The 55,844-nt window shown below is 63.9% G+C and carries 58 protein-coding genes (2 of these 58 cut by a window edge); 29 read left to right on the top strand and 29 right to left on the bottom strand.

All coding sequences use genetic code 11. The features are described from left to right. Window positions 1-830, bottom strand: the 5' portion of a protein-coding gene (gene deoC, locus AB7G19_RS15150; protein ID WP_245344240.1) for a deoxyribose-phosphate aldolase. The gene continues 88 nt to the left of window position 1, outside the view; the window shows 830 of its 918 coding nt (coding positions 1-830); the start codon lies at window positions 828-830; its stop codon lies beyond the left edge, outside the window. Window positions 831-1,170: 340 nt separating this feature from the next. Between deoC and AB7G19_RS15145 the strand changes: the two genes are divergently transcribed. Further along, complete coding sequence (locus tag AB7G19_RS15145; RefSeq protein ID WP_085404259.1) at window positions 1,171-1,965, top strand: DeoR/GlpR family DNA-binding transcription regulator; 795 nt, start codon at window positions 1,171-1,173, stop codon at window positions 1,963-1,965. A gap of 80 nt (window positions 1,966-2,045) precedes the next feature. On the opposite strand, the gene AB7G19_RS15140 is transcribed toward AB7G19_RS15145, so the two are convergent. From AB7G19_RS15140 to AB7G19_RS15080, 13 genes are all read right to left on the bottom strand, one after another. Next, window positions 2,046-3,197: a substrate-binding domain-containing protein gene (locus tag AB7G19_RS15140; protein ID WP_085404258.1), complete on the bottom strand. Its 1,152-nt coding sequence runs from the start codon at window positions 3,195-3,197 to the stop codon at window positions 2,046-2,048. A gap of 105 nt (window positions 3,198-3,302) precedes the next feature. Continuing rightward, window positions 3,303-4,295: an ABC transporter permease gene (locus AB7G19_RS15135; protein ID WP_085404257.1), complete on the bottom strand. Its 993-nt coding sequence runs from the start codon at window positions 4,293-4,295 to the stop codon at window positions 3,303-3,305. After that, window positions 4,292-5,872, bottom strand: coding sequence for a sugar ABC transporter ATP-binding protein (locus AB7G19_RS15130; protein WP_094184400.1), 1,581 nt, complete (start codon window positions 5,870-5,872; stop codon window positions 4,292-4,294). The genes AB7G19_RS15135 and AB7G19_RS15130 overlap by 4 nt, the downstream gene beginning before the upstream one ends. 288 nt (window positions 5,873-6,160) lie before the next feature. Continuing rightward, the gene (locus AB7G19_RS15125) at window positions 6,161-6,292 is read right to left on the bottom strand and encodes a hypothetical protein (protein ID WP_256468556.1); all 132 of its coding nucleotides are present in this window, start codon (window positions 6,290-6,292) and stop codon (window positions 6,161-6,163) included. A 189-nt stretch (window positions 6,293-6,481) separates the two neighbouring features. Continuing rightward, window positions 6,482-7,885: an amidase gene (locus AB7G19_RS15120; protein WP_354130344.1), complete on the bottom strand. Its 1,404-nt coding sequence runs from the start codon at window positions 7,883-7,885 to the stop codon at window positions 6,482-6,484. A gap of 86 nt (window positions 7,886-7,971) precedes the next feature. Then, complete coding sequence (locus tag AB7G19_RS15115; RefSeq protein ID WP_028158375.1) at window positions 7,972-8,733, bottom strand: SDR family NAD(P)-dependent oxidoreductase; 762 nt, start codon at window positions 8,731-8,733, stop codon at window positions 7,972-7,974. Window positions 8,734-8,782: 49 nt separating this feature from the next. Then, complete coding sequence (locus AB7G19_RS15110; RefSeq protein WP_038942017.1) at window positions 8,783-9,508, bottom strand: ABC transporter ATP-binding protein; 726 nt, start codon at window positions 9,506-9,508, stop codon at window positions 8,783-8,785. Continuing rightward, window positions 9,498-10,217, bottom strand: coding sequence for an ABC transporter ATP-binding protein (locus tag AB7G19_RS15105; protein WP_085404254.1), 720 nt, complete (start codon window positions 10,215-10,217; stop codon window positions 9,498-9,500). The genes AB7G19_RS15110 and AB7G19_RS15105 overlap by 11 nt, the downstream gene beginning before the upstream one ends. Before the next feature lie 2 nt (window positions 10,218-10,219). Beyond that, a complete protein-coding gene (locus AB7G19_RS15100) occupies window positions 10,220-11,293 on the bottom strand; it encodes a branched-chain amino acid ABC transporter permease (protein ID WP_085404253.1) in 1,074 nt (357 codons plus the stop codon). A 12-nt stretch (window positions 11,294-11,305) separates the two neighbouring features. Further along, entirely contained in the window at window positions 11,306-12,172 is an 867-nt protein-coding gene (locus AB7G19_RS15095) for an ABC transporter permease subunit (RefSeq protein ID WP_028151201.1), read from the bottom strand. Window positions 12,173-12,270: 98 nt separating this feature from the next. After that, entirely contained in the window at window positions 12,271-13,488 is a 1,218-nt protein-coding gene (locus tag AB7G19_RS15090) for an urea ABC transporter substrate-binding protein (RefSeq protein WP_084795064.1), read from the bottom strand. A gap of 58 nt (window positions 13,489-13,546) precedes the next feature. Continuing rightward, the gene (locus AB7G19_RS15085) at window positions 13,547-14,545 is read right to left on the bottom strand and encodes an acetamidase/formamidase family protein (protein ID WP_354130345.1); all 999 of its coding nucleotides are present in this window, start codon (window positions 14,543-14,545) and stop codon (window positions 13,547-13,549) included. 17 nt (window positions 14,546-14,562) lie between these two features. Next, window positions 14,563-15,963, bottom strand: coding sequence for an amidase (locus AB7G19_RS15080; protein ID WP_354076163.1), 1,401 nt, complete (start codon window positions 15,961-15,963; stop codon window positions 14,563-14,565). A 409-nt stretch (window positions 15,964-16,372) separates the two neighbouring features. Between AB7G19_RS15080 and AB7G19_RS15075 the strand changes: the two genes are divergently transcribed. Beyond that, window positions 16,373-17,548: a transporter substrate-binding domain-containing protein gene (locus AB7G19_RS15075; RefSeq protein ID WP_063982316.1), complete on the top strand. Its 1,176-nt coding sequence runs from the start codon at window positions 16,373-16,375 to the stop codon at window positions 17,546-17,548. Then, window positions 17,545-18,132, top strand: a complete 588-nt coding sequence (locus AB7G19_RS15070; protein ID WP_085404250.1) for an ANTAR domain-containing response regulator — start codon at window positions 17,545-17,547, stop codon at window positions 18,130-18,132. Before AB7G19_RS15075 ends, AB7G19_RS15070 begins: the two co-directional genes overlap by 4 nt. A 232-nt stretch (window positions 18,133-18,364) precedes the next feature. Here AB7G19_RS15070 and AB7G19_RS15065 read toward each other — a convergent pair whose 3' ends face one another. Continuing rightward, the gene (locus AB7G19_RS15065) at window positions 18,365-19,099 is read right to left on the bottom strand and encodes an IclR family transcriptional regulator (RefSeq protein ID WP_441267914.1); all 735 of its coding nucleotides are present in this window, start codon (window positions 19,097-19,099) and stop codon (window positions 18,365-18,367) included. A gap of 90 nt (window positions 19,100-19,189) precedes the next feature. Here AB7G19_RS15065 and AB7G19_RS15060 point away from each other — a divergent pair, with 90 nt between their 5' ends. The 10 genes from AB7G19_RS15060 (at window position 19,190) to AB7G19_RS15015 (ending at window position 28,665) form a co-directional block, all read left to right on the top strand. Continuing rightward, window positions 19,190-19,870, top strand: a complete 681-nt coding sequence (locus AB7G19_RS15060; RefSeq protein WP_085404248.1) for an RraA family protein — start codon at window positions 19,190-19,192, stop codon at window positions 19,868-19,870. Between the two features lie 2 nt (window positions 19,871-19,872). After that, entirely contained in the window at window positions 19,873-21,135 is a 1,263-nt protein-coding gene (locus tag AB7G19_RS15055; RefSeq protein WP_063982313.1) for a 3-isopropylmalate dehydratase large subunit, read from the top strand. Further along, window positions 21,132-21,629: a LeuD/DmdB family oxidoreductase small subunit gene (locus AB7G19_RS15050; RefSeq protein WP_038956051.1), complete on the top strand. Its 498-nt coding sequence runs from the start codon at window positions 21,132-21,134 to the stop codon at window positions 21,627-21,629. The genes AB7G19_RS15055 and AB7G19_RS15050 overlap by 4 nt, the downstream gene beginning before the upstream one ends. Then, the gene (locus AB7G19_RS15045; protein WP_063982312.1) at window positions 21,626-22,804 is read left to right on the top strand and encodes a pyridoxal-phosphate-dependent aminotransferase family protein; all 1,179 of its coding nucleotides are present in this window, start codon (window positions 21,626-21,628) and stop codon (window positions 22,802-22,804) included. The genes AB7G19_RS15050 and AB7G19_RS15045 overlap by 4 nt, the downstream gene beginning before the upstream one ends. A gap of 31 nt (window positions 22,805-22,835) precedes the next feature. Further along, the gene (locus tag AB7G19_RS15040) at window positions 22,836-23,843 is read left to right on the top strand and encodes an extracellular solute-binding protein (protein ID WP_354130346.1); all 1,008 of its coding nucleotides are present in this window, start codon (window positions 22,836-22,838) and stop codon (window positions 23,841-23,843) included. A gap of 4 nt (window positions 23,844-23,847) precedes the next feature. After that, window positions 23,848-24,909 carry an ABC transporter ATP-binding protein gene (locus AB7G19_RS15035; protein WP_354130347.1) on the top strand — a complete coding sequence of 354 codons (1,062 nt, stop codon included), beginning with the start codon at window positions 23,848-23,850 and terminating at the stop codon, window positions 24,907-24,909. Continuing rightward, a complete protein-coding gene (locus tag AB7G19_RS15030; protein ID WP_085404243.1) occupies window positions 24,906-26,543 on the top strand; it encodes an ABC transporter permease in 1,638 nt (545 codons plus the stop codon). The genes AB7G19_RS15035 and AB7G19_RS15030 overlap by 4 nt, the downstream gene beginning before the upstream one ends. 17 nt (window positions 26,544-26,560) lie before the next feature. After that, window positions 26,561-27,616, top strand: coding sequence for a threonine aldolase family protein (locus AB7G19_RS15025; RefSeq protein ID WP_085404242.1), 1,056 nt, complete (start codon window positions 26,561-26,563; stop codon window positions 27,614-27,616). 382 nt (window positions 27,617-27,998) lie between these two features. After that, a complete protein-coding gene (locus tag AB7G19_RS15020) occupies window positions 27,999-28,229 on the top strand; it encodes a hypothetical protein (protein ID WP_014494050.1) in 231 nt (76 codons plus the stop codon). Window positions 28,230-28,266: 37 nt separating this feature from the next. Further along, window positions 28,267-28,665: a hypothetical protein gene (locus AB7G19_RS15015; RefSeq protein WP_354130348.1), complete on the top strand. Its 399-nt coding sequence runs from the start codon at window positions 28,267-28,269 to the stop codon at window positions 28,663-28,665. A 150-nt stretch (window positions 28,666-28,815) separates the two neighbouring features. Here AB7G19_RS15015 and AB7G19_RS15010 read toward each other — a convergent pair whose 3' ends face one another. After that, window positions 28,816-29,373: an SET domain-containing protein gene (locus AB7G19_RS15010; RefSeq protein WP_071912271.1), complete on the bottom strand. Its 558-nt coding sequence runs from the start codon at window positions 29,371-29,373 to the stop codon at window positions 28,816-28,818. A 160-nt stretch (window positions 29,374-29,533) separates the two neighbouring features. On the opposite strand from AB7G19_RS15010, the gene AB7G19_RS15005 reads away from it, so the two are divergent. Further along, a complete protein-coding gene (locus tag AB7G19_RS15005; RefSeq protein WP_354124546.1) occupies window positions 29,534-30,139 on the top strand; it encodes a hypothetical protein in 606 nt (201 codons plus the stop codon). A gap of 21 nt (window positions 30,140-30,160) precedes the next feature. Here the strand turns inward: AB7G19_RS15005 and AB7G19_RS15000 are convergent, their stop codons facing one another. Beyond that, complete coding sequence (locus tag AB7G19_RS15000; RefSeq protein WP_085404240.1) at window positions 30,161-30,895, bottom strand: TetR/AcrR family transcriptional regulator; 735 nt, start codon at window positions 30,893-30,895, stop codon at window positions 30,161-30,163. Between the two features lie 106 nt (window positions 30,896-31,001). Here AB7G19_RS15000 and AB7G19_RS14995 point away from each other — a divergent pair, with 106 nt between their 5' ends. The 7 genes from AB7G19_RS14995 (at window position 31,002) to AB7G19_RS14965 (ending at window position 36,463) form a co-directional block, all read left to right on the top strand. Then, window positions 31,002-32,399, top strand: coding sequence for a carotenoid oxygenase family protein (locus AB7G19_RS14995; RefSeq protein ID WP_354124548.1), 1,398 nt, complete (start codon window positions 31,002-31,004; stop codon window positions 32,397-32,399). Between the two features lie 79 nt (window positions 32,400-32,478). Further along, complete coding sequence (locus AB7G19_RS14990; RefSeq protein ID WP_085404238.1) at window positions 32,479-32,742, top strand: hypothetical protein; 264 nt, start codon at window positions 32,479-32,481, stop codon at window positions 32,740-32,742. A gap of 76 nt (window positions 32,743-32,818) precedes the next feature. Beyond that, on the top strand, window positions 32,819-33,394 hold the full coding sequence (locus AB7G19_RS14985) for a hypothetical protein (protein ID WP_063982303.1): 576 nt from the start codon (window positions 32,819-32,821) through the stop codon (window positions 33,392-33,394). A 14-nt stretch (window positions 33,395-33,408) separates the two neighbouring features. Continuing rightward, window positions 33,409-33,960 carry an inner membrane-spanning protein YciB gene (locus AB7G19_RS14980; RefSeq protein ID WP_085404236.1) on the top strand — a complete coding sequence of 184 codons (552 nt, stop codon included), beginning with the start codon at window positions 33,409-33,411 and terminating at the stop codon, window positions 33,958-33,960. A 108-nt stretch (window positions 33,961-34,068) separates the two neighbouring features. Beyond that, a complete protein-coding gene (locus tag AB7G19_RS14975; RefSeq protein WP_071912259.1) occupies window positions 34,069-34,365 on the top strand; it encodes a hypothetical protein in 297 nt (98 codons plus the stop codon). Window positions 34,366-34,379: 14 nt separating this feature from the next. Continuing rightward, window positions 34,380-35,300: an SH3 domain-containing protein gene (locus AB7G19_RS14970; protein WP_354130450.1), complete on the top strand. Its 921-nt coding sequence runs from the start codon at window positions 34,380-34,382 to the stop codon at window positions 35,298-35,300. Between the two features lie 143 nt (window positions 35,301-35,443). Next, window positions 35,444-36,463: a DUF3616 domain-containing protein gene (locus AB7G19_RS14965; RefSeq protein WP_354130451.1), complete on the top strand. Its 1,020-nt coding sequence runs from the start codon at window positions 35,444-35,446 to the stop codon at window positions 36,461-36,463. A gap of 43 nt (window positions 36,464-36,506) precedes the next feature. Here AB7G19_RS14965 and AB7G19_RS14960 read toward each other — a convergent pair whose 3' ends face one another. Continuing rightward, entirely contained in the window at window positions 36,507-38,162 is a 1,656-nt protein-coding gene (locus AB7G19_RS14960) for a fumarate hydratase (protein WP_014494037.1), read from the bottom strand. A gap of 246 nt (window positions 38,163-38,408) precedes the next feature. On the opposite strand from AB7G19_RS14960, the gene AB7G19_RS14955 reads away from it, so the two are divergent. From AB7G19_RS14955 to AB7G19_RS14940, 4 genes are all read left to right on the top strand, one after another. Further along, window positions 38,409-38,882 carry a hypothetical protein gene (locus AB7G19_RS14955; RefSeq protein WP_071912253.1) on the top strand — a complete coding sequence of 158 codons (474 nt, stop codon included), beginning with the start codon at window positions 38,409-38,411 and terminating at the stop codon, window positions 38,880-38,882. A gap of 260 nt (window positions 38,883-39,142) precedes the next feature. Next, window positions 39,143-39,313, top strand: a complete 171-nt coding sequence (locus tag AB7G19_RS14950; RefSeq protein WP_166090739.1) for a hypothetical protein — start codon at window positions 39,143-39,145, stop codon at window positions 39,311-39,313. A gap of 375 nt (window positions 39,314-39,688) precedes the next feature. Then, window positions 39,689-40,810: a helix-turn-helix transcriptional regulator gene (locus tag AB7G19_RS14945; protein ID WP_354130452.1), complete on the top strand. Its 1,122-nt coding sequence runs from the start codon at window positions 39,689-39,691 to the stop codon at window positions 40,808-40,810. An 80-nt stretch (window positions 40,811-40,890) separates the two neighbouring features. After that, entirely contained in the window at window positions 40,891-41,565 is a 675-nt protein-coding gene (locus AB7G19_RS14940) for a methyltransferase family protein (protein ID WP_354130453.1), read from the top strand. A gap of 17 nt (window positions 41,566-41,582) precedes the next feature. Here the strand turns inward: AB7G19_RS14940 and AB7G19_RS14935 are convergent, their stop codons facing one another. After that, window positions 41,583-42,290 (bottom strand): glutathione S-transferase, encoded by a 708-nt coding sequence (locus AB7G19_RS14935; protein WP_354130454.1) that lies wholly within the window; start codon window positions 42,288-42,290, stop codon window positions 41,583-41,585. 200 nt (window positions 42,291-42,490) lie between these two features. After that, on the bottom strand, window positions 42,491-43,165 hold the full coding sequence (locus AB7G19_RS14930) for a lectin (RefSeq protein WP_063982296.1): 675 nt from the start codon (window positions 43,163-43,165) through the stop codon (window positions 42,491-42,493). A 323-nt stretch (window positions 43,166-43,488) separates the two neighbouring features. On the opposite strand from AB7G19_RS14930, the gene AB7G19_RS14925 reads away from it, so the two are divergent. The 4 genes from AB7G19_RS14925 to AB7G19_RS14910 all read left to right on the top strand — a co-directional run bounded on the left by AB7G19_RS14925 (window position 43,489) and on the right by AB7G19_RS14910 (window position 47,005). Beyond that, entirely contained in the window at window positions 43,489-44,490 is a 1,002-nt protein-coding gene (locus AB7G19_RS14925) for an NrtA/SsuA/CpmA family ABC transporter substrate-binding protein (RefSeq protein ID WP_354130455.1), read from the top strand. A 14-nt stretch (window positions 44,491-44,504) separates the two neighbouring features. After that, complete coding sequence (locus AB7G19_RS14920) at window positions 44,505-45,329, top strand: ABC transporter permease (protein WP_441267913.1); 825 nt, start codon at window positions 44,505-44,507, stop codon at window positions 45,327-45,329. 20 nt (window positions 45,330-45,349) lie between these two features. Then, on the top strand, window positions 45,350-46,189 hold the full coding sequence (locus AB7G19_RS14915) for an ABC transporter ATP-binding protein (protein ID WP_081369229.1): 840 nt from the start codon (window positions 45,350-45,352) through the stop codon (window positions 46,187-46,189). Between the two features lie 90 nt (window positions 46,190-46,279). Continuing rightward, window positions 46,280-47,005: a Crp/Fnr family transcriptional regulator gene (locus AB7G19_RS14910; protein WP_063986244.1), complete on the top strand. Its 726-nt coding sequence runs from the start codon at window positions 46,280-46,282 to the stop codon at window positions 47,003-47,005. 10 nt (window positions 47,006-47,015) lie between these two features. Here AB7G19_RS14910 and atzF read toward each other — a convergent pair whose 3' ends face one another. The 9 genes from atzF to flgB form a co-directional block, all read right to left on the bottom strand. Then, window positions 47,016-48,401: an allophanate hydrolase gene (atzF, locus tag AB7G19_RS14905; RefSeq protein WP_283017039.1), complete on the bottom strand. Its 1,386-nt coding sequence runs from the start codon at window positions 48,399-48,401 to the stop codon at window positions 47,016-47,018. 169 nt (window positions 48,402-48,570) lie between these two features. Beyond that, window positions 48,571-49,602 (bottom strand): Tim44 domain-containing protein, encoded by a 1,032-nt coding sequence (locus AB7G19_RS14900; protein WP_231142304.1) that lies wholly within the window; start codon window positions 49,600-49,602, stop codon window positions 48,571-48,573. A 229-nt stretch (window positions 49,603-49,831) separates the two neighbouring features. Continuing rightward, complete coding sequence (gene cckA / locus AB7G19_RS14895) at window positions 49,832-52,414, bottom strand: cell cycle histidine kinase CckA (protein WP_085404225.1); 2,583 nt, start codon at window positions 52,412-52,414, stop codon at window positions 49,832-49,834. A gap of 154 nt (window positions 52,415-52,568) precedes the next feature. After that, window positions 52,569-53,648: a flagellar biosynthesis protein FlhB gene (gene flhB / locus AB7G19_RS14890; protein WP_063982289.1), complete on the bottom strand. Its 1,080-nt coding sequence runs from the start codon at window positions 53,646-53,648 to the stop codon at window positions 52,569-52,571. 7 nt (window positions 53,649-53,655) lie between these two features. Next, window positions 53,656-54,426, bottom strand: a complete 771-nt coding sequence (gene fliR / locus AB7G19_RS14885) for a flagellar biosynthetic protein FliR (protein WP_028148497.1) — start codon at window positions 54,424-54,426, stop codon at window positions 53,656-53,658. A gap of 17 nt (window positions 54,427-54,443) precedes the next feature. Beyond that, a complete protein-coding gene (fliQ, locus tag AB7G19_RS14880; protein ID WP_014494021.1) occupies window positions 54,444-54,707 on the bottom strand; it encodes a flagellar biosynthesis protein FliQ in 264 nt (87 codons plus the stop codon). 130 nt (window positions 54,708-54,837) lie between these two features. Continuing rightward, the gene (fliE, locus tag AB7G19_RS14875) at window positions 54,838-55,146 is read right to left on the bottom strand and encodes a flagellar hook-basal body complex protein FliE (protein WP_008142413.1); all 309 of its coding nucleotides are present in this window, start codon (window positions 55,144-55,146) and stop codon (window positions 54,838-54,840) included. 16 nt (window positions 55,147-55,162) lie between these two features. Next, window positions 55,163-55,588, bottom strand: coding sequence for a flagellar basal body rod protein FlgC (gene flgC, locus AB7G19_RS14870; RefSeq protein WP_354130456.1), 426 nt, complete (start codon window positions 55,586-55,588; stop codon window positions 55,163-55,165). 97 nt (window positions 55,589-55,685) lie between these two features. Beyond that, window positions 55,686-55,844 carry the 3' portion of a flagellar basal body rod protein FlgB gene (flgB, locus tag AB7G19_RS14865; protein ID WP_063982288.1) on the bottom strand. It continues 246 nt past the right edge of the window, so the window shows 159 of its 405 coding nt (coding positions 247-405); its start codon lies off the right edge, out of view; the stop codon is at window positions 55,686-55,688.

Raw genomic sequence — 55,844 nt, 5'->3', positions numbered from 1 at the left:
GCGCCGACGCGGAACAGATCCGGCTCGAGCCAATCGCGTCCCAACTCCTCCTTCATCAGGAACTGGTAGTTGAGCACATCCTTCGCCGTCGAGATTCCGCCGGCCGGCTTGAAGCCTATCTTGAAGCCGGTCCGCTCCTCATAGACCCTGATCATGCGCAGCATCGCCAGCGTCACCGGCAGCGTGGCATTGACGCCTTCCTTGCCGGTGGAGGTCTTGATGAAGTCCGCGCCGGCCATCATGCAGACCATCGACGCCTTGGCGACGTTGCGCAGCGTTTTGAGGTCGCCGGTTGCGAGGATCGTCTTCAGATGCGCATCGCCGCAGGCTGCGCGGAAATCCCGGACCTCGGCGTAGAGAGCGCGCCAATCTCCGGTCAGCACATGCTCACGCGTGATGACGATGTCGATCTCCTGCGCACCGTCCCTGACGGACGCCTCGATCTCCTTGAGCTTCAGATCGTGAGGCACGAGGCCTGCCGGAAATCCGGTCGAAACCGCAGCGACCGGAATGTCATACCCATCGAGCGCTTCGACCGCGGTTGCGACGAAGCGGTGATAGACGCAGATCGCGCCCGTGTGCAGCCGGCGCCCGGCAAAACCGAGTGCCTCGAGGAGGTCACTTCGTATCGGGGCCCTCGCCTTGGCACAGAGGCGCTTCACCCGTTCGGCCGTATCGTCGCCGTTGAGTGTCGTCAGGTCGATGCAGGTGATCGCCTTGAGCAACCACGCCGCCTGCGCGTCCTTCTTGACGGTGCGCCGGCCCGGCAGGCTCGCAACGCGGCGCTCGGCGGCGGACAGATTGATCCGGATATCGTCGACCCAGTCCATCTCGAGCGCGCGGCCGCTGTTGCGCGCGATCGGATGCGGATGATTGTGATCCCGCGCATGGGGCTGCGCCGGCACCGCGGATGGATTTGATATCAAGACGCCCTGCGCCATCGGTACGCCGCGCAATGCTAGCGAATCGGCTGAAACGGCAGATAGACTGAATGTGCCGATTGCAACATGCGATCCTCCCATCCCTTGGCCGCCGGCGCATCTGCTGCCTCCCGTCGCCGACAGCGAAACACCCTTCGGGCCAAATGTTATTATTGTAACAGATTGACGTTGCTAAACTCACATCATTGTAAGATCATTGTCAACCGGATAAGCAAGCTCGGTGACGAAAATGACTGAAACACCGACCGCACGCCCCAGCGAGACCCGCGTCCAACGGCTGCAACGGCTGCGACGCGCCGTCGAGACGAGCGGCGCACTGCATCTGAAGGACGCCGCAGAGCTGCTGAAGGTGTCGGAGATGACGGTCAGGCGCGACCTTGCCGGGCCCGAGGCGGCGCTCGCCCTGCTCGGCGGCTACGTCGTCAACGCGGCGTCGCCGACCGGGATCAAGTACACATTCGAGCAGGAAATCGACCAGCACACGCAGGACAAGCGCCTCGCCTGCCGATCCGCAGCCGCCTCGATCAAGGAAGGTGACACCATCTTCATCGACTGCGGCACCACGATGCAGTCGCTGGCGGATTGCCTGCCTGAGGACATGCCTCTTTCGGTGATCTGCTATTCGCTGAACGTCGCCTCGATCGTCACCCACCGGCCAGCGACGCAGGTGATGTTGATGGGCGGGCTCTACCATCCGTCGTCGCAGTCGTTCTCGTCGGATGACGGCCTGTCCTACCTGCGGCGGCTCGGGGTGAACAAGGCTTTCATCTCGGCCGGCGGCCTGCACTGGACCCGCGGCGCCAGCTGCTCGAATTTTCACGAAGTCGCCATCAAGCAGGCCGTCATCGCTACCGCGATGGAGAGCATCCTCGTGGTCGACGCCAGCAAGCTCGGCAGCCTCAAGCCGGCGTTTTTCTCCGACGTCAGCTCATTCTCGCGGATCATCGTCGGTGGCTCCGTGTCGGCAGACACGCGCAAGCACTTCCGCAGCCTTCCCGTCGAATACGTCACCAGCACGGCCTGATCCGGACGGGGGCTGGTTCGCCCGGATCAGGCTTGCTGAGCGATGCGCGGTCTCGGTGGATCGCGCATCGCTGTTTCAGGCTAGTTGCAGGCGGGCTTCGCCTTTTTGCAGGCATCCGTCAGCTCGGCCGGCGGGTCCTTCTTGAATACGGTCTTGTAGGACTCCAGCACATTCGACTGCGTCACCGGCAGCGACTGCACACCGATCCAGCCAGGCGTTTCCTTACCCAGCAGCGCGTTCATCATCGCCATCGCCTCGGCGACGCCCTGGTCGTAGGGACGCTGCGAGCCGGTCGCCTTCAGCGGCCCGCCCTTGGCAATCTCGATCGCCGATTGCAGACCGAGGTCGACCGTCGTCATGGGAATATCGATGCCCTGAGCCCGCATCGAGCTCAGCGTGTCGAGCGCCGGTTGATCCCACACCGCGTACAGTCCCTTGACGTCGGGATTGCCGGTCAGGAAGTCGCCCGCGATCTGCGAGACCTTCGGCGGATCGGTGAAGTCGACCTGCTTCATCTTGATGTCAGGGCGGTTTGCTTTCATCCACTCCCGCACGCCCTTGGTGCGCTCGTTGGTGCTGAAATAGTCGACGCCGAAATTGACGAGACCGATGGTGCCGCCCTGCGCCACGCAGGACGCCAGGATCTGTGCCGCGATCTGGCCATTGCCCTGGCTATCGGCCGAGACCATCGTCGCATATTCCTCGGGATGCTTCAGACCAGTCGGGATGCTGTCCATCAGCACGAGCTTGATGCCGGCTTTGGCGATCTTCTTGTAGGTCGGCGCGGTCGCGGTGAAATCGACCGGAATCGAAATGATGCCGTCCGGATGCTGCTGGATCGTGTTCTCGATATCGGCGATCTGCTTGTCCACCTGATATTCGGCGGACGCGACGCCCGTCACCGTCACGCCGTACTTCTTCAGCGTGTCGGTGATGCCCTGGATCTGGAGCTGCGACCAGTCGAGGTTGACCGTCTGCATGGAGATGCCGACCTTGAAGTTCTTCTCCTTGATCTTGGCGGCGTCGGCCTCCGACAGCGCGAGCACCTCGGGGGAAGCCGCCTTTTCGCCGTGGGGTCCCTGGCCGACGATCGACTTCGGCCCGAGCTTCGCGAGATCGACACCCTTGACGCAGGTCGCGGGCACTTCGGCGCGAGCCGACGGGATCATCGAGAGGGCGGCAGCGGCCACCAACGCAGTCAAAGGCAAGGATTGTCGCAAGATTGATTTCATTGTTTCCTCCATTTTTTGGTCGCCGATTCACCGGAGGGCCAGCGACCTTGCCCCTACCCGCGCAGCGCGATGAACTTGTTGTTCATGCGTCGCGCCGGACGTCGACTAGCGTTTCGTGAAAGCAACCGCGGCAACGATGATCGCGCCCTTGATCACGAGCTGCATCGGCGAGCTCACGCCGAGCAGAACAAGGCCGTTGTTGAGCGTGCCGATGATCAAGCTGCCGAACAGTGTTCCAAGGATGTAGCCGCGCCCGCCGAACAGGCTGCAGCCGCCGAGGATCACCGCGGCGATGACGTCTAGCTCCATTCCCTGCACGACGTCGGGCCGCGCGGCGTGTGAGCGCGCTGACAGCACCAGCGCCGCGAGACCAGCCAGCGTGCCGGTCAGGACGAAGGCTGCAGTCGTGACCCGTTTGGTGTTGATGCCGGAATAGAGCGCCGCAGTCGGGTTGCCGCCGACCGCATAGATGCGCCGGCCGAACACGTTATAGTGCAGCAGCAGGATGCCGATAATCATCGCCGCCAAAGTCCAGGCGATCGGAACCGGTATGCCGAGGAACGTGCCTTCGCCAAAGATCGCGAAATAGGTCTCGTTGGTGATGATCACCGGCTTGGTGTTGGTCACCATCATCGCCAGTCCCCGCGCCATGCTCAGTGAGCCCAGCGTCACCAGGAATGACGGGATCGATAGCTGCGTGGTCAGGATGCCATTGAGCAGCCCGACCAGCGCACCGGTGCCGAGCCCGGCCACGGCCCCCACGATCCAGCTGTTGTTGATCTGGCTCATCGCGAGAGCGGCCGCCATGCCCGACAGCGCCAGCGTCGAGGCAACCGACAGATCGATCTGACGCGCGATGATAATAAAGGTCATGCCGACTGCGATGATCGACACCAGCGTGGTCTGGCGCCCGATGTTCAGGAAATTGTCGACCGAGAGAAACCAGGGCGAAGACAGGCTGAACACGACCAGCAGGATCACGAAGGCGATGTACAGCATGTACGGCCGCTCGCCCCGCAGCAAATTCTGGAGAATCTTGCGGCGGCGATCAGATGGGGTCGACGAGGCGACCACGTTGGGAGCAGTCAGTTCAGTCATGCGGGAAGCTCTTGCAAGTGGCCCGGCCCGGAGGCCTGGTACATCTGGAGGAGATGATGCAGCTCTTCGGCATCATCGATCTCGCCGCGCGACAGCGTACGAGCTACACGCCCGTTGACGATCACGGAGATGCGGTCGCAGAGCTCGATCAATTCGACGAGATCGGACGAGACGACCAGGACCCCGCTGCCGTCGCGGACGGCATTCCGGATCACGGCATAGATTTCCTCGCGTGCGCCCACGTCGACGCCGACCGTCGGTTCATCCAGGAGCAGCACGCGCGGCCGCGGATCATTCCATTTTCCGAACACGACCTTTTGCTGGTTGCCGCCGGAGAGCGTCCTGACCAGGCTGAACGCGCCTGGCGCTTTCACCGAAAGCCTGGCGACCGCGGTTTCCGCACGCCTGGCGGCGGCGCGTTGCTGCATCCAGCCCCAGCGCGAGAAATGGGGAATTCGCGGCAAGGTGACGTTTCGCTCGATCGAATGGTCCAGGACCAGACCCTGCACATGCCGGTCTTCCGGCACCAGCGCGATGCCCTGCTCGATCGCATCGGCAGGCCCTCTCGGCAGCCATCCCCGGCCCTCGATCTCGATTGCGCCGCTCTCGAGCGGCCGGAGGCCAAACACTGTCTCCAAAATCTCCGTGCGGCCGCTGCCGATCAATCCGGCGAGGCCGTGGATCTCGCCCTTCAGCACGGACAGATCGACGGCACGAAGCCGGTCGTTGGACACGTCGGACAGCGACAGAACCGGCGACGGATCCAATTCACGCTTCGCGACAGGTTCGGTGCGCGGGCCCGTGGGTGCCGATCGATCGGTTCCGACGATCGCGTTCACCAGCCGCTTCATGTCGGTCTCGGCTGTGACAAACGTGCCTGCGTTAGCGCCATCGCGCAGCACCGTGACGCGCTGCGAGATCTCGAACACCTCATTGAGCCGATGGGTCACATAGATCACGCCGACTCCGCGGCGCGTCGCCTTCCCGATCGCATCGAACAGGATCCGGACCTCATCCGATGTCAGCGAGGAGGTCGGCTCGTCGAGGATCAGAAGCCGGACCTCGCCCATCAGCGCCTTGGCGATCTCCGTCATCTGGCGATAGGCGAAAGGCAGCGAGCCGACAGCCGCACTCGCATCCAGGGGAATGCCGAGCGCGTTCAGGAACGCCTCGGCCTTGGCCATCAGCGCGCGCTGCCGGACGAAGCCGAAACGCGCACGCGGCTCACGGCCGAGCAACAGATTGTCCGCAACGCTCAGGGATTCGACGAGGCTGAGATCCTGATAAACGACAGCGATCCCCGCCTCGCGCGACTTCGCCGGGCTGTCGAATTCCACCGGCCTGCCGGCGATCTCGATCGTGCCGCTGTCGAGGGCATGAACACCACTGAGAATCTTGATCAGGGTAGATTTTCCCGCGCCGTTCTCGCCCAGTAGCGCATGGACCTCGCCGGCGCGGACCTCGAGGTTGACGTCACGCAGCGCTCGCACGCCGCCGAAGCGCTTGTTGATGCCACTGACCATCACAAGCGAGGCCGACGACCGAGGTTCTGCTGCAACCGAACCGGACAGTTCCAAACTTTCCTCCCGTCGCCCCGCTAGACGCTGGTACGATGGTGACATATTGTTATTTTTGCAACTTATCCTGTTATAATTCTATCATCTCCGCCGACCTGTCAATGGCGGATCACGTCGCCGGGCCGGATCTAACCCTGGCCCTATCTCGATTTGTGCGGTTGCGAACGTCAGTAGAGACAGCCGGCCTTCCCAGCGCGGATCTGTTCAACATCAGGAACGGACCAAGGCTTCACGACGCGCTCCATTCGGTCCTGGCGGCAAGCACCCGATCATCAAATGGGGAGCGCGCTATCCCCAGGCCTTGAAATCGGCCTCGCTCATGACGTTCTGCCTCCCGATGATGACCGCGATGGAGAGCGCCAGCCCGACCGACGATGCGGCGGCGAATATGGCGGTGCCGTCGTCTACGTTGCGGAGCACTCGCGTCCGGTGGCGCGGGCTGCTCACCGGCTGGAGCCAGATCGAAGTCGTACCACTCGAACACCGTGCCGAGGGTCGTGGCCATCAGTTTCGCTGACGAATTTTCGTTTCGACGTGCTCAGCGTCTCCCCTCTCTGAACTCGCCCCATGATTGATTTTCGGATAGGCACCCTAGAATTCCGAAGATCTTCATTCGCCAAGGGCGCGTCGGGTGTGCCAATCTGTCACTGATTGGAAAGCATACCCGGCGCGGGCAAGCGTATCTTCGGACAGATGCGGGCCGACGAGCTGCATGCTGAGAGGCAACCCGTCCGCCGCCATGCCGTTCGGTAGCGTGATGGTCGGGCTGCCCGAGAAGTCGAATACCGCCGTAAAGCGCAGGATGCTGAGCAGCACGTTCGGATCGGCGCCGTATTCGCCCATCTTGGTCAGCGTTGGGATCGGAACGGGCATGGTGGGAATCAGGAGCAGGTCAATATCGCCGAACAGCGCCGCGAGGCTGCCGCAGAACTTCAACCGCTCATGATGGATCTGAGCGATCTCGAGGCCGCTGATCGATCTGCCCTGCTCGATCAGCTGCGCCAGATCCGGACCGTATTCCGACTTCCGCGACGGATAGGTCTCGAGATGCGCCTCTGCGGTCTCGATGGAGCACATCGGAATCCACATGCTCACGAGCTTCTCGTAAGCTGGGAACTTGACCTCACGAATATCGGCACCGAGGTCCGCAAGCGTACGCTCCGCTTCCAGCAAGGCGGCGACCACCTGCGGATCGATCCCGTCCTGCGTGTAGCTGCGGTCCACGCCAATCCGTAAGCCTCGCACGCCGTCACCGATCCCCGCCAGATAGTTCGGCACCGGCGCCTGAAGGGCGGTCGGATCATTGACGTCTGCGCCCGCGATGACGCCGAGCATGGCCGCGGCATCGGCTGCGGTCCGGCACATCGGCCCGACATGGTCGAGAGAGTCAGCCAGCGGGAAGACGCCGTGGCGGCTCACACGTCCCCAAGTGGGCTTGATCCCGGTCAGCCCGCACGTCGCCGACGGAAACCGGATCGAGCCGCCGGTGTCGCTGCCGATCGAGCCGAAGCAAAGTCCCGCCGAAGTGGCCACGCCCGATCCGCTTGAGGAGGAGCCGACCCAGTAATCGGTCCCCCAGGGATTGAGCGGCGCCTGGTCGTCGGGATGATGGCTCGTATAGGCGCCCTCGGTCATTTTTAGCTTGCCGAGCGTGACGGCGCCGGCGTGTTCGAGCCGGTCCACGATCGTCGCGTTGAAGGAGGGAACGAACCTAGCGTGGATCGTGGTACCTCCAGCGGTCGGCGCGAAAGTGGTGTAGCAGAGATCCTTCAATCCGATCGGCATGCCGTGCAGCGGCCCGCGCCAGATGCCCTTGGCAAGCTCGGCGTCACAGCGCTTCGCCTGCGCCATGGCCCGCTCGGCGAGGACGAGCGCGTAGCCGTGAAACTTCTGATCGAGCTTCGCGATCCGGCCCAGCATCACCTCGGTCACTTTCGAAGGTAGAAGCTCGCCGCGGCGGAACAGCTCGGAGATTTCGATGATCGACTTGTAGTGAATTGGATCTGCTGACATCTGACTGTCCTGCTGTTGTCGGAAACGGCTTCGCCCACCGGCACCGCAGACGGCCCGGTTTCGTGACTGCGCTACTCAGGGAGCGCCTAGAACTGCACGCCGCGCGTGAGGGCACCGTCGACCACGAGGTTGGTCCCCGTGATGAAACTCGCTGCCTTGCTGGCAAGGAACACCGCACCGTTCGCCATTTCCTGCGGCGTGCCCATGCGGCCGGTCGGATTCAGCGCCAGCGCGGTCTTGTAAAGCTCGGGATTGCCGTCCTTGATTTGATTCCAGACACCGCCCTCGAAATAGGTGTTGCCCGGCGACACCGAATTGGCGCGGATGCCTTTGCTGGCAAGCTGGAAGGCGAGACCTTGCGTATAGTGGATGATGGCGGCCTTGAACGTGCCGTAGGGGCCGCTCGCGAAGTCAACCTCCCGCCCTGAAACGCTGGAGATGGTCACGATCGCCGCGGCCTTGCTCTTCTCGAGATACGGCATCGCCGCATTGACCAGCCGCACGGTGCCCATCATGTCGGTGGAGAATTCCTTCTCCCAGCTCTCCTCGTCCTGTCCGATCGACAGCGCACTGACATTGGCGACGACGACGTCGATGCCGCCGAGTTTCGAGGCCATGTCCTCGACCCAGGCCTTGAGCGCCGGGCCGTTGGAGACATCGACCGAACTACCGAAGGCAGCGACGCCCTTCGCCTTGATCGCGGCGACTGCGCTATCGACGTCGGCCTGGTTGCGCGCGCAGATGCCGACATCCGCGCCTTCTGCCGCGAATGTGTCGGCGATCGCCCTACCGATCCCCTTGGTGCTGCCGGTGACGAGAACCTTTGCTCCCTTGAGTCCCAGATCCATGTCCATTCCCTCCCTCTATTGACGACTTGAAAACATGCCATGCGGCCGTTCAGAGCAGGAGCTGCTCGCGGACATTGTCCTCGTTAACCTCGCCACCCGCCAGCGACTGCGCGATCTTGCCCTTCTCCATGATGTAACAACGCTCGGCGATTGCCAGGATCGTGTCGAGGTTTTGCTCGACGAAGATGATGGTGGTCCCGAGCTCGTTCCGGAACGATCTCAGCGCCTCGCAGATGTGCTGGACGATCGAGGGCTGGATACCCTCGGACGGCTCGTCCAGGATCATCAAGGACGGATTGCCGATCAGCGCGCGGCCTATGGCGAGCTGTTGCTGCTCGCCGCCCGACATCGTGCCTGCGGCCTGCCGCCGGCGTTCCTTCAGCCGCGGAAAATACTCATAGACGAGTTCAGGCAGCTTCTTGCCGCCGGGACCGCCGATCAACTCGCCGACTTGCAGGTTTTCCTCGACGGTCATCTGCGGAAAGACATCGCGTCCCTGCGGGATGTAGCCGAAGCCCGCCCTCGCCCGCGCGTCGGCTTCGAGCTTTGTTACGTCCTGCTCCATGAAGCTGATCGTGCCACGCCAGGTTTGCAGCAAACCGATCAGGCACCGCATCAGGGTCGACTTGCCGACACCGTTACGGCCGATCACGCCGACAATCTCGCCGCGGGAGACCGACATGGTGACGCCCTGCAGAATCGGCGTCGCACCGTATCCCGCCCATAATTCCGATACGTCCAGAATCCGGTCCGTGGGATTGGGTTCAGTGAGCATGCGTCTTACCGAGATAAATTTCCGCGACTTTCGCGTCCTGCAAAATACTTTCGAGATCGCCGCGTGCGAAAATCTTGCCGAGATGCAGCACCGTGACGCGCTGGGCGACCTGGCGCACGAAGGCCATATCATGCTCGACGACAAGAACTGTCATGCCCTCTGCATTGAACGACTTGATCAACTCGCCGGTCTTGAAGGTTTCCTCCGGCGACATGCCGGCAGTCGGCTCGTCCAGCAGCAGGAGTTGCGGCTTCAGCGCCAGCGCCATCCCGATCTCGAGCCATTGCTGCTGGCCATGCGACAGCGCACCCGCGAGCTTATCGCTGTCCGGCCCCAGGTTGAGCAGAGTCAGCAGGCGATCCTCCTCGGCGATGCGTTCCGCGCCGGACAGTCGTTCCTGGAGCGCAGTCTGGATGTTTTGCCGAACCGGCAGCTCCTTGAACACGCTCGGAGCCTGCATCTTGATGCTCATGCCTCGCTGCACGCGTGCGTAGGGACGCTCCTTGGTGATGTCGACGGTATCGAACAGGATGCTGCCCTGGCTCGGCGGGTAGAGACCCACGATCAGCTTGAACAATGTGCTCTTGCCGGCGCCATTGGGTCCGATCAGGCAGTGGACCTCGCCGGCGTTGACCGTGAGGTCGACGTCGGAGACTGCGGTCAATCCGCCAAAACGCTTGGATACGCCTTTGACTTCGACCAGCGCCATGATCAGGATTCTTCCGGGTGCAAGCGACCAGCCTCCGCCATGACGGGGCTATCATCGCGCCGCCGACGTCCGCTCCACCAATCGGCAGCAAGCTTGCCGATGCCGAGCACAAAACCTTGCGGCGCCAGCATCACCGTGGCGAGCAGCAGCGCTCCCATCAGCACGAGTGCTGCCTGCTGGCTGTAGACCGTGATGGTCTGAAAGCCGAACAGCAGCAGGAACGATCCGACCAGAGTTGCGGTCAGATCGCTCCGTCCGGAGAAAGCCACCCATACGATGGGCATCGCCGCCGCAGGCAGGCCGATGCTGGACGGCGTGATGAATTGGCCCCAGGACGTGTACAGCGCACCACTCAGCCCTGCGAGGCCGCTGCCGATCACGAAGGTCAGGAGCTGGTATTTCCGGACGTCATAACCCAGCATCTCGGCGCGCTGCGGGTTCTCGCGCGTCGCCACGATGACGTTGCCGATGCCCGAATTCACGAGCATGCGCAACGCGAGATAGACGATCACGATCAGCGCGATCATGACGTAGTAGAGCGCCGATCCCTCGATATAGAAGTCGCCGACGGCGAGCGGGTCCATGCCCTTCATGCCGTTGAAGCCATTCAGCCGCGCCGGGCCGATGTGCCATTCGGGCCCCGCGGTCTGGCCGAGGAAGAAGGCAAGCACCAGCGTCGCAGACAGCGTCACGATCCCGAAGAAGATGCCGTTGATGCCACCCCAGATCATGAAATAGCCGAGGATGCCGGCCGCCACCATCGCAAGGACAACGGACAGCGCAAGCGCGGCGATCGTTGCGGTGCCGCCGCCCATGTTAATCGCGAGCACGCCATATCCGTAACCGGCGATGCCGAAGAACAAGGTCTGGCCGAACGACAGCATCCCGCCATAGCCCCACATCAGGCAAAGGCCGAGCGCCATGAATATCCAGATCAGGAAATAGGCGAAATTCCCCACATCATAGGAGTCGGCGAACAGCGGATATGTCAGTGCGCCCGCGAGCACTGCAAGGAAGCAGGACCAGAAGATCTTGCCACGTCCGAGCGTCTGCGGTCCTTCCAGCAGCTTGAACATCAAAAATTCCCTTTAGCGCCCACGACGAACCAGAACGCTGGAGAGCCCCTCGGGCAACACCCGAATGATCAAAATAACGGCGACCAGCATGCCAATCTGTCCGATGATCTGGCCGTAGCTCGCGTTCAGCGCCATCCGGATCATCGCCAGGAACACAGCGGCCGGCGCTGTTCCGAGCAGCACGTTTGCCCCTCCAATTACGACCGTAACGAAGCTTTCGACCACGAAGGTCGCCCCCATGGTCGGGATCAGCGTCATCGTTGGCGCGTAGAGCGCCCCACAAAGTCCGGCAAGGCCGGTGCCGATCCCGAAACTGATCGAATAGATTCGGCCCGTTCGCGCGCCCAGCGCCTTCGCCATCGCCGCATTCTGCATCGTCGCCCGGGCGATCACACCAAAGCGCGTCTTCATGAAAACGATGTAGAGACCGCCCAGCACGGCCACCGCGCAACCGAACAGAACCAGACGATAGGTCGAAAACGTGTAGCCGCCGATTGCGAAGCTTCCTTCGGGCGTTCCGATGCCCCGCACGGCTGAACCGACAATCAGGAGCATCGATTGCGTCACGATGAGGCTGAGCCCCCAAGTGGCGAGCAGAGAATCCAGCGGCCGCTTGTAGAAGCGCCGCACGATCAGGAACTCGACGGCGACACCGATGAGTCCCGCCGTCAGCGCGGCCAGGATCTGGGCAATCGCGAGCGGAACGCCCAGATTCACCAGGCCAACGGTGACATAGGCGCCGCACATGATGAACTCGCCATGCGCCATATTGATGACGCCCATCATGCCGAACACGATAGCGAGACCTGCGGCCGAGAGAATGAGGAACGCGAACACGTCGGCGAACTGATAGAATACCGAGAATACTTCAGCCGACATCTTGGTCCCTTTGTCGATCCCGGCGCCGCATCGTTGCGGCGCCGGCCTTGTCCAAGAGCACAACTCTCAATACGAGCAAAATCCGTGCCCGTCAGGCGTCACGATTTCTTCGGGAGATGGCTCGGCGTGTACTGGTCCTTGTCGTTCTTCTTGGTGAGATCGCAACCGATTTCGCCAAGCCAGTACGGCTGGATCGTCCCATAGTCCTTCTCGACCTTCACCTCATGCTTCGGCCCGACCGAGATCAGGCGCATGCGGTGCGAGGTGTGCTGGCTCTTCGGATCGATGCACACCTTGCCTTCGGGAGCGTCGATGCATGCATCGCCGGTCGCGATGACCTTGCGCATGTCGTCGAGCTTGATCGACTTCGCCTTCTCGACCAGCGCCTTGTACATGTAGAGCGCATTATAGGCATTGTAGCCCATGTCGTTGATGTAGAGCTCGTCAGGGAATTTCGCGTGCCAGCGCTTCTTGAACTCGGTAGCCTCTGGCGTGTCGATCTCCTCGAACCAATTCGCAGTCGCATGCATGTTGTTAAGCGCCGGCGGCTTGAACCGCTTGTGCTCGAAGCCGAGCATGACCTTGATCGACGATCCCATCGGCAGATTGAGGTTGGCCGCAGCCGCCTGCTCGAAGAATGAATCCTGGGCAGCGCCGACATTGATCGTGAGCAACCAATCCGGCTTCGCCTTCTGGATGTTCTGGATGGTCTGCGCGAACTGCGACACGCCGAGCGGAATGAACTCCTCGCCGACGACCTCGCCGCCGAGATCCTTCATGATCTTGCGGTTCCACTCCGCGGAAATCTGACCGAAATTGTAATCGGCGGCGATGACATAGACCTTCTTGCCGAACTTCTCGACCATCCATGGAATCAGCGTCGAGAATTGCTGCTCCGGCACCGCGCCCATGCTGATCATGCTGGCGTCGCAGACACCGCCTTCATACTGGTTGGTGTAGAAGTACGGTGTCGAGGTGCGATCGACGATGGGACGCAGCGCCTCGCGCGAGGCCGAGGTGATGCCGCCGATCAGCACGTCGACCTTGTCGCGGTTGAGCAATCGACGGCCGAACTCCTGATAGCGCGCGTTGTCGCCCTGCGGATCGAGGTGAATCAACTCGATCTGCCGACCAAGGATACCGCCGCTCTTGTTGATCTCTTCGACGGCCAGCTGCGAGCCGTGCAGCTTCGGCATGCCCATGAAGGCGAGATCGCCCGACACGTCCTCGAGCAGACCCACCTTCAACGGTGGTTCCGCGGCCCGAGCAACGGTCATTGCCGCTGCGGTACCGAGCATGGCGCCGAGCAAAACCATCCCTAACTTGCGTCCCGAACTCATCGTGATATCCCCTGTTTCTGAAAGCGACTGGATGTCATGGCTTGAGGTAATTCTTCAGGATCGATGCTCCCATCGTGTATTTAGGGTCGACCATGTTGCCGAGGCGCATCCGCCCGGCTTGGCTGAGCAGCATGTAGGCGTCGATCTCGTCGAAGCCGTAGTCGGCCGCCATCCAGCGCACGAGCTCGCGATAGGCGATACGCGCCGCGTCCTCGAGCGGACGCGCGCTGCCGATCGTCATGATGAAGTCCTTGGTCTCGAGCCGCGGCCAGGCAAAGCTCCAGTTCTTGATCAGGTCGACCTGCAGCGTGACGGTCGCGCGCTGCTCGAGCGCCACGCCGGAGAGCTCACCGTCGCCTTGCGTCGCATGGCAGTCGCCGACGTAGAGCATCCCGCCGTCGGTATGCACCGGGAAGTAGATGATCGCGCCAGGCGCGACGTCGGGCAGATCCATGTTGCCGCCGTGGTAGTCAGGCTGCAGCGACGAGATCGCCTCGATCTCCGGCGAGACGCCGATGGTGCCGATGAACGGCTCGTAGGGCAGCGTGATCTTGTCGTTCCAGCGTATGCCGTTCCTGTCGACATGCAGCTTCTTCACGCGCTCCGGCAGGGGCGGATTGAGCAGCGCCGTCGAGCTTGTTCCGACCAACCCGCCGAATTCCGGAATGATGCAGGTCGTACCGGCCGGCTGTTCACCCCGCGTCTCGACGTCGCGGATGTAGATCGCGAGGCAATCGCCCTTCTTGGCGCCCTTGACGGCGATCGGCCCGCATTGCGGGTTGAGATAGGGGAAGTTCAGTTTGGCCGTGGGGCTGTCGCTCTCCTTGGTGAGCACGCCGCCGAAGGCATCTTCCGTCTCGACGACAACGACTCCACCCGGGTCGATCGACAGGGTCGGCGTGGCGTAGGGACCGTAGACGTAGTGGAAGCTGCCCTGCTGCTCGATGGTCAGACTGTGCGTCGCGCCGGTCGCGCCCTTTGCGACCGCACGCCTGGCCATGATGGAATTCTTCAACCAGTCTTCTGCGGGCATATGATCGGCTCCTCAACTCAGATCCCGGGATGACGCTTGTGCCAGTCGGTAACGCGCTGGAACGCATCGCCCGCGCGAACGAGGCCGGCCTCATCGAAATGACGACCGACGAACTGGAAGCCAACCGGACCGCCATTCGCGGCGAAGCCGCCGGGTAGCGTCACGGTCGGGCTTCCCGTCATGTCGAACGGGCATGTGAAGCGAAGCAAGCCTGCGATCAGCGAGGCGTCCTCGCCGAGCGACGCCATCTTGGCGAGCGTGGGCGCGGCGAATGCCTGGGCCGGCACTGCGAGGAGATCGACCGATTCGAACAGAAGGCGGACGGCGCCACGAAACGCTTCGCGCCGGAGCACGATCTTCTGATAGTCCATGCCGGACTGCTGCCGACCGAGATCGAGCAGACCAGCGAGTGCCGGGCCGTACTCGTCCTTGCGCGCGGGATAGGTGTCCTCGTGCGCGACGGCGACCTCGATGCCGCACAGCGGGAACCAGTCGTCGATGACCGCCTTGGGATCGGGGAACGTGATCTCCTTGATCTTCGCGCCGAGATCGGCCGCTACACGCAGACCCTCGGTCAACACCCTGGCCGCATCGCCATCGGTGCCTTCGCTGGTCCAGCGCCGGTCGACGCCGATCGTCACGCCGCGAAGGTCGCCGGACAAACTGGCGAGATAGTCAGGCACGGGCAGCGGAACCGACGTCGTATCCTTGGGGTCCTGACCCGCGATCACGCCGAGGATGGCGCCGCAATCGACCGCGCTCCTTGCCATCGGGCCGATATGATCCAGCGTCGCCGCAAGCTCGAATGCGCCGTAGCGGCTGACGCGTCCCCAGGTCGGCTTGAGCCCGGTGACGCCGTTAGCCGCGGACGGAAAGCGGATTGATCCGCCCGTATCGGTGCCGAGCGAGCCGAAGCAGAGGCCCGCCGCAGTAGCGACGCCGGAGCCGCTCGAGGATGCGCCGGGCCAGAGATCCGCGTTCCACGGGTTCTTCGGTGGGTCGATCTTCGGGTGATGATCGGCGTAGGCGCCCTCGGTTTGCTGCAGCTTGCCGAGGATGATGGCGCCGGCATCCTTCAACCGCGCAACTACCGTTGCATCCTCGGAGGGACGGAAATCTCGATGAATGGTCATGCCATGGGCCGCCGGCGCGCCCTTGGCCCAGCAGAGATCCTTGACCGCCACTGGCACACCATGCAGCGGGCCCTTGATCTTGCCGGAAGCGATCTCCTTCTCGGCCGTGGCAGCGTCCGCGAGCGCCGAGTCAGCCATCACATAAGCGAAACTCTTGAGCTTGCCGTCGAGATTCTCGATCCGCCCGAGCATCGCTTTGGTCGCTTCGACCGGCGACAGCTCCTTCGCCTGGATCTTCCGCCCGACGTCGACGAGTCCGAGATAGTGGAGATCTGTTGCCGCCATCGTTCTTCATCCTCACACTCGATGTGACGCGCGGTCGTCTCCGCGCATGCGTCACCGTTCTGGCGACGCGGACGCATCGCCAGCTTCCTTGGCGGCAAACGAAAAAAGCCACCCGTCCCTCCCGAATGAGGCGACGAATGGCTCAAATGCCGCGGCTATGATCTATCGCTTAGGGGCCGCAATCGAACGAAGCACTTAGTGCAAGGAGCTGGACGTCATCGGCCAGATCGGCGCACGCGAGGTTCGACAGGTAGCCCTGTAGGAGAAAAGTCTAAGTAACTGCCCATCGCATTGTCAACGATGCTCTCTGCCTAAATTTCGATAGTGCTGCGCAGCAAAACGGCAAGCCACTTGCACTGTCATCGCCGATGATGATTTCATCTTCGCGTTGCACTACCGAAAGTCGTCAATGACAAAACCGTCTGTTCCCGTTGGCATCATCTGCTCACAGTCCGGGCCATATCAGGCTATGGGCCGCGAGATCCTCAAGAGCGCGATGATGGCGGTCGACGAGATCAACAACCAGACGGAGTTCGGCTTCTCGATTGCCGCTCATATCCGCGATCCTCGCGGCATCATCTCCGAATACCATACGGTCTGCGACGATCTCATCCGCAATGTCGGCGTCGAGCACATCATCGGCTGCTACACGTCGGCGTCGCGCAAACAAGTTCTGCCGATCGTGGAGCGCACCGATCGCCTGCTCTGGTATCCTGCGCGCTACGAGGGCTTCGAGTGCTCCGACAACGTCATTTATGTCGGCGCCTCGCCCAATCACAACGTCCTGCCGCTCGTCCGGTACGTGCTCGACAATCTGTCACGGGAGATCTTCTGCGTCGGCTCCAATTACGTTTGGACATGGGAGACCAATCGCGTCACCCGGGAGTTGGTCAGCGCGGCAGACGGCCACATCCTGGCCGAACGGCTGCTCGAACTCGGCGAAAGCGCCGTTGGGCACATCGTCGACGAGATCGTCCGCCGCAAGCCGCCGATCGTCTTCAACACGTTGGTCGGAAGCTCGAGCTACGACTTCATTCGCGCCTTCCACGCCGGCACCAAGGCCGCCGGGCTCGAGATTCCGATGCTGAGCTGCAGCCTGTGCGAACCGGAACTGTCGATCGTCGGACCGGCGTCGGCCGGCTGCATCACGTCATCGGCCTATTTCGAGAGCATCCGCCTGCCGGAGAACCGCGCATTCGTTGCACGCTGGAAGGCGCGATATGGCGACGACAGCAGCCCCTCGGTCGACGGGCAGTCCGCCTATGTCGCCGTCTATCTGCTGGCGCGCGCGTTGCAGCGCGCTGGCACATCGAACATCGCCGAGGTGCGGCGCGCCGCGGCCGGCCATCGCTACAATTCGCCGCAAGGACCGGTCTGGATCGACGGCGGCAACAATCATTGCGTCCTTACACCGCGGCTTGCCGTTTCCAATCCGCGAGGACAGTTTGATATCTTCTGGGAAGCCGACGCGCCTGTTAAGCCTGATCCTTACCTGACGCAGCTCGACGTTGCCGTCAGCCCTTCGAGGGAGACCTCGGCGGGCGGCGCATTGCCGAATGCGCCGCATTTGCGGGTTGTAAAATGAGCAGACCGTCTTCATTTTCGCTGCGCGGGCGTAAGGCAATCGTCGCCATCAAGGACGAACGCGACGCAACCATCGTGCGACGCCAGTTCGAGCGTCTTGGGGTCGACAGCATCGCGTGGGAGCCGACAGAGGCGATCGACTTCGCGCCGGATCTGGCGTTGATCGATGACGAGTTCCTGCCTTTGACGCAACCGGCACGACGCGCGTTCCTGGGACGCTGCCCGGTCATCGCCCTGCTCGGCACCGAAACGCCAAGCCGGCTGAAGCTAGTGTTCGAGCTCGATCCAGCCTCGTTCCTGGTCAAGCCGTTGCGTTCGGCCGGCATCTACGCGGCGCTCGTCATGGCAATCGAGCGAAGCGAACGCACCAGCGAATTGAAGCAGCAGGTGCTCAAGCTCGAGCAGCGTCTTCGGTCGCGTCGCGTCGTGCTCGCCGCCGTTCTCCAGGTGATGCACTCGCACGCGCTCGCAGAACCAGCCGCCTTTGCGCTGATCCGCAAAGCCGCCATGGAACAACGCAAGACGATCGAAGAACTTTCGGCGGAGATTACCGCCAAGGGCATGCTCCCGCGCGCAACCGGCTAGCTCACTTCCATACGTGTGTATTCCTCACCGCACTTCGCCTGACCTACCGGCAATGGTGGGGCGTAGGCTGATCTACGCCGAATGGCTCAAGTTTCGCGAGGACATCGTGACCGGATTCAGAGTTGCGGAGGCGAGCTTGGAGTCCAGTCTCTACAGTCTGTACAAGACCTGAGCGGAGTCTATTCACGAGCTTGCCGGTCGAAAATAGTGCCCTGCCCCGAACGGGGCGGCGTCAGGGAGAGCCTGTTTCGGCCGATGGCAGACTGATGATCCGCGGCGCGCCGACCTCGCGGCGCAATGGCGCGCCGAGCACAAGTGAGAGCCGATACGAAGCGTCGGTGAGCCGGGACGCCAGCGCCTGGAGGTCGGCCTGACGGATGCGTTCGATTGGGCCGCTCACGGTCATGGCGCCCACCAGCGCTCCGTCGTGGCCGAAAACGGCGGTGGAGAGGGAGGCCGTCACAGCGTCGTAGATTCCGGAACTGACGAAGACCTGCACGCCGCCATCCGTGCGGTCTGCCCAGCGCGCCGTCCGCAGCACTTGTCCCGTCGAGGTCAAATCGAGTGGCGCGAGGTTTGTGGGCCGCGCGACGTCGCGCACGAGCTGCGGCGAATCCACCCGAAACAGACAGAGCCGGCTATCGCGTTCACGCACGTGGAACGCACTGCTCTCCAACGTCTCCTGGCTTAGCCGCTGAAGGACCGGCAGCACATGCTGTTCGAGATTGAAATTGGCCCGATAGGTGGTGCCGAGCTGGAATGTCTTTGCGCCGAGCGCGTAGCGGCCGTCGCTGAGGCGGACGACGTAGCCGGCTTCATCCAGCGACACCAGCGAGCGCATCACGGTCGGTTTCGCCAAGCCCGTGATCTTGGCGATGTCGGTCAGGCTGCGCGACCCGGCTCCAGCGAAGGTATCCAGGATCGCCAACGCCCGTTGCACGGCGGCGACCCCTTGCGTCTTGGGCATCGAAAATCCCTGTCCTGCCGATTTTCGGTTGACCTCGGCTCGTCACCGTTACACTATGCGTAACGCCGTTCCATTTTCAATGGGGTTGATATGGCCGTAGGGTTCAGGATCCTTTCCCGCAAGCGTGTTGTCGCAAGCGAATGGGTCGAACGGGCTCGCGCCCTTCCGGTCGCCAACATCAGCGATGTGATGTCGCGCATGGCCGCTGGCGGCGCCACGCTCCGGCCGATGCATGCGGCTGGCGGCATGGCCGGTCCCGCTTTGACCGTGAAGACGCGCCCCGGCGACAATCTGATGGTCCACAAAGCGCTCGACATCGCGGTTGCCGGCGACGTCATCGTGGTCGATGCGGGCGGCGACCTCAGCAACGCAATCTTCGGCGAGATGATGCTCGCGCAGGCCGCCCGGCGCGGCGTCGCCGGCATCGTTATCCATGGCGCGATCCGCGATGCCGCTGCGATCCGGGCAAACCCCCTTCCCGTTTTCGCGGCGGGTGTCACCCATCGCGGTCCGTACAAAGACGGTCCGGGCGAGATCAACGGACCGATCGCGATCGGCGGCATGGTCATCCAGTCCGGCGATTTGGTGCTGGGCGACGACGACGGCGTGCTAGCCGTCGCCATCGACGATTGCCGAGCGGTGATCGAGGCAGCCGAAGCCAAGCAGTCTGCCGAGACCAAGCAAATGGCGGCGATCGAAGCCGGTACGCTCGATCGTAGCTGGGTCGACGCCTCGCTCCGACGTCTCGGCTGCGAGATGCCAGAGGTCTAGCGATGGCCGGGCGTACGATCTCCGAGAAGATCCTCGCTCGAAAATCCGGGCAGGATGCGCACGCCGGGGACCTCGTGGTCTGCGAGGTCGATTGCGCGCTCGGCACCGACGGTTCGGTCCCGATGGCGCTCGACTATTTCAAGGCGATGGGCGGAGAGAACGTGCGCGATGCCGCCCGATTGGTCTTTGCGCTCGACCATTACGTGCCGCCGACAAGCCCGCAGACGATCGAGCTGCACCGCGTGATGCGGGACTTCGCCAGGCGGTTCAGCGTCACGCTGCATGAAGCCGGTGAAGGAATCGGTCACCAGCTCATCGTGGAGACGGGCCGCGCTCTGCCGGGTGGTCTGGTCGTCGGAGCCGACAGCCATGCCGTGACATACGGGGCACTGAATTGCTTTGCGACCGGGATCGGCTCGTCCGATCTCGCCGCGGTCATGCTGTGTGGCCGGATCTGGCTGCGCGTGCCGGATTCGATCCGCGTCGTCCTGACCGGACAACTGCCGAGCGGCGTCTATGCGAAGGATATCGCACTGGCCCTCGCGGGCATGCTCGGCGCTGACGGTGCCGCCTATCAGGCACTCGAATTCGCGGGACCGGGTGTCGCCACCCTCGCGCTGGAGGACCGCCTCGTCCTGAGCAATCTCGCGGTCGAGATGGGCGCGAAGACCGGCATCTTCCCGGCCGATGCTGAAACCGTCGCCTATCTGCAGGGCCGCACCGGCCAAGCTTTCGAACCGGTCGCAGCGGATCCGGATGCGCACTACAGCCGGACCGTGGAGATTGCGGTCGACGCCCTCACGCCGCGGATCGCGTTGCCGCATCTGGTGGATCAGGTCGTGGCGCTCGAGGATGCGGCCGGCACGCCGGTACAGATGGTCTATCTTGGCACCTGCACCGGCGGCAGGTTACGCGACTTCCATCAAGCCCTCGCCGTGCTCGAGGCGGGTGGAGGCGTCGCGCCCGGCGTGCAGCTCGTGGTCACGCCGGCATCGCGCGAGGTCCGCGACGCCATGGCGGCCGATGGCACGCTCGACGCCCTGGTCGGCTTCGGCGCCACCGTGGTCGAGCCGGGCTGCGGCTCCTGCTGCGGGACCTGCGGGGTGATCCCCGGCGACGGGGTTTCGGTGATCTCGACCGCCAACCGCAACTTCAAAGGCCGCATGGGCAACGCCAAGGCATCGATCTATCTCGCCTCCCCGGCAGCTTGCGCAGCCGCCGCGACCCGCGGTGTCGTGACCGATCCTCGCGAGGTGTCGCGATGACAGCCCTGCGAGGACGCGCGCGACTTGTCGGCGACGACGTCAACACCGACTCCATCATCAGCTCGACCCGCAAGCGGGAGAGCCTCGACCCCGCCGTTCTCAGGCAATTCCTGTTCGAGCATGTCGATCCGACCTTTGCAGCCTCTGTGCAACCCGGAGACATCCTGGTGGCAGGCAAGAATTTCGGTTGCGGCTCAGCCATGGAAGTCGCCGTCACAACAGTGCTCGGCGCCGGCATTCCGGCGGTGCTGGCCCGAAGCTTCTCGCGCACCTACTACCGCAACGCGATCAACAACGGCCTGCTGCCGCTCGTCTGCGATACCGGCGGGATTCGCGAGGGCGACATCCTGATCTCCGACGGCACCGGCGCGATCCGCAACGAACGCAGCGGCGAGACGCTCAGCCCGGAGCCGCTGCCGCCGATCATGCTGGCGATCCTGCGCGCGGGCGGCCTCGTTCCCTACATGCGTCAAAACGGTGACTTCAAGCTATGACGACCACAGACACTCCGAGCGCCATTGCCTCGACGGGATACCGTCTTCGGCTTCCCGGTCCAACCGAAGTGCCCGAGCGGGTGCGGCAGGCGATGGCTCGGGTGATGGTCAACCATCGCGGACCCGAATGCCGGACTGCAATCGGCGAGGCGGAGGAGATGATCCGCCCGATTTTAGGCACGACGAACCGCATCCTGTTCTTTGCGAGCTCCGGAACCGGCGTTATGGAGGCTGCGCTCGTCAACGTGGCCGGACCGGGCCATCGGATCCTCGTAGTCGAGCATGGTCAGTTCGGTGAGCGTTTCACCACGATCGCCAAGGCCATGAACATCACCGTCGACACGGTCGCGATCGAATGGGGCCAGGCGATCGATGTCGCCGCGGTGGAAGCCCGATTGCGCGAGCACGCCTATCGCGCCGTCGTCGTCGTGCACAATGAGAGCTCGACCGGGATCGTGGCCGATCTCGCGGCGCTCGGCGCACTGGTGCGCGACCGGCCAACACTGCTCATCGCAGACTCCGTCAGCGGCCTCGGCGGCATCGCGATGCGGCAGGACGAATGGGGCGTCGACATCGTCGTCTCGGCCTCGCAAAAGGCCTTGATGTGCCCGCCCGGCCTCGCACTTGCCAGCGTCAGCGCCAAGGCGTGGCGCGTGATCGGGCAGGACGAGCAGCGATCGGCCTTCTATTGGGATTTCCGTCGCGCGCTGAAATCCGCAGAGCAGAACGAGACCGCGTTCACGGCACCGGTGAGCCTCATCTATGGCCTGCGTGAGGCCTTGACGATGATGCACGAGGAAGGCTTCGCCAATGTGCTCGCGCGCCACAAGAAGCTCTCCGCCGCGCTGCGCGCCGGCGGCGCGGCGCTTGGACTCGCAGATTTTTGCCGCGATGAGCCACGCTCGAACACGGTCGTGGTTTTCAAGGTCCCCGACGGGCTCGAAGGCGGAGCCATCGTGCGGCAGCTCTACCAGGATCACCGCACGGTGATCGCAGGCGCCCGCAACCGTCTCTCCGGCCGTGTCATCCGGTTTGGCACGATGGGTGCTTTGAGCGCGGGGACCATTCTGACCGACCTTCTGCATCTCGAGGACGCACTCACGAAGTTCGGCCTGCCGATCGAACCCGGCGCCGGGCTCAAGGCGGCCACCGAGTACCTCGCCGCAACCGCATGAGCAATCGCTGAACCCACGAGGGCGAACCACGATGAGATCTCCTGCCTCCATCCTCGCCCGAGTCGTGACGCTCGCGGCATCGCTGTTCGCGGCCGAGCTGGCCTCGGCCCAGCAGAACGTCGTGCTCTATTCGGCCAACGACGACACCGTGAACAAGCTTGTAGCCGAAGGCTTCGCCAAGGCGACCGGAATCAAGGTCGACGTGGTCTCGACCGGATCAGGTGTGCTGGTGCGCCGCGTCGCGTCCGAGGCCGCCAATCCGCAGGGCGACGTGATCTGGGGCGTCAGTGCGACGCTGCTGCGGCTGGCGAGCCCGCACCTTCAGGCTTACGCGGCGAAGGGCCGCGAAGCCGTGCTGGCGCAATTTCGCGATCCAAACGACCTTTGGCTGGGCACCAACATCCAGGTCGTTGTGATCGGCCAGAACACCAAGGCGATCGACAAGGCCAGCGGGCCCAAAGCCTGGGCAGACCTCCTCGATCCGAAATGGAAAGGCAAGCTCGCCTTTACCGACCCTGCCAATTCCGGATTCTCATATGCGGCCGCGACCACGCTTCTCTCGCTGTGGGGCGCGGACGACGCAGCCTGGACCAAGATGGACGGGCTGCTTGCGAATGCGAAGGTGCTCAACCGCTCGACCCAGGTCTTCGACGGGATCGGCAGCGGCGAATATCCGCTTGGCATCACGCTCGAATATGCCGGCTTCCTGTGGGCCCATAACGGTGCGCCGGTGAGCGTCGCCTATCCGGCCGAGGGCACCTATGCGGGCGTCGAAGGCGCGGCCATCCTGAAAGGCGGACCGAACCCCGAGCCTGCCAAACGGCTGGTCGACTATCTGGCCAGCAAGGAAGTCCAGGAGATGTTGCTGAAGGCGACGTTCCGGCGCCCTGCCCGTCAGGATATCGAGCTCGAGGCAGTCGCACCGGGGATGCTGCCGTTTGCGGCGGTCAAGGTGCTGCCCTATGACGACACCAAATGGGAAGCGGCCCGTCGCGACACCCTCGCGCGGCTGAAGACCACGATCCAGAACACGCGCTGATCCGATGACCGCGATCCGGATTGAAAACCTGACCCGTACCTTCGGCGCGGTGCGGGCCGTGGACGACATCTCGCTCGACATCAAGCATGGCGAGCTGTTCACGCTGCTTGGGCCGTCAGGCTGCGGGAAGACGACGTTGCTGCGCATGATCGCAGGCTTCGTCGACGTCGAATCCGGCTCCATTTGCTTCGACGGCCGGCGCATCGATGCTCTGCCCGCGCATCGCCGCGACACCGGCATGGTGTTTCAGAACTACGCGATCTTCCCGAACCACACCGTCGCCGAAAACGTGGCCTACGGGCTGAAGGCCAGGAAGGTTCCGGCTGCCGAGATCGCATCGCGCGTCGACAAGGCGCTCGAGCGGGTGCGCCTTGCAGGTTACGGTCCGCGGTCACCACACCAGCTCTCCGGCGGTCAGCTGCAACGCGTGGCAATCGCCCGCGCACTCGTGATCGAGCCCGCCGTGCTCCTGTTCGACGAGCCGCTGTCCAACCTCGACGCGCAGTTGCGCACCGAAATGCGGATCGAGGTCCGGCAGCTGCAGCAGGCGCTCGGCCTGACTGCGATCTACGTGACGCATGATCAGGAGGAGGCACTCGCCATCTCCGACCGCATCGCCGTCTTGCGTCACGGCAAGATCGAGCAAGTGGACACGCCGGAGCGCATCTATCGGATGCCGCAGACTGCCTTCGTCGCCGAATTCCTCGGCTCGACCAATATGGTGCCGGGCATCGCGGGAGCTTTCGACGGCCGTAACACTCCTGTCGCAGCAGCCGGAACGGAATTCACGGTCAGAGGCGAGGTCGCAGCGCCGGGCGCGCCGGTGTTGCTGTCGGTCAGGCCGGAGGCCCTGCAGCTGCGAGACGGTTCCGGTGGCTCGCTTGTGCATGCGCGTCTGGCGCTGCGTGAATTTCTCGGCCCGGTACAACGCCTCCACGCAACCCTGCCCGACGGCACCCAGATTCGGATTGCGGCGCTCGGCGGCCAGGCGCTCGATCTCTTGCCCGGCGCGCCGCTCACCCTTGCCTACGACCCTGCCCAGATCACGGCGTATCCGGCGCCATGAAACGCTTTGCCACCATCGTGACGCTGGCGGCGCTGGTGCTGCTCGCGGTGTTTCTGCTCTACCCGCTGGCGCTCGTCCTGGATGCAAGCTTTCGGATCGACGGCACGGGCGGCCTGACACTTGGGAACTATGCGGCGATTGTGAAGAGCCGCTACTACCTCGGCAGCATCGGCAACAGTCTGCTCTGCGCCGCGCTCGCGACGGCCTTCGCATGCGCGATCGGCATCCCGCTCGCCTTCTGTCTTGCCCGGATCGACATACCGGGCCGCGCGCTGCTGCTGACGCTTGCGTCCTTGCCGCTGGTCCTGCCCTCGTTCGTCAGCGCCTACGCCCTTGTGCTGCTGTTCGGCCATGCTGGCGTCGTCACCACCGCTCTGCGCGGGATCGGCATCCCGATCGGATCGATCTACGGCGTGCCCGGCATCGTCATCGTGTTCACGTTGACGCTCTATCCATACGTCGTCATGCCCGTGCTGGCCGGATTCCAGGCAGTCGACGCCTCGATGGAGGAGGCAGCCCGCAATCTCGGCGGCTCACGGCCCTATGTGATCCGCACCGTGCTGCTGCCCATCGTGATGCCGGCGATCCTTGCCGGCGGACTATTGGTGTTCATTGAGGCACTGGAGAATTTCGGCGTGCCAGCGGTGCTGGCTGAGGACCGGCCGTTCCTGGCCGTCGACATCTTCAAGCTGTTCGCCGGCGAATCTGATGCCAACCCGGCCGCGGCGGGCGCACTCAGCGTGCTCCTGATCGCCTGCACGGCGATCGCGCTGCTCGTTCAGCGGCACTACCTCGGCAAGCGCCGGTTTTCGACCAATGCCCGCAGCGCGCCCGCGAAGCTGCCTTTGACGCCGGGACTGCGGCTCACGGCCACGATCGTGAGTTGGGGCATTGTGATTGCCTCGCTGCTGCCGTTCGCGGCCGTGTTGATGATCTCCCTCCTGCGCTTTCGCGGCCCTGTCCTGACCTGGGAGTTCGGATTGGGCAATTACGCCACCCTATTGTCGGGCTCCTATCGGCCGCTGCTCAACACGCTGACGCTCGCCAGCATCGCGGCCGTCGTCACCATGCTGATCGGCGCTCCGATCGGCTATGTCGTGGCCCGGCACCGCTCGCGCCTGTCGGGATTGCTAGATTTCGTCGGCATGGTACCGTTTGCGGTCTCGGGCACGATCCTGGCGATCGGGCTCATCATCGCGTTCAACAGCGGTCCCTTGATTCTGACCGGCGGCTGGCTGATCCTGGTCATCGCCTATGTCGTCCGCAAGCTCCCCTTCGCGATCCGGTCGTCCTCGGCAATCGTGCACCAGCTCGATCCTTCGCTCGAGGAAGCCTCGATCAATCTCGGGGTCTCGCCAAGCAAAACCTTCGCGACCCTGACCGTGCCGTTGATGGCCAGCGGCCTTGTCGGCGGGCTGGTACTGGTCTGGATCACCGCGGCATCCGAGTTGAGCGCGACCATTGTGCTCTATGCGAGCGGCTGGGTCACCACGACCGTCGTGATGTACCATGCCATCGAGGGCACCGGCGCGGGTCTGGCGGCCGCCGCGGCCGCGGTGCTTATCCTCGTCACCGCAATCCCGTTGCTCCTGATCAACCGGCGCATCAACAAGCAGGAATCAACCGTGATATGACGGCAGGACAGGACGGTATGAACGAAGCAGCCCCGACGCTCCCGAATTTCCGCAGCGACAATGTCGCGCCGGTCTGCCCCGAGATTCTGCGAGCGATCGCCGAGGCCAATCGCGGCCCGGCCGCCGCCTATGGGGACGACGATTATTCGAGATTGTTGAATGCGCGCTTCTCGGAGCTGTTCGAGACCGCGGTCACCGTGTTCCCGGTCTCGACCGGTACGGCGGCCAACGCCTTGTCACTCGCGAGCTGCGCGCGGCCCTATGGCGCCATCTATTGTCACGAAGAGGCGCATATCCACACCGCGGAAGGCGGCGCGACCGAAGCCTTCACAGGCGGCGCGAAGCTCGTCGCCATGTCCGGCCGAAACTTTCGGATCGAGCCGTCGAGCCTGCGCCAGGCGCTGGGCCAGGCGGCCTGGGGAGTCCGCAATCGCTCCCAGCCCGATGCGGTGTCGATCACTCAGGCCAGCGAATATGGAACGATCTATCCCCTCGCCGAGATCGCCGAAATCGGAGCAATCGCCCACGACAGGAATCTGTCGCTGCACATGGATGGCGCCCGGTTCGCCAACGCGCTGGCGCGGCTCGATTGCAGCCCGGCCGACATGACATGGCGCGCCGGCGTCGACATCCTGTCCTTCGGGGCGACCAAGAACGGGGTGATGTCGGCGGATGCGATCGTGGTGTTCGACCAGGATCTCGTCGAATCCCTGTCCTATCGGCTTCGCCGCGCCGGCCAGACCTCGTCGAAGATGCGCTTTGCGTCTGCACAGCTGCTCGCCTACGTCGAGGATCGCCTTTATCTGCGGCTCGCGGCGAAGGCCAATGCCGTGGCCGCGCGTCTTGGAGCGGGTCTCGCCGCGCTGCCCGACGTTCAGCTCATTGCGCCAGTGGAAGCCAATCTGGTTTTCATCAACCTGCCCGCTTTGGCCATCAACCGTCTTGCAGCGAGCGGGCTGCAATTCGCGCGACGGGGCCAGGACGTAATCCGATTCGTGGCTCGCTTTGACAGCACCGAACAGGAAGCCGACGAGGTCATCGCGCTCGTCGATCGCGCGGTGTCGAGACGTTGATAGTGAGCTGCTTCTTGCATGCACGGAACGGATTGTAACTATCACCTTCGAGGTCGGCGTAGTCGCAGACTTGCTCACCAATACTGTGGACTCGGTCACGGGTCTCCAACCTGCCTTCAGCCTGCATCGCCCGAAAGAAGGCAAGCACATCAGGGCGCCTGATGTCTTGCCGGTAGAGCCTGTCGGAACGCTTCTTCAAATAACCGGCCCATCTTTCCAGTAGAGCGATGGTCTCGGGACTGCGCACGGTGACCAGCCTGAGCGCACCTCGCGAACAGCATCGAACACCTTAGGACTGTCGCGAACGGGCGCATTTTTTACCCGCGAGGTAATCGAATTGGTCCCCGCCACGGCGCATCTTCGGTCGCGACAGGAGATGACCATGATCGCGCTGCTGCTCTACCGGACCATCGCAGACCACCTTGTTCCCTGGGCCGTGACGCTCGCGACCCGCATGCTGGCACGCAGCCTCAACATGCCCGAGCCCCTGGTGCATTCGACCGGCCACTATGTCGTCGCGCAGGTCACAGCCTTCGAGCACGGCGTCGGCAAGAGCCTCTGCCCGTTCCGCCTCGCCCGCCTGCTCCGCGCCTGGTGGCGCGGACGGCACTGAATTCACCCCAAAGCCCAACCCAACCATGGAGACCACGATGATCGACGCATCCACCTTCCTGCGCCGCGCGCTTCTCGCCGACGCCATCTTCAGCGGCGTCGCCGCCGTCGGCTTCACCTTCGGCGCCGGCGCGTTCGCATCGCTGTTCAACTTGCCTGAAGCGCTGCTGCGCGAGACCGGCCTGTTCCTGATCGCCTACACCGCGCTGGTCGGCTGCCTTGCCTCGCGTGCCTCCGCGCCGAGGCCGCTCGTGCTGCTGGTCGTGGTCGGCAACGCGGCCTGGACGGTCGGCAGCATCGCGCTGCTGTTCTCGGGCGCGGTGTCGCCGAACATCGGCGGCGAGCTCATGGTCGTCGCGCAGGCGATTGCGACCGGCGTGTTTGCCGAGCTGCAATATGTGGGATTGCGGAAGAGCGGGAATGTGGTGGCGGCGTGAGGTTCGGCTCGACCACTCGCAGTCGTCGCCCGGCCTGGCCGGGCGACGCAGTATTCCAGAGACAGTAGACGTATGCGGACGGGCTGCGGCGTACTGGATGCCCCGGTCAAGGCCGGGGCATGACAGCGGAGCTGGGGGCTCGACCTCGTGCTATGCCCGCGCGCGACCGTTCTTCTTGCCAACGGCATGGCCGTTGAGCTTCTTCTTGCCGGCCTTCGCGCCCGCCTTCTTGGCCTTGGCTTCCGTGCGCGCCTTCACCTTGGTGCGTTCAGCGCGGGCCTCGGCACGCAACTTCTTGCGCTTGGCCTCGCAGGAAGGGCATTTGCAGCCGATCGGCTTCAGATAGGCTTTGAAGTAGTCGGTGCCGTAATCGTAGTTGATCTCGTCGCCCGGCTCGATGTTCCTGATGGCGCGGATGAAGACCTTGCGCTCGCGCGGCCGGACGTCGGACTCGGCGTTGGGCCGGCAGGAATGGTTGATGTAGCGGGCGAGGTTCTTGCGCACCGAACCGTCGATGGTCCAGCGGTTGTTGAGCTCGAACAGATATTTGTTCTCGATTTCGTCGTGCGCGGGAATTCTGGAGTCCAGGATCGGTCCGAAATAACGGATGATCCGGGTCCCCTTCTTGATCGGCATGGTGGCGAAGAGGCCAAGTCCGGTCTTGGAACGGCCGACGCGATAGGATTTGCTGGAAGCGATGGCTGGCATGATCGAATGAGATGTCGCGGACGAAGCGCGGTAAGCGCAGCGGAAGGCGCCCTTCTAGAACGATTCCGCGCCGCTGTCAGGTACATCCCGCCTCTGTTTGAACCTTGCCCACAGTGAAGACGTCTGATGGAGGGAGTTCCCTCTGTATCAAGGCGTCGTCATGAGGCGTATCGCGTTCCTTTGTCTGACCGTGCTGCTGACTTGCCTGAGCGCGGGTCACGTCGCCGCCCAATCCATGGGCAGCACCTATTCCTCCACATTGCCAAAAGACTGCCGCCAGATCGGCAAGCCCAGCGAGCTCGACGGCAGCACCACGCGGGCCTGCCCGGGAAAAGACGGCCTGATCGTGCTGATCGCCGAGGATGATCTGCGCGAAATCGTCTCGGTCGGCCGCAACCGCAAGGCCGCAGCGGAGGAACCGGCGGCAAAGGTCTGGTTCGCGCCATTCAATTCGTCGGAGGCCACCGTCGAATGGCGTAGCGCGGGCACCAAGCCGATTGCCATGATCCAGCGCTGGCACATCGCCGATGGCACCGATCCCGACAAGCAGGGACGGCCGAACACCAAGGCCATGCTCGTCGTGACGCGGCTGCCGCCGGGGCCGGTCTGCCACGTCGCCTATGTCGATGCCATCGCCAACCCCACCGCCAATGAGCTCGCGCGCAAGGCGGCGGACGATTTCGCCCGCAGCTTCACTTGCGGCAAGGACGAGGTGAAGATTGTCGGCACGCGTGGACGTGCGGTCGAACTCGCGACGATGCGCTAGGGCAGCGCCCGCCCGAAGGCGCTATGCCGGCAGCTTCGCCGTGATGGGCGCCGTCAGCATCGCCTCGAGCAACTGTTCGGTCGTCGTCCCTTCGGGCAGCCGCCCCAGAATGTCCTCGAGACGGCCGTCGAGCAGCAGCATGGTGAAGCCGTGCACCATCGACCAGGCGCGCGCGATCGCGGCGCCCTGGTTCAGCGTCAGTGCGTCGCCACTGATCTGCTCCTGCCGCATCATGCCGATGGCATTGGCAAGGCCGGCGAAGGAGGCTTCGGCCGCCTCGTGCAGCGAGGGCCTGGAATAGTCCAGCCGCTCGGTGCGGAACATGATGCCGTACATGCCGGGATGGGCCTGCGCATAGGCGACATAGGCCTTCGGCCGCGCCAGCGCGCGCTCCAGTGGCGTGGTGGCGGCGTCGCAGGACGAGGCCATCGCCGCGTTGAACTGGCGGAAGCCGACGGCCGCGAGCTCGCTGAGCAGGCCGGTGAGATCGCCGAAATGATGGGTCGGCGCGGCATGCGAGACGCCCGCCTCGCGCGCCACTGCGCGCAAGGTCAGGCCGGACAGCCCGTCGCGCTCCAGCACCCGTTCGGCGGCCTGGAGCAGCGCCTCGCGCAGGGCGCCGTGATGATACGGCGTCTCCGTCTTCGCTACTGCCGGACGGCGTGTGGAACGCGCCTGCGCGCTCGCGGCCGTCGATGTCTTGCTCGGGGTACGCGGCTTGCGCGCTGTTTCGCTCTTGGTGTCGCTTTTGGCCATTTGCAAGCTATATGACGCAATATTGACAGTGTAAAGATTTCACTTGACGAATGCGGCGATCGGCATTATTCGATCTTTACGATGTAAAGATAGGGAGGGATACGTCGTGCAGCACGACGCCGTCACCGAGCGCCGCCATAACCTCGGTCCGATTCCATTCGAAGCCGATGCGCCATTCCTCAAAATCGTCGGGGAATTGCCGCGCGATCTGAATGGCGTGCTCTATCGCAACGGTCCCAATCCGCAGTTCGATGCGCCCGGTGCGCACTGGTTCGTCGGCGACGGCATGCTGCATGCCTTCCACCTCGAGAACGGCCGCGCCAGCTATCGCAACCGCTGGGTCCGCACGCCGAAATGGCTGGCCGAGCACGATGCCGGCCGCGCGCTGTTCGGCGGCTTCGGCCGCAAGCTGCCGGATGCGCCACAAAACCTCACCGACGGCGGCGTCGCCAACACCAACATCATCTTTCATGCCGGCAAGCTTTTGGCGCTGGAAGAAGCGCATCTGCCGACCGAGATCGAGCCGGGCACGCTGGCGACGCGCGGTTATCACAATTATCAGGGTCGCGTCGCCGGCAGCTTCACGGCGCATCCGAAGGTCGACCCGATCACCGGCGAGCTCGTGTTCTTCGGCTACAACGCCGCGGGTCCGCTGACGCCCGCCCTCTCCTACGGATCGATCGACGCCTCCGGCAAGGCGACGCGCTTCGAACGTTTCGAGGCGCCCTACGCCAGCATGGTGCACGACTTCATCGTCACCGAGAACCATGCGCTGTTTCCGATCCTGCCGATCACCGGCAGCATGGAGCGCGCGATGAGCGGACGGCCGCCCTATGCCTGGGAGCCGGACAAGGGCGCCTATGTCGGCGTGATGAAGCGCAACGGCACGGCGAAGGACATCGTCTGGTTCCGCGGTGAAGCCTGCTACGTCTTCCACATCATGAATGCGTGGGAGGACGGCAACCGCATCATCGCCGACGTCATGCAGTTCGAGGAAGCGCCGCTGTTTCCGCATCCCGATGGCCGGCCGACTGATCCGGAGAAATCACGCGCCCGCCATTGCCGCTGGACATTCGATCTCTCAGGGAAGACCGACCGCTTCCAGCAGACCTATCTCGACGATCTCACCGGCGAATTCCCCCGCATCGACGACCGCCGCGCGGGATTGAAAAGCCGTCACGGCTGGTACGCCTGCGCCAATCCGCGGCTGCCGATGTTCGGCGCGCTGTCGGGCGTCGTCCATGTCGACGGCAACGGCAGACGGCTCGGTCATTATCTGCTGCCGGCCGGCGATACCATCTCAGAGCCGGTGTTCGTCGAACGCGCGACGGATGCAGCGGAAGGCGACGGCTGGCTGCTGGCGGTGGTCTGGCGCGCGCGGGAGAACCGCAGCGACCTCGCCGTGTTCAACGCCACCGATGTCGAAGCCGGCCCCGTCGCGCTGGTGCAGCTCGGCCACCGCGTGCCCGACGGCTTTCACGGCAATTGGGTGGGCGCGCAGTAACTCTCGCCTCGTCATTCCGGGGCGCGACGACGTCGCGAGCCCCGGAATGACATCGCGGATGTCACCAAAGAGGCCTCGCATGCACATGCCCTCGATCACCGCAGATTGCCTTGCCGTCCTCGCCCTGGCCTGCGGCGCGCTCGCACTCCGGATGATCCGGCTGCGACGGAGCGGCCATGTCATCTTCAACGGCGGCATCTTGCTCTCGGTCGGCCTCCTGCTCGCCGCCGCGCTGCCGATCCTGTCACGCCTGCCCTGGGCGGAATTCGCCGACGAGGCATCCGACCAAGCCATTGCTGCCCTTCACTTTTTGGAAGTCACCTACGTTATTTTGACACTGTAAAGATTTCGCTTGACCCGGCACCGCTCCTGATTTATTCATCTTTACATCGTAAAGATTAGCGAGACCGAGGCGGCTCATGGCGATTTTCCTGATCCTCGCGCCCTACGGCGCCTACACTTTCCTGATGCTGGTGACGTCGACCACGATCAGCGTGTTCGCCGCGTCTGCAATCTGCCTCGCCACCATCACGGTCGATGTCGTGCGCGGCCGCTCCGTGAAGATCCTGGCGATGGGCTCGGCGATCGTATTCGCCGCAATCGGTCTCTACCTCGCGCTGATCGACCCGAAGCTCGGCACGCTGGGCGTCAAGCTGTCGGTCGACATCGGCATCTTCGTCATCTCGCTCGGCTCGATGCTGGTCCGCCACCCGTTCACTCTGCAATATGCGGTTGAAACGGTCCCGGCCGAGACGGCGGCGATGCCCGGCTTCCTCACCGCCAACTACGTCATCACCGGCGCCTGGACCGCCGCAGCGCTGTTGATGATGGCCGCCAACATCGCGCTGCTCTACGTCCCCGGCCTGCCGCTCTGGTCGGGCCTCGCGGTCGCCTTCGCCGCCCGCAACAGCGCGATCTATTTCACAAAGTGGTATCCCGAGTATCGTCAGATCAAATATGCTGCGCCCGCCGCCGCGCTGCCCCACACCCATTGAAGACAGGACAGACGATGAAAGACGTATTCCGCCGGCTCGTCTCTGATTTCCTCTCCACCATCGTCTTCCTGGTAATCTATCTCGTGACCGACAACGTCATCCTCGCGACCGCAGTCGCGATCCTTGGCGCCATCGGCCAGGTGGTCTGGTCGCGGGTCAAGGGCCAGACGCTGGGCTACATGACCTGGGCGAGCCTCGGCCTCGTCATCGTGCTCGGTGGCGCAACGCTGCTCACCCACGATCCGCGCTTCGTGCTGGCGAAGCCCGCGATCGGGCATGTCGCGATCGGCATCATCATGCTCAAGCGCGGCTGGATGCTGCGCTATCTGCCGGCGATCGTGACCGAGACCATTCCGGAATACGTTACCGTCGCGGGCTACGCCTGGGCCGCGCTGATGTTTGCGCTCGCCGCGGGGACCGTTGCGGTTGCCATGACCGGCGACATGAAGCTGTGGGCCTTCTATATTTCGGTGGTCCTGATCGGCGCGAAGATCGTTGCGTTCGCGATCCAGTACGTGGCCTTCCGCCTGCTCATCGGCAGCCGTATTCGCGCAGCCCGCGCTTAAGGGCGCGTCAAAGAGAGCGTTAGGCACGTCCCCCGAGTTAGGCTATAGGCGTCCCTGGCTCACCTTGCGGATTGTCGCGAGGTGCCGGGAACAAGTTGGGAGACACGAATGGCCGTGGACGGCAACTGGACTCTGACCATGACGACGCCCATGGGCGAGCGCAAGGCCACGCTGACCTTGCTGAACTCCGGCGGCACACTGACCGGAACGCAGGGCGCCGACGGCAATTCGGCCGAGATCTTCGACGGCACCATCAGCGGCGACGCCGTCAACTGGAAAGTCTCGATCACCAATCCGATGCCGTTGACGCTCGAGTTCATCGGAACGGTCTCTGGCGACAGCATGAGCGGCGAGATGGGCATCGGCCCGATGGGCAGCTTTCCGTTCACGGGCGCGCGCGCGTAGGCACGTTGCGAACCGTGCGCGTGCTCCGTCTCATCGCGGCAACGATCCTGTGTGTCGCGACGCAGGCGGCGCGCGCGGATGACACCGAACCGGCGTGGCGTGCAAGCGCGCTCGCCATGGTGCCGGCGGGCTATGTCGCCGGCACGGCCTACCGGACCGAAGGATCGACCGGCACCCTCGCCGTCTATCCGGCCTCGTCGAACGATCCAAAGACACCGGCAAGCGTGTTCGCTGCGCGCCAGGCCCTCGTCGTCACGCTGACGCCGGATGCGACGCGCGCGGTCTCGGCCGAGCTGAAGCCGCGCAGCGCGCCGGACCCTGATAACGACGACACCGACTTCGCAAAGCTCCACGCCGATCTCGCCGCCAGGCGCGCAACGCTGCCCGATGGGACCGAGCCGTGTGATCTCGGCGCCTGGTCCATCGACAAGGATCCTGATGGCCTCAACGTGCGCGCCGAGCCCTCGGCGAAAGCGCGCGTGCTCGGCACGCTGCCGCCGCCCTATCGTCTGAAGCTTGGCGGTGCCGAGAACACGCCCGACGGCGGCTGGCTCACCGAATTCCGCATCATCGGCTTCAAGGATGGCTGGTTCCTGATCGAAGGCGCAAAACCGCCGGGCAAGGACTACGAGGACGACAAGAGATATCCGCGCAGCGCGCCAAAACCCTATGCGGGGCGCGGCTGGGTCGCGTCCAACAAGGTCGGCGCGTCCTACGCCAATGGCGCGACGCGCATGGGCGGACTTTTCCAGGCGCCGTTCGTCGATGCGAAATGGATGCCCGCTCAGCGCGAGCTCGGCGGCGAAATCGACACCGACGGCGGCCCGAAGCGCATTTTTGCGTGTACCGGCCTCTGGGGCCTCGTCGAGAGCCAGGACGGCGTCCGCGGCTGGTGGCGCTCGCTGTGCTCGAACCAGGTTACCAATTGCAGCTGAGGGACTGCGGTCAGTCTGCGGTCATTGGCCACGGGGCCAAGGCGCTCAGGTCGTTGACCACAGCCGGCTTCACGAGCAGGATACAGCATACAACTAAAGATTTTTATTGATCTCAACACACTTGCAGCAGAAGGGGAATTTGCATGGTCTCCCTCCCCGCTCGCAATCGCATCCACCTGTTCCTGACCTCCGCCGTAGCCGCGCTTGCTGGAGCAGCGCCGGCGAGTGCCGATGTGCTCGAGCCGCAGTCACCGGCGTGGCAACTGAGCGAGCCGTTCAAGAAGAGCGCGGATGCCCGCACCAACATCAGTGGAGCGGCGTGCGCGACCACATCCCCGCCCCTCAAATCCTGCCTCGTCGTCAACGACGAAAAGAAATACGCGCAGTTCTTTGCGATCGAAGGCACGACGATCAATCCCGGCAAGGTAATCCGCCTGCTGAGCGATCAGGCCAGCGGCGATCCGGATGCCGAGGGCACCGCTTACGATGACGGTTATTTCTACGTGGTCGGATCGCACGGCCGCAAACGTCATCATCCCGACGACAGCAATCCGACGAGCTATCACCTCTTTCGCTTTCCCGTCGACAAGCTCACTGGAGAGCCACCCTTCCCGATCTCCGCGGACGAGGTGATCGGCGTCGAAGCATCCGTGACGCGCCTGCGCGGTGCAATCAAGGACGCACTGCCCGCGGATTACGACAAGCCTCTCGGAGACAACGGCGCCAACATCGAGGGCATCGCGGTCAAAGGGGACCTAATGTATCTTGGTTTCCGTGGTCCGTCCAAAGGCGGCAATGCGTATGTTCTCACGGTCGACGCAAAGGCCGTCTTCACCGAGAACATGCCGCTCAAGGCCAAGCTCATCGACCCTCCGCTGCCGCTTGGCACAACGACCGGTATCAGGGACATCGCCGCCGTGTCAGGCGGCTTGCTTCTCCTGACCGGGCCGGTCAACGAACAGCAGATCGCGCCCGCCGTCGTCTTCTACGATACCAGCAGCGGCAAGCTTGGACCGAGCCACACGCTCAGCGTCGCCGACAGCACCGCCAAGGCAGAGACCCTGCTGGTGCTCAGCGACGTCAGCGGCGAACCATGGCGCGTGCTCGTGATGTTCGATGGGCCCGAAAACGGCGCGCCGACGCAGTATGTGGTGCCGCGCTAAAGCGCACCATCAGCGGCGGACTGCCGTTCAACTGCGCGGAGCGCTAGCCCAGATTCAATTCCTTGAAGAAATCGTTCCCCTTGTCATCGATGATGATGAACGCCGGGAAATCGACGACTTCGATGCGCCAGATCGCTTCCATGCCGAGTTCGGGATATTCGAGCACCTCGACCTTCTTGATGCAGTGCTCGGCGAGGTTCGCAGCCGCACCGCCGATCGAGCCGAGATAGAAGCCGCCGTACTTCTTGCAGGCCTCGCGCACGGCAGGCGCCCGGTTGCCCTTGGCCACCATCACCATCGAACCGCCGGCCGCCTGGAACTGGTCGACGAAGGAATCCATGCGGCCCGCGGTGGTCGGGCCGAACGCGCCGGAGGCGTAGCCCTCGGGCGTCTTGGCGGGACCGGCGTAGTAGACCGGATGGTTCTTGAAATAGTCCGGCAGCGGCTCGCCTCTCTCGAGGCGCTCACGCAGCTTGGCATGCGCGCTATCGCGCGCGACGATCATGGTGCCGGTCATCGAGACCCGCGTCTTGGTCGGGTACTTCGAGAACGTCGCCAGGATGTCCTTCATCGGCTGGTTGAGGTCGATCTTGACGACCTCGCCGCCGAGCGACTGCTCGACCTGCGGCAGATACTGCGCCGGATTGTGCTCGAGCTCCTCGAGATAGACGCCATCCCTGGTGATCTTGCCGAGCACTTGCCGGTCGGCCGAGCACGACACGCCGAGCCCGATCGGCAGCGAGGCGCCGTGGCGCGGCATGCGGATCACGCGCACGTCGTGGCAGAAATACTTTCCACCGAACTGCGCGCCGACGCCGAGCGACTGCGTCATCTTGTGGATTTCCTGCTCCATCTCGACGTCGCGGAAGGCGTTGCCGTCGGGCGAGCCGTGGGTCGGCAGCGCGTCGAGATAGCGGGCGGAGGCGAGCTTCACCGTCTTCATGCACAGCTCGGCCGAGGTGCCGCCGATCACGATGGCGAGGTGATAGGGCGGGCACGCCGCGGTGCCCAGCGTCAGGATCTTCTCCTTCAGGAAGGCGAGCAGCCGGTCCTTGGTCAGCACCGAGGGCGTGGCCTGGAACAGGAAGCTTTTATTGGCAGAGCCGCCGCCCTTCGCCATGAACATGAACTTGTAGGCGTCGTCGCCCTCGGCGTAGATTTCGCACTGCGCCGGCATGTTGTTGGCGGTGTTCTTCTCCTCGTACATCGACAAGGGCGCGACCTGCGAGTAGCGCAGATTGCGGCGGAGGTAAGCGTCGCGCGCACCTTCCGACAGCGCCGCCTCGTCGTCACCATCGGTGATGACGTTGCAGCCCTTCTTGCCCATGATGATCGCGGTACCGGTGTCCTGGCACATCGGCAGCACGCCGCCGGCCGCGATGTTGGCGTTCTTCAAGAAGTCGAGCGCGACGAACTTGTCGTTGGGGCTCGCCTCGCCGTCCTCCAGGATCGCGCGGAGCTGCTTCAGATGGCCGGGGCGCAGATAGTGGTTGATGTCGCCGAAGGCCGCCTCTGACAGCGCCCGCAGCGCCTCCCGCGACACCACCAGCATGTCCTTCCCCAGGACCTTCTCGACCCTGATACCCTCGGCCGTGATCTTCTTGTAGGGCGTCTCGTCCTTGCCAAGCGGGAACAGCGGGGTGTGCTTGTAGGGCGGAACGGGTTTTGCGGGGTCGGGGAAGGCGGTGGGAGCGTTCATGGGCAAATCTCGGGGTTTTGGAGCCCTCGCGGGCCTCTAAGCGTAGAAGCGTTCTAAGCTTTTTTGCCGCGAATGGAAGGCGTTCTGGCGCGGCCGAGGCATCCCGATTCGGCGTCACGACGGCCCTTTTTGGTTGCCGTCGGCCGGACGCAAGGTGGCGACGACCGTCCCCGGCAGGCTCTGGGTGCACCCCTTGCGCTCGGCGCGCGACGAAGGTTGAATGCGCGGCCTAAGGGGCTTTTCATCATGATTTTCAAACTGAACGTCCGCGGCGCGATCCTGGTCGCCGCCGCCATCACCGGCCTTGTGACCCTCGCCTCGCCTGCCCGCGCGGATCGCTGCGATGACAGCGCCAAGGAGCTGACGAACCAGGTCGAGCGCCTCAAGGTGAATTTCCGGGCCGCCAACATCGTCTACCTCTCGCACCCCGCGGCCAAGGAGCTGTCCGTGGGTTGCCGCGGCGACAAATATTCCATCGAGCTCTATGCCAAGGGCGATCGCAAGCCGACACCGGAGTTCTTTTCACTGGTGGGGTCGATGGCGGCGATCGTCTTCACCGTCACGAAGGACGACACCACGACGGGCGCGACACGCTGCCTGAAGCGGATGGGACTGTTGCGCGGCGACAAGGTCGTCATGCGCTACCGCCGGCTCAACATGGAATGCACGCGTACCAAGACGGATGCGTCCATCGCGATCACGCGCGGCAAGGACGAATAAGCGGGGCACTCGCTCTTTCCACACGCTCCGTCATTGCGAGCGCAGCGAAGCAATCCAGAATCCCTCCGCGGTGACAGTCCTGGATTGCTTCGCTGCGCTCGCAATGACGAGGAGAGGTTCGTCCGCTCCCTCGTACAGCGAAGGAGGCACAAAAGGCACATCCCACCGCACCAACTCCCTCGCATTTTAACGATTGGCTTGACGGAAGCTTCGCTCCTCGCAGCGCAAGGTCGATTGTTTCCATGTGTGAGGATTTGTGGATGAGCGTCTCTACCGTTGCGCCGCCGCCGATCGCGATCGTGGTGCCGAGCTACGACGCGACCAAGCAGCAGGACGACCAGAAGACCAAGGACAACGACCCGACCTACAAGCCGCCGCCGCCCGCGCCGCTGCCGCCGGGTCAGGGCACGCGGATCGATCAGCTCGCCTGATCAGACCGGTCAAAGATGAAACGCCCGATCCGGTCGATCGGGCTTTTCGCGTGTCCAGCCGCATCTTCGCCGGATAGCGGGACCAACATCGTGCGCGGCTGACCTGCGCATGATCGCAAAATTGCCGTTGCAGAACACGATCACCGCCGCGGCCATGGGCGCGCTGCTGTTCGCTTGCGCCGGAACGATGCACTGGCCTTCGGCCTGACTGTTCCCACGCCACGTCCGGCCGGCCCGTTCCTCCCGGCATCTCGCTCAGCGCCCGCCAGGGCTTCGAGAGCGTCTTCAAGTGTGATCCGGCTCATCAAATTTCCACATCCGGCGTGCTCATCTGTGAGGCTGAACGAGTCCATCCATCCGTTCATGGACACGCCTATGGAACTGAATGAAAAGCTGCTCTCGCTGGTGACGGACATCTACGATGCAGCGCTCGACGATTCCCAATGGACGGCGACACTTGGCAGCATCGTCGACCTAGCGGGCGGCCAGAGCGGTGGTCTGGTCTGGATCGGGGCAGCCGGCGGGGCCGTGATCTCGCATGCCGTCGGTGTCGAACCCGCCCATGTTCAGTCCTACATCGAAACCTACGAGCCATTCGATCCGTCGCGCAGCGTGCTCCACGCCGCGGTCGGCCAAATCCAGACGATCAGGGACTGGATCGACGTCGACGAATTCCGGACGACCACATTCTACAACGAATGGGCGCAGCCGCAGGGTCTCGAGGACGCCGCCAACATCCTGCTCGGCAAGTCTGCCGAGGGAATATCCCGTCTCTCGATCATGAAGGGCGGCGGGCCTGTCGATCGCAGGATGTATCAGACCATCTCTCACCTGACGCCGCACATGCAACGGGCCATGCTCGTCAGACAGAAGCTGCAGCAGCAGAATGCATTGGAGACGACGTCGGTCCGCACGCTCGACGCTCTGCGCACCGCCGTTCTGCTGCTCGATGCCGACGGTCATATCACGCACGCCAATGCGAGCGCGCGAGAGATTTTGGACGAGGCCGACGTCCTTCGTTCGGTCCATGGCCGGCTCGTGACGTCGGACCTGAATGCCGATCGGATGCTGCGGCAGGCACTGGCGGGCACCGCTCTCGGCGACCGGTCGATGACGAGCGCGAGCATCTCGCTGCATCTGACGGCCCGCAACGGCTCGCATTATGTCGGGAATCTCCTGCCGCTCACGGCTGGACGCCGGCAAATGTTCGGGGCCGGCTATGAGGCCTGCGCCGTCCTGTTCGTCAGCAAGGCAGCGCTCGAGACGATCGTCGCGCCCGACCTCATCCGGAAGCTCTTCAAGCTGACACCGGCCGAGCTGCGCGTCTTTCTGGCCATCGTCGAAATCGGCGGGGTTCCTGACGTGGCCAGAAGCATGGGCATCGCCGAAACGACGATCAAGACCCATCTCACCAGGATCTTCACGAAGACCGGAACCAAACGACAGGCCGATCTGGTTCGGCTCCTGGCGGCCTTTACGTCGCCCATCAAGATCTGAAGCCAACCCTGTCGCACCGGCCGCATGTTTGCCCGAACAATGCTATCAATGCACCGGCGTATGACTGAATCAGATCGAACATGATCGCAAAACTGCTGTTGCAGAACACGATCACCACCGCCGGCATGGGCGCGCTGCTGTTCGCTTGCGCCGGGACGATGCATTGGCCTTCGGCCTGGGTGTTCCTCGCCACCTGCGCCCTGCTCGGCCCGCTCTGCGGCTGGTGGCTTTATCGGGTCGATCCGGCGCTGCTCGCCGAACGTCTGCGGCCGGTCCTGCAAAAGGACCAGCCTGCCGCCGACAAGGCCTTCATGATCGTCTTCGCCATTGCGATGCTGGCCTGGCTGGCCGCGATGGGGCTCGACCGGCGCACGCAGTCCTCCGACGTGCCGGTTGCGTTGCAGGCGCTCGGTCTCGTGCTGTTCGTCCTCTCGACGCTGTTCATCCTGTGGGTGTTCCGCGAGAACTCGTTCGCCGCGCCCGTGGTGAAGCTCCAGGCCGAACGCGCACAGCGCGTGGTCTCGACGGGGCCTTACGCGCATGTGCGCCATCCCATGTACAACGGCATGATCCTGTTCTTCGCCGGCGTGCCGCTGCTGCTGGGCTCGTGGTGGGGCCTTGCGATAGCGCCGGTCATCGTCGTTTTGTTTGCTGTTCGCATCGGCATCGAGGAGCGCACGCTGCGTGAGGGCCTGCCGGGCTATTCCGACTATATGACGCGCGTGCGCTATCGCCTGCTGCCCGGCGTTTGGTGAGCCGCTATCCGGACCGGCTAATTGTCCAATTCCTTGTAGCGGCGGAAAATGCCTTGCTCGTTGAAGGGAATGCGGCGCTCACTTTCGAGATAGGCCTTGATGTTCGGCCGCGCGGCGATGCGGTCATGCAGATCGACGAGGCCCGGGATATTTCCCTCGAACGCCTTCATGCGCTTGGGAAAGGCGTAGCGCAGCCCGGCGACGATCTGGAACAGCGAGAGATCGACGTAAGTCAGCCTTCGACCGGTGACATAGGCGCCGCCATTGCCGGCGAAAAGCTCTTCGAAATAGCCGAGATATTTCGGCACGCGCTCGTCCCAAAACTCGGCCGTGCGCTTCTTCGCCGGCGCCTTCTGATCTTCATAGTACATCGAAGGCCCGAGCGGGTGATGGGTGTCGTGGATCTCGGTCACGAGGTCGGTGATGGTGAGCTGAAGCTGGTGCACCCAAAGCTTGCCCGCTTCCGTCTTCGGCGCGAGCCCATGACGGGCGCCGAGATAGAGCAGGATGTTGGCGGTCTGGCCGATGACGAGCTTGCCCGCTTTCAGGAACGGCGGCGCGAAGGGCGGCGTGCCGCCATGCGCGTCCATCATCTTCATCATCGCAGCTGTTCCGCGCGCCCCCCGCGCGACGTCGACATAAGCCGCCCCCGCCTCCTCCAGGGCCAACCGCACATATTCGCCGCGGCCCTGGATCTCAGGCCAGTAGTAGAGCTCGTATTTCATGGGAAGGGTCCGTGAGCGTGGAAGCGGTCGGACCAATGTAACATGCGGCCGAAGGTTCCGTGAGAGCGAGACGGAACGGCGGCACCACATACCCCGTCATTGCGAGCGCAAGCGAAGCAATCCAGAATCTTTCCGCGGAGACAGTCTGGATTGCTTCGCTACGCTCGCAATGTCGCGGGGAGAGAGCTGCGCGCCCTAACTCAATTCGCCGCGAAACAAAACAGCAGGCCGTCGCCGCCGGTGCTCTTCAGATCGGCCTGCGAGCAGCCGCCGTCAGGACCGCGCGAGGGGTGAGAGCTGTTCCAGGACTTTGACGGCTCGTCGTCGCGCAGGCCCTTACGATCGGCATGGCCGACGACCGCCGCGCCCTGCGTGCTCGACGTCCAGTTCCTGCAGGTCTTGTCGTCGCCCGCGGCAAAAGCGGTGCCGTCCGGTTGCGATCCCGTGAGGATATCGTGCCGGTTCGGCGTGTCGCCGGCGCCGTTGATGACCTCGCCCTTCTCGCTGAGCGCTGTCTGCTTGGTGAGGTTATTGGCCGCGCCGTGCAGGTCGGCAACGTCCTTGGCAATCACCGCACCCTTGGCATTCTGCCACGGTCCCTTGCCAATGCGGTCCTTGGCATTGACGGCGGGCTTGCCGTCAGCGGCCTGCGTCGAGAGATAGGCGCGCCAGGTCTTGCCGCCGGCGCCGCCGGCCTGCGCCAGCTTCTGGCACTGCGCATCGGCTCCCTCCAGGCCGCCGAGATCGGCTCCCTTGCCCGGCCCGCTCGAAGTCACGAAGAAGGTCATGTCGGCTGACTGCGCCCACACCGATGGACTTGCGAAGACCGCGAACGCAACGCCTGCTGGCACGATGACCCTGGCAAGAATGCTCATCCTATCCTCCCGATTGTTCCTGCGATTGCGCCTCGCTGGACGGTCTTTGATCCGCTGACATGAACCCGTCACGACAGACATTATTCCAGCGGCCATCCGCCGCACGCGCATCACCTTGAGCGGCGGCGCTCGACCGGTCGCCCCGAGGGCCATGTCGATTAATTGCTTCCAGAGACCGTAGCGCCGGGCGAGCATACCAACGTGGGGCCGATCCTCAAGAGATCGCCCAGGAGGGGACGCGGGAGTCTGCTGCGGGGCCGTTCAGGGCGGCATCCGCGATCACATCGGGGCTGCCGCCGGGCGCGGCGCGAGGGGAGATCGTCATGCACTGGAACACCGTCCGCCCAATCGCGGCAATTGCCGGCTATGCCGCGCTTTGCTGCCTTGCCATCAGTCCGGGCCGCGCCTCGGCCGCGGAATTGCTCAAAGCCCGGCTTGCGCAAAACCTCGGACCGATCTCCGGCCTTGCGATCGTCGCCAAATCGAAGGGGATTTTCGAAAAGAACGGACTGGACATCACCGTCTCGAACTTCACGTCCGGCAAGCAGTGCCTGGACACCGTGATCGGGGGCGGCGCCGACATCGCGACGACGGCGGAGGCGCCGGTCACCGCTTCGGCGATGGCAAACCAGCCCATCGCCTTCGTCGCCGGCATGGAATATTCCGACCTCAAGACGGTCGTCGCGGCCAAGGCCGGCGTCAAGACCAAGGCAGATCTTCGCGGCAAGCGAATCGGATTCACTGCCGGCACCGGCAGCGAGGTCTACACGGCGACTTTGCTGAAGTCGGCGGGATTGACTCCCAAGGATGTCACCCTCGTCAACCTGCGGCCGCAGGAGATGCTGCCGGCACTTGCAGCAGGAAGCATCGACGCGATCGACACTTGGGAACCCCACATCGCCAACGCCAAGAAGGCCCTCGGCGAAGCCGTCGTTGAGCTCGATACAACGGGCACTTACTCCGAGACGTTCAACATCGTTGTCATGAGGACCTATCTGGATGCCAACCCTGCGCTGGTTGAGAAGTTCATCGCCTCACTGATCGACGCCGAGGTCTGGATGAAAGCACACCCGGATGAAGCGATCACGGTCGTGGCGGACGCGGTCGGCATGAAGCGGGACGACCTCGCTCCGATCTGGGCCGACTATGTTTACCGGGTGCGTCTCGACGACCGGCTGATCGAGATTCTCAAGACCCACTCCGCATGGCGCCTCGAGAGCGGCAACCATCCTCCGGGAGCGGCGATGCCCGACTTCAGCAAGGTCGTCGTCGCCGAGCCGCTGAAGAAGGTCGACCCCGCACGCGTGACGCTCTCGTGGAAATAGGCACCCGCACAGCCATGCAGGACGGCACTTCAGCAGGACAAGAAATTGCTCTCCGCACCGACGGTCGCGGTCGGCGGCCGGATTCAGCTCGTCTTCGCCGCCTCAATATTCTGATCGGGGCGCTTTCGCTTCCCCTGTTCGTCGGCCTCTGGGAACTGGTCTCTCGTTCCGGGGCCGTCAACATGGTGCTGTTTCCGCCGCCGACGGTGGTAGCTGCGGCGGTCCTTGAGTGGATACGAAGCGGGCAGTTCCTTGGCGATCTGCTGGCCAGCCTCTTTCGCGTCACCACGGGGTTCATCTTAGGCGGCGCGCTCGGCATCCTGCTCGGTATCCTCACCGGCCAATTCCCTGTTGTTTCGAGCTTGCTGTCCCCGCTATTCCACATCCTGCGGCCAATTCCGCCGATTGCTTTCGTGGCGATCGTCATCCTGTGGTTCGGCCTGTCGGAGGCGGGAAAACTATTCCTCGTCGTATGGGGCGTGTTCTTCACGGTTTGGCTTTCGACCCACATCGGCGTGCAGAAGGTCGACCGCGGCCTGATTCGGGCGGCGTTGATGCTCGGCACGCCCCGGCGGCAGATGCTCCAGGAGATCGTGCTGCTGGGCGCGCTTCCCTACATCGTGGTCGGGTTGCGCACCGCCGTCAGCATCTCCTTTTACACGCTTGTCGCGGCCGAACTCGCAGGCGCTTTCGCCGGCATCGTCTACAGGATCGAGATTGCGCAGCAGAATTTGCAAACGGGCCAGGTCATGGGCGGGCTCGCAGCGCTCGGGTTGATTTCGTTCACTGCCGACCGGCTGTTTTCGGCTCTTGCGGAACGTACTGTCTGGTGGCGTTGATGTCTGGAGCTCGATCGACCATGAAACTGGCTCTGGCAAATTCGCCAGCCTCCGTCGAATCGGCGCGGAAACAACCGGCCATTCAAGTCTCAGACCTGAGCATCGTTTTTGACACCCGCCGCGGGCAGACCATCGCGGTGGATCGCGTTTCCTTCGACGTGGCACCTGGCGAGTTCGTTTGCATCGTCGGGCCCTCCGGCTGCGGCAAGTCGACGGTGCTCAATACGATCGCCGGACTGGAGGTGCCGTTTGAAGGCGATATCCTGGTAGAGGGCTCGCGTGTCTACAGCCCGCGACCCGATGTCGGAATGGTGTTCCAGCAGCCGCATCTTTTCCCCTGGAAGTCTGTCCGCAGGAACATCGCCCACGGCCCCAGGATGCTTGGGAAGTCCAGGACGGAAGCGAATGCCATCGCCGACGATCTGATCGCGATGGTCGGTCTCAAGCGTTTCGCCGACGCATATCCGAACACGCTGTCCGGGGGCATGCAACAGCGCGTGGCGATCGCGCGAGCGTTGGCCAATCAGCCCCGCGTGCTGCTGATGGACGAGCCCTTCGGGGCCCTCGATGCGCAGACCCGGGCGGTGATGCAAGACAATCTGCTGGAGCTGCGCGACCGGATCAAGGCGACGATCGTGTTCGTCACGCATGACATAGATGAGGCCATCGTGCTGGCCGACCGTGTTCTCATCATGAGCGCGGGACCCGGCCGCATCCTGCGCGAAGTCGCGGTCAAGCTGCCGCGCCCGCGGTCGAGCTCTGTCATGGTCGAGCCAACCTATCTTTCCCTCAAGAAGGATTGTCTCGACGTCATCCGCGCAGAAGGGTTGCGGGCGTTCAATCAGTCGGACGCGAGCTGATCCCCCAGAACTTGGAAATCGCGAAGCAGCCCGCAGCGCGCTGGCATGGTTCTTGAATAATCGATGCCGGGTCTCACCGTGGAGCCGGCGATGCACAGGGCGAATAGCGCGATAGCGGCAGGCGTGATGCTGGCCGAGTCGGACAATCTCGTCAGGCCGCTGCCCGGCTTGCTGGATGGTCTCAACCGGGCTGATTGCAATCGGCTGCGCGCGATCGGACGCGAGAAGGCCCTGGAAGCCGGCCAACTGGTTTGGTCTCAGGGCGACACACAGGCTGGGATCTACCTGATCAGCGAGGGACGCATACGCAGCTACTATGCGGCGCCGTCGGGGCGCGAGGTCACGCTCGCCTACTGGTTTCCCGGCAACTTCGTCGGCGGCCCCGATATATTCGGAACGGGCCCGCACATGTGGTCATCGGTTGCGGCCGAACCCAGCCTGTTGACGTTCATGCCGGGACTGGCGCTGCGGCGGCTTGCGCTGGAATCGCCGGCGATCGCCGTCGCCCTGCTGGATGCCCTGGCATTCAAGGCGCGATGCTATTCGGCGATGGCCCAGATGCTCGGGACGCGCTCGGTGACCGAGCGGCTGCATAGCCTGTTGATCTTCCTGTCGCACGTCTACGGCGTTAAGCGCGACGGCGAGGTCGTCATCGGGATGCCGTTTACCCACGGCGATCTCGCCAATCTCATCGGATCCACCCGCCAATGGGTGACAGTACAGCTCGCGCGGCTCCAGGAGGAAGGCGTGATCAGGTACGACAGATCCGTGATTTCGATCCTGGATCTTTCGACACTCGAGCAAGAGATGGAATAAATTCCGTCCGTCAACCGCCAGACTTCAATTCGAACGCCGCTCGGCCCGCACTGGCCTCGAACCGCCGCGCCAGTCCGATCAGCGCGCGATCATGCCAGGCCGGCGCCAGAAGGGTCACGCCCATCGGCATGCCGTTCGGCAATGTCGCGTTCGGAACCGCCACGCCGCAGAGATCGAGCAGATTGGCAAAGTACGAGTAGTAGCCGAGGCGATTGTTGAGGGTGATCGGATCGCGATCCATCTCCTCCAGCGTGAACGGCCGCGGTGCGGTCGGGACCACCAGCGCATCGATACCCGCAAAGATCGCCTCGGCGTCGCGGCGAAGCCGGTGCAGCCGGTGAATGGCACCAAATGTGTCGATCGCTGAATAGCCGGCGGCCGAGCCCAGCACGGTCCTCGTGACATCAAGCAGGGAGCCAGAATCGATGTCCATAAGCGAAGCGATGGCCGAGTGCCGCTCCGCGACCCAGGGTCCGCTGAACATCAACTCCCCGGCCTGGCGGAACGGCGCGAAGTCCACCTCGATCGCCGTTCCCCCGATCTGCGTGAAACGCTCGCAGGCGCGCTCATAGAGCTCGCCGCATTCCGGCATGCCAAAGCATTCGAGATCGGCGGACGCGATACGGCCGAAGCGGAAGGATGGCACCGTCCCTGTGGCGAAAGAAAAGGCCCGGGGCAAGCGGCTGTAGGGATCTTCGAAATCGAACCCTTCGATGATTTCGATGATCGCCTCGCCGTCGCTGACAGTGTTGCAGAACACCGAAACGCAATCGATCGTCGGGCAATTCGGCACCAGCCCGCGTGATGACACCAGCCCAACGGTCGGCTTGATTCCGACGATGTTGTTGAAGCCGGCAGGTATGCGGCCGGACCCGCCAGTATCGGTGCCGAGCGCGAACGCGACGTGCCCCGCCGCGACGGCGACCGCGGACCCGGAACTGGAGCCGCCCGCAATATAGCGCGCATCGGCAACCGACGCGCAGGGGCCATAGGGCGAACGCGCACCGGACAGGCCTGTGGCGAACTGATCGAGATTGGTCTTTCCGAGGCAAATTGCGCCGGCCGCGGTCAGGCGTTCGACGCTGTGCGCGGAATGCCAGGGCGTGTAGCTGAACGCGGGGCATGCGGCAGTGGTCGGCATTCCCTCGACATCGATATTGTCCTTCACACCAAAGGGAATGCCGAGCAGCGGAAGATTTTCGCCTGTCCGCGCGCGCGCCACAAGCTTCCGGCATGCTTCGAGCGCCTCCTCCCGCGGGCGGAGATAGATCCAGCAATTGCGGTCGCGCTCGGCCTCGATCCGGTCATACGCCGTTTCGATCGCCTCCAGCGGCAGGGACGAATTCCTGGCAATGGTTTCGTGATTTGTCCTGGAGCGCGCGACAGACTGGCTCACCGAATATCTCCCTCTCTAACCGGCAGGCGCGAAATTGCGGGAGCTCTGCGCGGGCAACAAGCAATTAAGTGCTTCGCGCAAAATGGTCGGCCGTATCAGGATATAAGCGGCTCAAAGAAAAAGGGCGCCGTGCCGAAGCACGACGCCCTTGTCTTTAATCTGCGTACGATCAGTTGGTCTGCTGGATCGCCGACAATTCCCAGCCGCTGCCCGGACGGCGGGCAAAGGTCCAGATCTCGGTCGCCTCGCCCGGCTGCTCGCTGCCGGCGACAACCGTACCGCTGTTGCGGTCCAGCGTCTTGTCGGTGAGGGCGAAGCGCAGCGCTACCGTGGCGTATTCGGTCTCGCCTTCGCGCCAGGCTTCCGCGAGGTCGCCCTGCAACAGCTTGACGTTGGTCACCTTGTTGACGACGTTGCGCGCGCGGTTCTGGCCGAGGTCCTGCTCGAAATAGGAGACCATTTCCGGCGTCGCGAGCGTGTGCAGCTTGGCCACGTCCTCGTTCGACCAGGCGGCCTGGACATCGCCGAGCAGGCGCTCGAACGCCTCATAGTCATCCGGCTTGATCTCGAGCGGCGCGTTGTTGGCGCCGCCGAAGCCGAAGCCGCCGAGACCACCGCCAAGTCCACCACCGACGCTACCGCCACCGAGGCCGCTGCGATAGTTCGGCTGCGGTCCCTGACCGCTGCTTGCATCAGCATTGGCATAGGCCGCCTGCTGCGAGTGGCGGCGCTGCCACCAGGACATCGCCAGCCGCACCACCAACACCACGAGCGCGATCTGGATGATCAGGCCAATGATTGACGACAGGCCGCCGAGGCCACCGAACAGGCCGCCGCCGAACAGCATGCCGAGCAGGCCTGCGCCGAGGAAGCCGGCCGCAAGGCCGCCCATGAAGCCACCGGCGCGGCCGAACAGGCCGCCACGCGCGGGTGCGGCGGCAGCCGAATTCATGCCGGCACCCGGCTGGGTATAGGTGCGGTTGAACTGCGAGGTCGAGCCCGGCGCGGTCGTGGTCGACGGCGGCGCCGAATAGGTGCGCGAACCGCGCGAACCCGACGACATGCCACCACCGACGCGGGCGTCCGCGGACGAAATCACCAGCGCAGTCGGCAGCGCAAGCGCCAGCATGACGGCGAGGGTCTTGAAGAGAGTGCGGGAGCGTTGCGAGAAAGTCATGTGCGTTTCCCAAATCCCCGGCATGGGGACGTGCTCCTAAGATGGGCAGACTTCCCGAAAAGTGAAGCCGGTTTCGGAACTTATGGCTGCGGCCCTCAGTCGCGGGGATGTGGCAAAAGCCCATATTTGGCGGGGGTTTGGCCGGGGAGCCGGAGGAACTGCGGTCGCGGGTTACCGGCGGGTTTACGACAGGAATGCCGCTTTTTCCTCGTCATTTCGAGGAACTCTCGCAAATCGACCGTGATAGTCGCCGTCATCCCGCCTTTGCCATCGTCTCCTTTACGGCCGCCACGAGCTGGCTGAGCGTGAACGGCTTTGGCAGGAAGTCGAATTGCTGGCCTTCGGGCAGGCTCTTCTCGAAGGCATCCTCGGCGTAGCCGGAGACGAAGATGAACTTGATGTCGGGATTCTTCTCGCGCATCGCCTTCAGCAGCGTCGGGCCGTCCATCTCGGGCATCACGACGTCGGAGACGACGAGATCGATCGCACCGCTCTGCTCCTCCAGGACCTCCATGGCCTCGACGCCGTTTTCGGCCTCGACCACGGTGTAGCCGCGCGAGCGCAGGCCGCGTGCGTTCAGCGCGCGCAGGCCCTCTTCGTCCTCGACGAGAAGGATGGTGCCCTGTCCGGTGAGATCGGTGCGCGGCTTGGCCTCCGCCGCCGCAGGTGCGGTCTCCTTCGCGGCGCCATTGGCCGCGCCGACCACTGCAGCGGGCTGCTCCTGCACCTCCGGCTCGGCGTGATGGCGCGGCAGGAAGATATGGAACGAAGTCCCCTGCCCCGGTTCCGAGTCCACGTAAATGAAGCCGCCGGTCTGCTTGACGATGCCGTAGACGGTGGAGAGCCCGAGGCCGGTTCCCTTGCCCACTTCCTTGGTCGAGAAGAACGGCTCGAAGATCTTGTCGCGGATATCGGCGGGGATGCCGGTGCCGGTGTCGGCGACCTCGATCCGCACATAGTCCGCGGCCGGCATGCCCTTGTAGGCGAGCTTGGCCGCTTCTTCCGCGGTGACGTTGGCGGTGCGGATGATCAGCTTGCCGCCGTCGGGCATGGCGTCGCGCGCGTTCACCGCCAAGTTGACGATTACCTGCTCGAACTGGGAGACGTCGACCTTCACCGGCCAGAGATCGCGGCCGTGGATGGTCTCGTGCTTGACCTTCTCGCCGATCAGCCGGCGCAGCAGCATGGCGAGATCGGACAGCGCATCGCCGAGGTCGAGCACCTGCGGCCGCAACGTCTGCCGCCGCGAGAACGCCAGCAACTGCCGCACCAGCGTCGCCGCGCGCGTCGCGTTCTGCTTGATCTGCATGATGTCCTGGAACGACGGATCGGTCGGCTTGTGCGCGTTCAGCAGGAAGTCGTTCGCCATCATGATGGCGGAGAGCACGTTGTTGAAGTCGTGGGCGATGCCGCCGGCGAGCTGGCCGACCGTCTCCATCTTCTGCGACTGGTTGATCTGGTTCTCCAGCGCGCGCCGCTCGGTGGTCTCGAGCATGTGCACGATGGCGGCTTCGGCCTCGTTCTCGGCCGCATCCACCGGCGTGACGAAGAACTGGCCCCAGCGCTCCTTGGCTCCCTCGAGCGCCACCTCGACCGGCGCGACGTCGGCTTGGCCCTCCGCGGCCTGGTTGATGGCCGTGATCAAAAGTTGCCGGTCGCGCGAATTGACCGCGCGGAAGATCGACTTGCTGGCGCTGTCGAGCCCGAGCGCCTGCCCGAGCTTGGCGTAGCGCGCGTTGGCGCGCACGACGTTGCCGCCTCGGTCGACGGTCGCGATCGCCATCGGCGTATGGTCGAAGAAGCGCATGAAGCGCACTTCGGCGGCGCGGTCGGGATCGCTGCGCTCGTCGCGGGCGCGGCTGATGACGAGCGTGCGCGACGGCCCCGGCGCGCCGTCGGCGCCGAAGGCGAGCTTGTGATAGAGCCGCACCGGCATGGTCTTGCCGGTGCGCATGCGCAAGTCGATGTCGAAGACTTCCGTCTTCACCTCGCCCGGCACCGCCACGATCGCGGTGAGCAGCGAGGCGCCGTCGCCGGAGACGATGTCGGTGAGCTTCAGCCCGCCCGAGCCGATCTCGGCGAGATCGTAGTCGAGCCAGTTCGCCAGTGTCGCGTTGACATAGGCGAGCTCGCCTGCCGGGTTGACCGAGAAGAAGCCGCAGGGCGCGTGATCGAGATATTCGATCGCGTGCTGGAGTTCCTGGAACACGTCCTCCTGGCGCTCGCGGTCGCGGGTGATGTCGGAGATCGACCACACCGCGTATTTCGCCTCGCGCTTCCCGGTGCCGAGCGGGCGCACCCGCATGCGCAGCCAGCGGCCCTGGCTGCCGTCATGGCCGGAGATGCGCACCTCTTCCTGCTGCCGTTTTCCTTCGCGCGCAGCCTTGAGCAGGCGGAACACGGCTTCGGAGACGTCGGGGTTGCCGATGAAGACGCGCTCCACGGGCCGCACCTCCTGCGGTCCGCTGGCGCCGGTGAGCGTCAGATAGGCGGCGTTGGAATAGACCACGTGGCCGCGGGGATCGGTCACGGCCAGGCCGTCGAAGGCGTGGTCGGCAATGCGCCCCATCACGGGATCGTCGAGACTGCGGTCGACGAAGCGGATGATGCCGGCGGCGAAGGCGAACAGGTTGAACAGGCCAACCATCGCCAGCACGGCGAGGATGCCGAGGATATAGGGCTGCGCCTGCGCGCGCCCGAGCGTCATCAGCCCGACGGCGACGGCGACGAGGCCGGCGGCCACCAGCAGCACCAGCGCAATGCTGCCCGAGCGCGGCGACGGCTCGTGCGCCGCAACGGGCTCGCGTGTGAGGTCGTGGTCGGTCTCGGCAGTCATTTCAAGCTGGCACAGCCTGTCGGCAGAGAATCAACGCGCTACGGGGCGCGTGGGGTCCTCCCTGCCTGAATCGGACCCGCAGGCGCAAGGGCAGCAAGGGCGAAAGGTACGCTGATTCCCAGATTACGGCCATTTCCGGTACTTTTCGGGCATTTTATCCGCGTCCGGCGCCGAATCCCTGCTTCAGCCGCATGACGTAACCGATGACCTCGGCGACCGCATGGTAGTGCTCGGTCGGGATTTCCTGGTCGATTTCGACGGTGGCGTAGAGCGCGCGGGCGAGCGGCACGTTCTCGACGATCGGGATGTCGTGCTCGCGCGCGATCTCACGGATCTTGAAGGCGAGGTTGTCGACGCCCTTGGCGACGCAGATCGGCGCAGACATGCCGCGCTCGTAGGACAGCGCGATCGAATAGTGGGTCGGGTTGGTGATGATCACGGAGGCCTTGGGAACCGCCGCCATCATGCGCTTCTTGGAGCGCTGCTGGCGCAATTGCCGGAGCTTGCCCTTGATGTGCGGGTCGCCTTCGGACTGCTTGAACTCTTCCTTGATCTCCTGGAGCGACATCTTCTGCCGCTGGAACCAGCTGCGATATTGGAAGAAATAGTCGCCAATGGCGATGATCGCGAGCGCCGCGACCACTGCGCCGAGCAGATGAATGGTCAGGCTGGTGCTGGCGCCCAGCATGGCGGCCGGATCGAGCCTGACCATCGCCTCCATGCGATGGCGCTCCGGCCACAGGACCACGGTCATGACCGCGCCGAGCACGATCAGCTTGCCGAGCCCCTTGAGGAAGTTCGCGGCCGCCTGCTTGCCGAAGATGCGCTTGAGGCCCTCGGCCGGCGACAGTTTGCTGAATTTGGGTTTGAGGGATTCGGCCGACCAGACCAGGCGGTGCTGGAGCACGTTGCCGGCAATCGCCGCCAGCACCAGCATCAGCAGGGGCACGCCGATCGCTGCGAGCACGGCGACCTCGATCTGCTGCATCAGCGCGAGCAGAGCCCTGCCGTCGGTCTTGATCATCCAGGAATTGGCAAGCAGGTTGCGCATCGGCGTCACCAGCCCGCTGCCCACCGAGCCCGAGAAGGTGGAGACCACGAGCGTGCCGCCCGCGATCATGAACCAGGTGTTGATCTCCTGGCTCTTGGCGACGTCGCCGCGTTCGAGCGCCTCTTCGAGACGCTTTTGTGTCGGGTCTTCTGTTTGACTGTCGGGATCGTTGTCGTCTGCCATCGATCACCTATTTGAGCGGCATCATCTGGTGCATCACACCGATGAAATAGTCGAGATACGTGCCCATCATCGCGGTGAGCACCACGGCGAGCACCAGGAAGCCCACGAAGATCGACAGCGGCACGCCGACGAAATAGACCTGCATCTGCGGCATCAGCCGCGCCAGCACGCCGAGCCCGATGTTGAAGACGAGGCCGAACACCAGAAACGGTCCGGAAAGTTGCAAGCCCAGGCTGAACGCGGCGGCAAAGGCGCGCGTCGCCAGTGAAGCGACGTCGCCGCTCGATACGGTCTCGCCGGGCGCGAAGATCGTGTAGCTGTCGTTCAGCGCAGCGATCACCAGATGATGGCTGTCGGTGGCAAACAGCAGCGTCACCCCGAGCATGGTCAGGAAATTGCCGACCAGCACGCCCTGCTGTCCCTGTGTCGGATCGACCGAAGTGACGAAGCCGAGCCCCATCTGCTGCGCAATCACGGCGCCCGCGACCTGAAGCGCCGACAACGTCACGCGCGCGGTCGCCCCCAGCACGATGCCGATCACGATCTCATGCAGCATCATGACCAGCAGCGGCGCGATCGAGCCCATGTCGACGTGGTAGGCGTTGCGATGCAGCGGCAGGATGATCAGCGTCAGCAGCAGCGCGATCGCCAGCTTGATCCGCGTCGGAATGTTGGTCTCGCCCAGCCCCGGCAACAGCATCACCATCGCACCGACCCGGGCGAAGGCGAGCATGAAGGAAGCGGCGAGCGCCGGCAGCAGCGAGACGTCGATGCGCATGACGAGCGCATTGTGCCTCAGCCGCCGATGATTCGCGACGAGATCCGCATCATGTGGGAATGGAGTGCGTCGGCCATGAACGGCAGCGCCAGCAGCATCGTGGCGAAGATGGCCAGGATCTTCGGCACGTAGATCAGCGTCTGCTCCTGGATCTGCGTCAGCGCCTGGAACAGCGACACGACGACGCCGACCACGAGGCCGACCACCATCAGCGGCGACGACACGATCACGATGGTCCAGATCGCATCACGCGCGACGTCGAGGGTTTCAGGTCCGGTCATGTTCTTTTTCTCACTATGAGTTGTTCGTCATTCCGGGGCTCGCGAAGCGAGAGCCCGGAATCCATACTCCCGATCGTGGTTATGGATTCCGGGTTTGCGACTTCGTCGCGCCCCGGAATGACAGGACCGATCAGATCGGCATCTTCATGATGTCTTCATATGCCGCGATCACGCGGTCGCGGACCGAGACCAGCGTGGACACCGCGACGTCGGTGTCGGCGACCGCCGTCACCACGTCCATCACGTTGGCCTTGCCGGCGGCCATCGCCACCGTCTGCGCGTCGGACTTGCGGCCGGACTCCATGACGCTGCCGACAGCGTCTTTCAGGAGCGACGCGAAGGACTGCCCGCTCGCTTCGCTGCCCTTGCCGGCGCCGCTGTTCTCCAGCACGCGGGCGAGGTTGGCATAAGCATTGGCTGCGATTGTCGGTGATGCCATGGCTTAATTGTCCTGTTCAGCTCTTGAGGATGTCGAGCGTGCGCTGGATCATCCGGCGCGTCGCACTGATGATGTTGAGATTGGCCTCATAGGACCGCTGCGCGTCGCGCATGTCGGTCATCTCGATCACCGAGTTCACGTTGGGATATTTGACGTTGCCGGTCGCATCGGCGGCCGGATTGTTCGGCTCGAATTTGGTGCGGAAGTTCGACTGGTCCGGCTTGATCCTGCCGAGGGTGACGACCTGCGCGTCGAGCGTGCGGTCCAGCGCGGAGGAGAAGGTCGGCACCTTGCGCCGGTAGGGATCGCCACCTGATGTCTGCGAGGTCGAATCCGCGTTCGCGATGTTCTCCGAGATCACCCGCATGCGCCCGGCCTGCGCGCGCAGGCCGGAGGTCGCGATCGCCATCGAGCGGGCAAAGTCGCTGCTGTCATTCGCCATGATGCGCTTCCCTCAGCTCTTGAGCATGATCTCCGCGCAAACGCGTTCCGCGTTTGTCGCGAGGGAAAACCGCCCGCACACTTTTCCGGATCATGCTCTAGCCTTTGCCGATCGCGGTCTTGAGCAGATGCAGGCTCTTGGAATAGAGCGAGGTCGCCGCCGCGTAGTCCATCTGGTTGCTGGCGGCCTTCATCATCTCCTCCTCGAGATTGACGGCGTTGCCCGCGGGACGGGTCTCGAAACCCGCATTCCTGTT

Source organism: Bradyrhizobium sp. 215_C5_N1_1, assembly GCF_052075935.1.
Lineage (GTDB): Bacteria > Pseudomonadota > Alphaproteobacteria > Rhizobiales > Xanthobacteraceae > Bradyrhizobium > Bradyrhizobium barranii.
This window is presented reverse-complemented; position numbering and strand designations above follow the sequence as displayed.

Coding starts and splice junctions, on each gene's coding strand:
- AB7G19_RS15145 (WP_085404259.1), top strand. CDS start 1,171: ATGACTGAAACACCGACCGCACGCCCCAGCGAGACCCGCGTCCAACGG.
- AB7G19_RS15140 (WP_085404258.1), bottom strand. CDS start 3,197: ATGAAATCAATCTTGCGACAATCCTTGCCTTTGACTGCGTTGGTGGCC.
- AB7G19_RS15135 (WP_085404257.1), bottom strand. CDS start 4,295: ATGACTGAACTGACTGCTCCCAACGTGGTCGCCTCGTCGACCCCATCT.
- AB7G19_RS15120 (WP_354130344.1), bottom strand. CDS start 7,885: ATGTCAGCAGATCCAATTCACTACAAGTCGATCATCGAAATCTCCGAG.
- AB7G19_RS15115 (WP_028158375.1), bottom strand. CDS start 8,733: ATGGATCTGGGACTCAAGGGAGCAAAGGTTCTCGTCACCGGCAGCACC.
- AB7G19_RS15110 (WP_038942017.1), bottom strand. CDS start 9,508: ATGCTCACTGAACCCAATCCCACGGACCGGATTCTGGACGTATCGGAA.
- AB7G19_RS15105 (WP_085404254.1), bottom strand. CDS start 10,217: ATGGCGCTGGTCGAAGTCAAAGGCGTATCCAAGCGTTTTGGCGGATTG.
- AB7G19_RS15100 (WP_085404253.1), bottom strand. CDS start 11,293: ATGTTCAAGCTGCTGGAAGGACCGCAGACGCTCGGACGTGGCAAGATC.
- AB7G19_RS15095 (WP_028151201.1), bottom strand. CDS start 12,172: ATGTCGGCTGAAGTATTCTCGGTATTCTATCAGTTCGCCGACGTGTTC.
- AB7G19_RS15090 (WP_084795064.1), bottom strand. CDS start 13,488: ATGGTTTTGCTCGGCGCCATGCTCGGTACCGCAGCGGCAATGACCGTT.
- AB7G19_RS15085 (WP_354130345.1), bottom strand. CDS start 14,545: ATGCCCGCAGAAGACTGGTTGAAGAATTCCATCATGGCCAGGCGTGCG.
- AB7G19_RS15080 (WP_354076163.1), bottom strand. CDS start 15,963: ATGGCGGCAACAGATCTCCACTATCTCGGACTCGTCGACGTCGGGCGG.
- AB7G19_RS15075 (WP_063982316.1), top strand. CDS start 16,373: ATGACAAAACCGTCTGTTCCCGTTGGCATCATCTGCTCACAGTCCGGG.
- AB7G19_RS15070 (WP_085404250.1), top strand. CDS start 17,545: ATGAGCAGACCGTCTTCATTTTCGCTGCGCGGGCGTAAGGCAATCGTC.
- AB7G19_RS15065 (WP_441267914.1), bottom strand. CDS start 19,099: ATGCCCAAGACGCAAGGGGTCGCCGCCGTGCAACGGGCGTTGGCGATC.
- AB7G19_RS15060 (WP_085404248.1), top strand. CDS start 19,190: ATGGCCGTAGGGTTCAGGATCCTTTCCCGCAAGCGTGTTGTCGCAAGC.
- AB7G19_RS15055 (WP_063982313.1), top strand. CDS start 19,873: ATGGCCGGGCGTACGATCTCCGAGAAGATCCTCGCTCGAAAATCCGGG.
- AB7G19_RS15050 (WP_038956051.1), top strand. CDS start 21,132: ATGACAGCCCTGCGAGGACGCGCGCGACTTGTCGGCGACGACGTCAAC.
- AB7G19_RS15045 (WP_063982312.1), top strand. CDS start 21,626: ATGACGACCACAGACACTCCGAGCGCCATTGCCTCGACGGGATACCGT.
- AB7G19_RS15040 (WP_354130346.1), top strand. CDS start 22,836: ATGAGATCTCCTGCCTCCATCCTCGCCCGAGTCGTGACGCTCGCGGCA.
- AB7G19_RS15035 (WP_354130347.1), top strand. CDS start 23,848: ATGACCGCGATCCGGATTGAAAACCTGACCCGTACCTTCGGCGCGGTG.
- AB7G19_RS15030 (WP_085404243.1), top strand. CDS start 24,906: ATGAAACGCTTTGCCACCATCGTGACGCTGGCGGCGCTGGTGCTGCTC.
- AB7G19_RS15025 (WP_085404242.1), top strand. CDS start 26,561: ATGAACGAAGCAGCCCCGACGCTCCCGAATTTCCGCAGCGACAATGTC.
- AB7G19_RS15020 (WP_014494050.1), top strand. CDS start 27,999: ATGATCGCGCTGCTGCTCTACCGGACCATCGCAGACCACCTTGTTCCC.
- AB7G19_RS15015 (WP_354130348.1), top strand. CDS start 28,267: ATGATCGACGCATCCACCTTCCTGCGCCGCGCGCTTCTCGCCGACGCC.
- AB7G19_RS15010 (WP_071912271.1), bottom strand. CDS start 29,373: ATGCCAGCCATCGCTTCCAGCAAATCCTATCGCGTCGGCCGTTCCAAG.
- AB7G19_RS15005 (WP_354124546.1), top strand. CDS start 29,534: ATGAGGCGTATCGCGTTCCTTTGTCTGACCGTGCTGCTGACTTGCCTG.
- AB7G19_RS15000 (WP_085404240.1), bottom strand. CDS start 30,895: ATGGCCAAAAGCGACACCAAGAGCGAAACAGCGCGCAAGCCGCGTACC.
- AB7G19_RS14990 (WP_085404238.1), top strand. CDS start 32,479: ATGCACATGCCCTCGATCACCGCAGATTGCCTTGCCGTCCTCGCCCTG.
- AB7G19_RS14985 (WP_063982303.1), top strand. CDS start 32,819: ATGGCGATTTTCCTGATCCTCGCGCCCTACGGCGCCTACACTTTCCTG.
- AB7G19_RS14980 (WP_085404236.1), top strand. CDS start 33,409: ATGAAAGACGTATTCCGCCGGCTCGTCTCTGATTTCCTCTCCACCATC.
- AB7G19_RS14975 (WP_071912259.1), top strand. CDS start 34,069: ATGGCCGTGGACGGCAACTGGACTCTGACCATGACGACGCCCATGGGC.
- AB7G19_RS14965 (WP_354130451.1), top strand. CDS start 35,444: ATGGTCTCCCTCCCCGCTCGCAATCGCATCCACCTGTTCCTGACCTCC.
- AB7G19_RS14960 (WP_014494037.1), bottom strand. CDS start 38,162: ATGAACGCTCCCACCGCCTTCCCCGACCCCGCAAAACCCGTTCCGCCC.
- AB7G19_RS14955 (WP_071912253.1), top strand. CDS start 38,409: ATGATTTTCAAACTGAACGTCCGCGGCGCGATCCTGGTCGCCGCCGCC.
- AB7G19_RS14950 (WP_166090739.1), top strand. CDS start 39,143: ATGAGCGTCTCTACCGTTGCGCCGCCGCCGATCGCGATCGTGGTGCCG.
- AB7G19_RS14945 (WP_354130452.1), top strand. CDS start 39,689: ATGGAACTGAATGAAAAGCTGCTCTCGCTGGTGACGGACATCTACGAT.
- AB7G19_RS14940 (WP_354130453.1), top strand. CDS start 40,891: ATGATCGCAAAACTGCTGTTGCAGAACACGATCACCACCGCCGGCATG.
- AB7G19_RS14935 (WP_354130454.1), bottom strand. CDS start 42,290: ATGAAATACGAGCTCTACTACTGGCCTGAGATCCAGGGCCGCGGCGAA.
- AB7G19_RS14930 (WP_063982296.1), bottom strand. CDS start 43,165: ATGAGCATTCTTGCCAGGGTCATCGTGCCAGCAGGCGTTGCGTTCGCG.
- AB7G19_RS14925 (WP_354130455.1), top strand. CDS start 43,489: ATGCACTGGAACACCGTCCGCCCAATCGCGGCAATTGCCGGCTATGCC.
- AB7G19_RS14920 (WP_441267913.1), top strand. CDS start 44,505: ATGCAGGACGGCACTTCAGCAGGACAAGAAATTGCTCTCCGCACCGAC.
- AB7G19_RS14915 (WP_081369229.1), top strand. CDS start 45,350: ATGAAACTGGCTCTGGCAAATTCGCCAGCCTCCGTCGAATCGGCGCGG.
- AB7G19_RS14910 (WP_063986244.1), top strand. CDS start 46,280: ATGCACAGGGCGAATAGCGCGATAGCGGCAGGCGTGATGCTGGCCGAG.
- AB7G19_RS14900 (WP_231142304.1), bottom strand. CDS start 49,602: ATGCCGGGGATTTGGGAAACGCACATGACTTTCTCGCAACGCTCCCGC.
- cckA (WP_085404225.1), bottom strand. CDS start 52,414: ATGACTGCCGAGACCGACCACGACCTCACACGCGAGCCCGTTGCGGCG.
- flhB (WP_063982289.1), bottom strand. CDS start 53,648: ATGGCAGACGACAACGATCCCGACAGTCAAACAGAAGACCCGACACAA.
- fliR (WP_028148497.1), bottom strand. CDS start 54,426: ATGCGCATCGACGTCTCGCTGCTGCCGGCGCTCGCCGCTTCCTTCATG.
- fliQ (WP_014494021.1), bottom strand. CDS start 54,707: ATGACCGGACCTGAAACCCTCGACGTCGCGCGTGATGCGATCTGGACC.
- fliE (WP_008142413.1), bottom strand. CDS start 55,146: ATGGCATCACCGACAATCGCAGCCAATGCTTATGCCAACCTCGCCCGC.
- flgC (WP_354130456.1), bottom strand. CDS start 55,588: ATGGCGAATGACAGCAGCGACTTTGCCCGCTCGATGGCGATCGCGACC.